Source organism: Kitasatospora sp. NPDC048365 (genome assembly GCF_043200835.1).
Lineage (GTDB): Bacteria > Actinomycetota > Actinomycetes > Streptomycetales > Streptomycetaceae > Kitasatospora > Kitasatospora terrestris.
Genome location: NZ_JBICYJ010000022.1, coordinates 55,855 through 113,525 on the forward strand (window position 1 = coordinate 55,855; position 57,671 = coordinate 113,525).

At 75.6% G+C, this 57,671-nt stretch carries 39 protein-coding genes (2 of these 39 only partly in view); 21 read left to right on the forward strand and 18 right to left on the reverse strand.

Features of this window, described 5'->3' with window-relative positions:
* Window positions 1–693, forward strand: partial view of a hypothetical protein gene (locus ACGFX4_RS22635; protein WP_393077260.1) — the 3' portion only. The gene continues 243 nt to the left of window position 1, outside the view; the window shows 693 of its 936 coding nt (coding positions 244–936); its start codon lies beyond the left edge, outside the window; the stop codon is at window positions 691–693.
* A 58-nt stretch (window positions 694–751) separates the two neighbouring features.
* Here the strand turns inward: ACGFX4_RS22635 and ACGFX4_RS22640 are convergent, their stop codons facing one another.
* Together ACGFX4_RS22640 and ACGFX4_RS22645 are read right to left on the reverse strand one after the other, a co-directional pair.
* A complete protein-coding gene (locus ACGFX4_RS22640; RefSeq protein ID WP_393077263.1) occupies window positions 752–2,557 on the reverse strand; it encodes a cellulase family glycosylhydrolase in 1,806 nt (601 codons plus the stop codon).
* Between the two features lie 140 nt (window positions 2,558–2,697).
* Window positions 2,698–3,849, reverse strand: coding sequence for a helix-turn-helix domain-containing protein (locus tag ACGFX4_RS22645; protein ID WP_393077266.1), 1,152 nt, complete (start codon window positions 3,847–3,849; stop codon window positions 2,698–2,700).
* 291 nt (window positions 3,850–4,140) lie between these two features.
* Between ACGFX4_RS22645 and ACGFX4_RS22650 the strand changes: the two genes are divergently transcribed.
* The 3 genes from ACGFX4_RS22650 (at window position 4,141) to ACGFX4_RS22660 (ending at window position 6,967) form a co-directional block, all read left to right on the forward strand.
* Entirely contained in the window at window positions 4,141–5,088 is a 948-nt protein-coding gene (locus ACGFX4_RS22650; protein WP_393077269.1) for an esterase/lipase family protein, read from the forward strand.
* Between the two features lie 334 nt (window positions 5,089–5,422).
* A complete protein-coding gene (locus ACGFX4_RS22655) occupies window positions 5,423–6,130 on the forward strand; it encodes a hypothetical protein (protein WP_393077272.1) in 708 nt (235 codons plus the stop codon).
* 72 nt (window positions 6,131–6,202) lie between these two features.
* Window positions 6,203–6,967: a hypothetical protein gene (locus tag ACGFX4_RS22660; protein ID WP_393077274.1), complete on the forward strand. Its 765-nt coding sequence runs from the start codon at window positions 6,203–6,205 to the stop codon at window positions 6,965–6,967.
* Between the two features lie 24 nt (window positions 6,968–6,991).
* Here the strand turns inward: ACGFX4_RS22660 and ACGFX4_RS22665 are convergent, their stop codons facing one another.
* On the reverse strand, window positions 6,992–8,005 hold the full coding sequence (locus ACGFX4_RS22665; protein ID WP_393077277.1) for a 2-dehydropantoate 2-reductase: 1,014 nt from the start codon (window positions 8,003–8,005) through the stop codon (window positions 6,992–6,994).
* Between the two features lie 39 nt (window positions 8,006–8,044).
* Window positions 8,045–8,863, reverse strand: a complete 819-nt coding sequence (locus ACGFX4_RS22670; RefSeq protein ID WP_393077280.1) for a class II aldolase/adducin family protein — start codon at window positions 8,861–8,863, stop codon at window positions 8,045–8,047.
* A 146-nt stretch (window positions 8,864–9,009) separates the two neighbouring features.
* On the opposite strand from ACGFX4_RS22670, the gene ACGFX4_RS22675 reads away from it, so the two are divergent.
* A complete protein-coding gene (locus ACGFX4_RS22675) occupies window positions 9,010–9,666 on the forward strand; it encodes a TetR/AcrR family transcriptional regulator (RefSeq protein WP_393077283.1) in 657 nt (218 codons plus the stop codon).
* Between the two features lie 142 nt (window positions 9,667–9,808).
* The gene (locus ACGFX4_RS22680) at window positions 9,809–10,930 is read left to right on the forward strand and encodes a TIGR03364 family FAD-dependent oxidoreductase (protein WP_393077286.1); all 1,122 of its coding nucleotides are present in this window, start codon (window positions 9,809–9,811) and stop codon (window positions 10,928–10,930) included.
* Between the two features lie 20 nt (window positions 10,931–10,950).
* On the opposite strand, the gene ACGFX4_RS22685 is transcribed toward ACGFX4_RS22680, so the two are convergent.
* On the reverse strand, window positions 10,951–11,829 hold the full coding sequence (locus ACGFX4_RS22685) for an NAD-dependent protein deacetylase (protein WP_393077289.1): 879 nt from the start codon (window positions 11,827–11,829) through the stop codon (window positions 10,951–10,953).
* 110 nt (window positions 11,830–11,939) lie between these two features.
* Between ACGFX4_RS22685 and ACGFX4_RS22690 the strand changes: the two genes are divergently transcribed.
* Window positions 11,940–12,353 carry a hypothetical protein gene (locus ACGFX4_RS22690; protein WP_393077291.1) on the forward strand — a complete coding sequence of 138 codons (414 nt, stop codon included), beginning with the start codon at window positions 11,940–11,942 and terminating at the stop codon, window positions 12,351–12,353.
* A gap of 28 nt (window positions 12,354–12,381) precedes the next feature.
* Here the strand turns inward: ACGFX4_RS22690 and ACGFX4_RS22695 are convergent, their stop codons facing one another.
* The 3 genes from ACGFX4_RS22695 to ACGFX4_RS22705 all read right to left on the reverse strand — a co-directional run bounded on the left by ACGFX4_RS22695 (window position 12,382) and on the right by ACGFX4_RS22705 (window position 17,421).
* Window positions 12,382–13,779, reverse strand: coding sequence for a VWA domain-containing protein (locus ACGFX4_RS22695; RefSeq protein ID WP_393077294.1), 1,398 nt, complete (start codon window positions 13,777–13,779; stop codon window positions 12,382–12,384).
* Window positions 13,776–14,639 (reverse strand): AAA family ATPase, encoded by an 864-nt coding sequence (locus ACGFX4_RS22700; RefSeq protein ID WP_393077445.1) that lies wholly within the window; start codon window positions 14,637–14,639, stop codon window positions 13,776–13,778. The genes ACGFX4_RS22695 and ACGFX4_RS22700 overlap by 4 nt, the downstream gene beginning before the upstream one ends.
* Before the next feature lie 82 nt (window positions 14,640–14,721).
* Window positions 14,722–17,421, reverse strand: a complete 2,700-nt coding sequence (locus ACGFX4_RS22705; RefSeq protein ID WP_393077296.1) for a LuxR C-terminal-related transcriptional regulator — start codon at window positions 17,419–17,421, stop codon at window positions 14,722–14,724.
* 201 nt (window positions 17,422–17,622) lie between these two features.
* On the opposite strand from ACGFX4_RS22705, the gene lanL reads away from it, so the two are divergent.
* The 7 genes from lanL to ACGFX4_RS22740 all read left to right on the forward strand — a co-directional run bounded on the left by lanL (window position 17,623) and on the right by ACGFX4_RS22740 (window position 27,514).
* Entirely contained in the window at window positions 17,623–20,394 is a 2,772-nt protein-coding gene (gene lanL, locus ACGFX4_RS22710; protein ID WP_393077299.1) for a class IV lanthionine synthetase LanL, read from the forward strand.
* Window positions 20,391–22,118 carry an alpha/beta hydrolase family protein gene (locus tag ACGFX4_RS22715; RefSeq protein ID WP_393077301.1) on the forward strand — a complete coding sequence of 576 codons (1,728 nt, stop codon included), beginning with the start codon at window positions 20,391–20,393 and terminating at the stop codon, window positions 22,116–22,118. Before lanL ends, ACGFX4_RS22715 begins: the two co-directional genes overlap by 4 nt.
* A 234-nt stretch (window positions 22,119–22,352) precedes the next feature.
* Window positions 22,353–22,487 carry a hypothetical protein gene (locus ACGFX4_RS22720; protein ID WP_393077304.1) on the forward strand — a complete coding sequence of 45 codons (135 nt, stop codon included), beginning with the start codon at window positions 22,353–22,355 and terminating at the stop codon, window positions 22,485–22,487.
* Window positions 22,488–22,526: 39 nt separating this feature from the next.
* Complete coding sequence (locus tag ACGFX4_RS22725) at window positions 22,527–22,661, forward strand: hypothetical protein (RefSeq protein WP_393077304.1); 135 nt, start codon at window positions 22,527–22,529, stop codon at window positions 22,659–22,661.
* Between the two features lie 271 nt (window positions 22,662–22,932).
* The gene (locus ACGFX4_RS22730) at window positions 22,933–24,720 is read left to right on the forward strand and encodes an ABC transporter ATP-binding protein (protein WP_393077307.1); all 1,788 of its coding nucleotides are present in this window, start codon (window positions 22,933–22,935) and stop codon (window positions 24,718–24,720) included.
* Window positions 24,705–26,549 carry an ATP-binding cassette domain-containing protein gene (locus ACGFX4_RS22735; protein ID WP_393077310.1) on the forward strand — a complete coding sequence of 615 codons (1,845 nt, stop codon included), beginning with the start codon at window positions 24,705–24,707 and terminating at the stop codon, window positions 26,547–26,549. The genes ACGFX4_RS22730 and ACGFX4_RS22735 overlap by 16 nt, the downstream gene beginning before the upstream one ends.
* 182 nt (window positions 26,550–26,731) lie before the next feature.
* Window positions 26,732–27,514, forward strand: coding sequence for a maleylpyruvate isomerase N-terminal domain-containing protein (locus tag ACGFX4_RS22740; RefSeq protein ID WP_393077312.1), 783 nt, complete (start codon window positions 26,732–26,734; stop codon window positions 27,512–27,514).
* Between the two features lie 280 nt (window positions 27,515–27,794).
* Here ACGFX4_RS22740 and cutA read toward each other — a convergent pair whose 3' ends face one another.
* Complete coding sequence (gene cutA, locus ACGFX4_RS22745) at window positions 27,795–28,118, reverse strand: divalent-cation tolerance protein CutA (RefSeq protein ID WP_393077315.1); 324 nt, start codon at window positions 28,116–28,118, stop codon at window positions 27,795–27,797.
* 401 nt (window positions 28,119–28,519) lie between these two features.
* Here cutA and ACGFX4_RS22750 point away from each other — a divergent pair, with 401 nt between their 5' ends.
* The 3 genes from ACGFX4_RS22750 (at window position 28,520) to ssuE (ending at window position 32,584) form a co-directional block, all read left to right on the forward strand.
* Entirely contained in the window at window positions 28,520–29,767 is a 1,248-nt protein-coding gene (locus tag ACGFX4_RS22750; RefSeq protein ID WP_393077318.1) for a hypothetical protein, read from the forward strand.
* Window positions 29,751–31,940: a tetratricopeptide repeat protein gene (locus tag ACGFX4_RS22755; protein ID WP_393077321.1), complete on the forward strand. Its 2,190-nt coding sequence runs from the start codon at window positions 29,751–29,753 to the stop codon at window positions 31,938–31,940. Before ACGFX4_RS22750 ends, ACGFX4_RS22755 begins: the two co-directional genes overlap by 17 nt.
* A 95-nt stretch (window positions 31,941–32,035) precedes the next feature.
* Window positions 32,036–32,584 carry an NADPH-dependent FMN reductase gene (gene ssuE / locus ACGFX4_RS22760; protein WP_393077323.1) on the forward strand — a complete coding sequence of 183 codons (549 nt, stop codon included), beginning with the start codon at window positions 32,036–32,038 and terminating at the stop codon, window positions 32,582–32,584.
* Between the two features lie 85 nt (window positions 32,585–32,669).
* On the opposite strand, the gene ACGFX4_RS22765 is transcribed toward ssuE, so the two are convergent.
* Together ACGFX4_RS22765 and ACGFX4_RS22770 are read right to left on the reverse strand one after the other, a co-directional pair.
* Window positions 32,670–34,400: a methyltransferase gene (locus ACGFX4_RS22765; protein ID WP_393077326.1), complete on the reverse strand. Its 1,731-nt coding sequence runs from the start codon at window positions 34,398–34,400 to the stop codon at window positions 32,670–32,672.
* Window positions 34,397–35,626, reverse strand: a complete 1,230-nt coding sequence (locus ACGFX4_RS22770) for a 4-hydroxybenzoate 3-monooxygenase (protein ID WP_393077329.1) — start codon at window positions 35,624–35,626, stop codon at window positions 34,397–34,399. The genes ACGFX4_RS22765 and ACGFX4_RS22770 overlap by 4 nt, the downstream gene beginning before the upstream one ends.
* A 384-nt stretch (window positions 35,627–36,010) precedes the next feature.
* On the opposite strand from ACGFX4_RS22770, the gene ACGFX4_RS22775 reads away from it, so the two are divergent.
* The 4 genes from ACGFX4_RS22775 (at window position 36,011) to ACGFX4_RS22790 (ending at window position 42,869) form a co-directional block, all read left to right on the forward strand.
* Complete coding sequence (locus tag ACGFX4_RS22775; RefSeq protein ID WP_393077332.1) at window positions 36,011–37,006, forward strand: chitinase; 996 nt, start codon at window positions 36,011–36,013, stop codon at window positions 37,004–37,006.
* A gap of 50 nt (window positions 37,007–37,056) precedes the next feature.
* A complete protein-coding gene (locus tag ACGFX4_RS22780) occupies window positions 37,057–38,559 on the forward strand; it encodes a cellulose binding domain-containing protein (RefSeq protein ID WP_393077335.1) in 1,503 nt (500 codons plus the stop codon).
* 295 nt (window positions 38,560–38,854) lie between these two features.
* Window positions 38,855–40,876, forward strand: a complete 2,022-nt coding sequence (locus tag ACGFX4_RS22785) for a discoidin domain-containing protein (protein ID WP_393077338.1) — start codon at window positions 38,855–38,857, stop codon at window positions 40,874–40,876.
* 160 nt (window positions 40,877–41,036) lie between these two features.
* Window positions 41,037–42,869, forward strand: coding sequence for a protein kinase (locus tag ACGFX4_RS22790; protein WP_393077341.1), 1,833 nt, complete (start codon window positions 41,037–41,039; stop codon window positions 42,867–42,869).
* A gap of 120 nt (window positions 42,870–42,989) precedes the next feature.
* Here ACGFX4_RS22790 and ACGFX4_RS22795 read toward each other — a convergent pair whose 3' ends face one another.
* From ACGFX4_RS22795 to ACGFX4_RS22825, 7 genes are all read right to left on the reverse strand, one after another.
* Entirely contained in the window at window positions 42,990–44,954 is a 1,965-nt protein-coding gene (locus tag ACGFX4_RS22795) for a hypothetical protein (protein WP_393077344.1), read from the reverse strand.
* Entirely contained in the window at window positions 44,951–48,808 is a 3,858-nt protein-coding gene (locus ACGFX4_RS22800; RefSeq protein ID WP_393077347.1) for a DUF5682 family protein, read from the reverse strand. Before ACGFX4_RS22800 ends, ACGFX4_RS22795 begins: the two co-directional genes overlap by 4 nt.
* Entirely contained in the window at window positions 48,805–49,986 is a 1,182-nt protein-coding gene (locus ACGFX4_RS22805) for an AAA family ATPase (protein ID WP_393077350.1), read from the reverse strand. Before ACGFX4_RS22805 ends, ACGFX4_RS22800 begins: the two co-directional genes overlap by 4 nt.
* A 40-nt stretch (window positions 49,987–50,026) precedes the next feature.
* Window positions 50,027–54,931, reverse strand: a complete 4,905-nt coding sequence (locus ACGFX4_RS22810) for a DNA-binding protein (RefSeq protein ID WP_393077353.1) — start codon at window positions 54,929–54,931, stop codon at window positions 50,027–50,029.
* Window positions 54,928–55,794 (reverse strand): DUF4132 domain-containing protein, encoded by an 867-nt coding sequence (locus ACGFX4_RS22815; protein WP_393077447.1) that lies wholly within the window; start codon window positions 55,792–55,794, stop codon window positions 54,928–54,930. The genes ACGFX4_RS22810 and ACGFX4_RS22815 overlap by 4 nt, the downstream gene beginning before the upstream one ends.
* Before the next feature lie 307 nt (window positions 55,795–56,101).
* Complete coding sequence (locus ACGFX4_RS22820) at window positions 56,102–56,473, reverse strand: hypothetical protein (protein WP_393077356.1); 372 nt, start codon at window positions 56,471–56,473, stop codon at window positions 56,102–56,104.
* A gap of 33 nt (window positions 56,474–56,506) precedes the next feature.
* Window positions 56,507–57,671: the 3' portion of a dihydrolipoyl dehydrogenase family protein gene (locus ACGFX4_RS22825; RefSeq protein ID WP_393077359.1), read on the reverse strand. 260 nt of this gene lie beyond the right edge of the window; the window shows 1,165 of its 1,425 coding nt (coding positions 261–1,425); its start codon lies beyond the right edge, outside the window — the gene reads right to left on this strand; the stop codon is at window positions 56,507–56,509.

Sequence of the window (57,671 nt, forward strand, 5' to 3'; positions counted from 1 at the left end):
ACGCAGGACACCGGCATCACCGTGCTGTGGAACGACCCGGCGACCGGAGCCTGGCGGTCCTCGGACCACGTCGAGGGCAACGGCGGCTGGTCGCTCAACGAGCGGGAGCGGGTGCTGTTCATCGAGCCGCACGGCTCCATGACCGTCCGGGCCACCGTGACGTTCGGCCCCGACGCGGCACGCGGGACCGTGCACGTGCTGGGCAACGGCGTCATCAGCTACTCGCTGATGAACGGCCCGCAGTACGTCTACGGCACGCTCGACAGCATCGGGAGCAGCCCGACGGCCACCTTCCGTTACGGGGGCGGAGCCGCCGCGCCCGCGCCGACCACCCGCTCGGCCGCGCCGAAGGCCACGGCCTCGCGCTCCGCCGCCGCGGTGCCGTCCGCGTCGCGCGCGGCGGCGTCCCCGAGCACCGCTTCGCCGTCCGCCGAGGCGTCGCCGTCGCCGAGCCCTTCGCCGAGCCCTTCGACGACCGCCCAGGTGTCGCCGTCGCCGTCCGCGTCGGCCGAGGCGTCCGTCCCCGCCGTGTCGGCCGTGCGGACGGTTGCCGACCCGGTGGGGTCGTCGGGAGGGCTCCGGTGGCCGCTGCTCGGCGGGCTGGTGGCGCTGGTGGGTGCCGGCGGCGCGGTGGTCGCGGTGCTGGTGGCCCGGGCGCGCCGGAGCCGGGAGGCCGGGGCCGGGAACGCGTGAGCGGTGTGCGGCAGCTCCGGGGAGGGGCTGCCGCACACCGCGGGTGGGGGGGAGTGGGTCAGAGCGCGGTGCAGACCGCGGTCGCGGTCGCCGGGGCGCCGGCGTCGGAGCGCGAGGCCTGGACGCCGAAGCTGGTGCTCGCCGCGGGCGCCAGCGCGCCGTTGTAGGACAGGTTGGTCGCGGTGATGCTCTGGCCGCTGCGGGCGATCGTGGCGCTCCACGAGCCGGTGACGGTCAGGGAGGTCGGCCAGTTCCAGGTGACCTGCCAGCCGGTGGTGGGCCGGGTGCCGGTGTTGGTGACGGTGACCGTCGCGGTCAGGCCGCTGCCCCAGTCGTTCAGCCCGATGGTGGCGGTGCAGCCGCTGCCGGTGCCGCCGCCGGAGGTGGCGGTGGTCGCGGTGACGCCGGCGGAGGCGGCGGAGACGTTCCCGGCCGCGTCCCGGGCCCGGACGGTGTAGGCGTACGCGGTGGCGGGGGTCAGGCCGGTGTCGGTGTACGCGGTGCCGGTGACGGTGGCGACCTTGGTGGTACCGCGGTAGACCTCGTAGCCGGTGACGCCGGTGTTGTCGGTGGCGGCCGTCCAGGAGAGCGAGACGCTGCTGCTGGTGGTGGAGGTGACGGCCAGGCCGGTGGGCGCGGTGGGTGCCTGGGTGTCGCCGCCGCCTCCGGTGGAGCTGCCGAAGCCGGGGGCCTTGATCGAGGCCAGGTAGCCGTCCTTGACGGTGTTGACGCTGGTCCAGTCGTCGTTCAGGATGCCGCCGGTGTCACCGGAGTTGGGGTTCCAGGACCAGAAGGTCCAGTGGAAGGCGTCGGCACCGCTGGTGGCGGTCGGCCGCAGGTACTGGACCAGGGCCTTGAGCCAGGTCTGGTCGGTGGTGGACTGCAGCGTGGTGCCGAACTCGCCGAGCCAGACCGGGGCGATGTTCTGGTTGTACAGGTAGCCCCAGTTCTTGTCCCAGATGCCGGGCATGTTGGCGGGGAAGGACGGGTCGGAGAACCAGCTCTGCTGCGCGACGCTGGTGGCGTAGTCGTGCGCCGAGTACACCACCCGGTTGGCGACGCTGAGTTGGACCGGGTACTGGCCGGCGCCCTGCAGGTTGCCGCCCCACCAGTACGAGCTGCCGTTGAAGGTCTGCACGCCCTCGACGAAGACCAGCAGCTTCGGGTTGCCGGCCAGGACCGCCTCGCCGCCGCGCTGCGCGGCCAGCCGCCAGTCGGTCGCCTGGTCGCCGCAGCCCCAGCAGGCCGGGTCGTGCGGCTCGTTGTGCAGGTCGATGCCGATCACGGCCGGGTTGCCGTTGTACCGGCCGGCGATCGACCGGAGGTTGGCGAGCCAGGTGGACTCGGGCACCGAGGCGGTGTACCAGAGCGCGGACTGCCCGCCCGAGTCGGGGCGGTGGCGGTCGAGGATCACCTTGAGGCCGGTGCTGCCCGCGTAGTTGACGATCCGGTCCATCACACCGAGCGAGTTGAGGCCCACCAGGTCGGCGTTCATGCCGCCGGAGGTGTTGAGGCTGGCCGGGGTGGTGCCCTTGAAGATGTCGTCGCTGTAGGGCAGCCGGATGGTGTTGTAGCCGAGCGACTTCATCTGGTCGATCATCGACTTGTAGTCGCGGCTCCACAGGCCGTGGGCCACGTAGTTGGCGGTCTCGAAGCCGAACCAGTTGATACCGGCGATCCGGACGGGCTGGTTGGCCTCGTCCAGGATCTGCCGGCCGTTGGTGTGCCAGTACCCGGTGCCGGGCGCGGCGGCGGCCTGGGCGGGGGCGGCCGTGACGGGGGAGGCGAGCACGGCGAGCGCCGCGGCGAAGGCCGCGGTGCCCGCACCGAGCCGGCGCAGGCGACGGCGCAGCTGGATGCGCATGGTTCCGGTCCTCTCTGGACGTGTGGGGGGTCGTCCGGGAGCGCTCCCACACCATGACTGCGGAAGCCGTCAATATAAAGCCAGAGAGCAGAGGGTCCGTCAATACTTCTGGGAGCGCTCCCACATGAGAGGCCCGGACATCAGGGGGCCGCGCGGAGCGCGATCTCCAGCTCGAAACGGGCGTCCGGCGAGGTGAGGGCGGGCCCGAACAGCTCCTGCACCCGGTGCAGCCGCCGGCGCGCGGTCTGCGGATGGATGCCCAGCCGGGCGGCGACCTCCGGCGCGGTGCCGTGCTCGGTGCGCAGCCACGCGGAGAGGGTGGCGGCGAGGCGCTCGCGCTGCTTGGCGGTCAGCCCGGCCAGCGGGGCCAGCCGGTGCTCGGCGATCAGCCGGACCAGCGCCGGGTCGGCGAGCAGCAGCAGGTCGGGCAGCCGGTCGCGGCAGTCGACCGGCTGCTGCGGCGGGAGCGGCAGCCGGGCGCGGACCAGGCGCGCCCAGCGCAGCGAGTCGGCGGCCTGGTGCAGCGGGACGGCCGGGCCGACCACCGCGCCGCGCCCGGCCAGCGCCTGCACCACCCGGAGGTCGTCCAGGTACAACTCCGGTTCGGGGACCAGCAGGTGGGGCTCGGGCTGGTCGAGGGCGGCGAGCACCGGGTCGGGCAGCCGCTCGCCGCGCGGGCGTTCGGCGGTGGGGGCGTCCAGGGCGACGCAGGCGACCCGCCGGGGCAGCGGCCAGTCGGCGGCGGTCGCGGCCTGCTCGATCTCCTCCGCGGAGGCGCCGGCCAGCAGCAGGGCCAGCAGCCGGTGCCGGGAGCGCCCGAGCGCCCCGGCCCGGTCGGCCCGCGCCTCGACGTAGCCCTGCACGCTGGCGGCGGCGATCTCGTCGATGTGCGCGAACACCGCCTCGGCCAGGGTGGCCAGTTGCTCGGAGTTCAGCCCGCGGCGCCGGGCCACCCGGGCGTACCGGCGCCAGGCCACCCGGGCGCCGATCCGGTACGCGGCCTGCAGCGCGTCCAGGCTGCGGCCCTCGGCGAGCTCGCCGCGGCCGAGCGAGCGGTACACCCGCAGCCGGGCCGGATCGGGCTGGGCGGTGCCCTCGACCAGGTCGCCGAACTCGGCCAGCGCGGTCTCCACACCGTGCTGTATTCCCGTCCCGAATTTCCCCGCGAGCGGCCGGGAGAATTCCGGAACGGCCGCCCGGATCTCGCGGATGATCTCGGCTGCGAGGGTCTTCTGCTCGGGTCTGAGTTCCGCCGCGAAATTCCGCGGAAGGTTGCCCCAGGGGCCGGTCAAGTCGACTCCTTCGGGTGGGTGGCGGGTGGGTGGCCGGTTGGAGTATGGAGCTGATGTTACCGACGGGTCAATAGGTCTGACGTGACGTTGTGCGGCACTGGGAGGGGGGATGCGGTGCAAAGTGCTCAGGGTCGTGACAGGTTTCGGGCGGGGGCGGGGAAATTGCGTGCACCCGCGGTCGTACTTCTTTCGGACCCGCGGCGGGTCTGTTGACGACCCGGTGGGGCGCTCCTAGTTTCGTGGCCGGTCCGGATGTCAGGGAATTCCGGCGACGCGGAAGTTGGTGCGGAAATGAGAGCGAAGAGAACGCGGATGGCGGCGGCGACGGCACTCGTCGCGGCGGCCGGTCTGCTGGCGACGGGCGCCCAGCCCGCCGCGGCGGCGGGCGGGTACCAGGTCGAGACGCACTTCTCGACCGGCTTCCTGACCGGCTTCCTGGCCCCCGAGCAGTCGCCGCCGGGCGCCAACGACTGGTCCTGCCGGCCGAGCGCCGCGCACCCCGCGCCGGTGGTGCTGGTGCACGGCACGCTGGAGAACATGAACGACAACTGGCGGGGAGCCGCGCCGCTGCTGGCGAACGCCGGGTACTGCGTCTACGCGTTCAACTACGGCGGCCCGGCGGCCTGGTCGCCGATCCAGGGCACCGGGGCGATCGAGGGCGGCGCGGCCGTGCTGGCCGGCTTCGTGGACCGGGTGCTGGCCGCCACCGGCGCGGCCGAGGTCGACCTGGTCGGCCACTCGCAGGGCGGCATGCTGCCGCGGTACTACCTGAAGAACCTGGGCGGCGCCGCCAAGGTCGGCAAGCTGGTCGGCCTGGCGCCCAGCAACCAGGGCACCACGCTCGACGGCATCACCGAACTCGCCCGCCAGCTGCACATCCTGGCGCCCGCCAACGACTTCCTGAGCGGGCCCTGCAAGGCCTGCGTGCAGCAGGAGATCGGCTCGGACTTCATCACCGCGCTCAACGCGGGCGGGCAGACCGTCCCCGGCGTCGAGTACACCGTGATCGCCACCAGGTTCGACGAGGTGGTCACCCCGTACACCAACGCCTTCCTGCCGGAGGGGCCGCACGTCACCAACATCACCGTGCAGCAGCAGTGCGCGCTGGACGCCACCGACCACCTCGAGATCGCCTACGACCCGATCGCGCTGACCGACGTGCTGAACGCGCTGGACCCGGCCCACCCGCGGCCGATCCCCTGCCAGGTGGTGCTGCCGGTCACCGGCCCGCTGCTCTGACCCTGCCCGAGCCTCCCCGCGAACCCGCCACCGCCCTGCGTGCCTCTCCCGCGCCGGGCGGTGGTGATTTCCGTTTTCGGCCGCCGCCAATCGCCCGGGTGCCGAGGTTCACCTGATCGGGTGCAGGCGGGAGTCCGGGGCGGCACCCGCGGTGCCGGGCGATCTACTGTTCCGCACGGGCGCAGAAAGTCTGACCGGTCGTCAGTCCGACTGCCTCGAAAACGCTCGTGGCCGTAACCAGGCGGCGCTGACGGCAGTTGAGGGTGCGTCAGTTGGATCTTGGATCCGGTGGGGTGCGCCCTCCGGTCGACACCAGGAAGGGCCGTCCCGCCCCATGCAGCCCAGGATCAGACTCTCCGCCCGGACAGCCGGTGCGCTCGCCGGTGCGGCCGCGATCTGCGGCGTGCTGTCCGGCGCGGCCGCCGCGCCCGCGAGCGACCGCGGGCACGGACACGTCCACGTCTGCGTCGACGTCGGGGTGGACACCACGGTGGTGGCGGGCGGCGTCTCGGTGCACGTCGGCAACGGGGTGTCGGTCGGCGTCGGAGGCGGCGTCGGGATCGGGCAGGGACAGCCGAGCCACCCGGACCACCCGCCGCACCCCACCCACCCGGCGCACCCGAGCCATCCGCCGCACCCGACCCACCCCTGCCCGAAGCCGACGCCGACACCCGAGCCGACGCCTTCGCCGAAGCCGACACCCACGGCCGCGCCGAAGCCCACGCCGACCCCGACGCCCACCCTGGTGCCGCCGGTCGTCCCCCGGCCGGTGGTGACCCCGACGCCGACCCCGAGCCGGCCCGCACCGCCGCCCTCGCGCAGCGCCGCCGCGGTGCCGCCGCCCCCGCCGAGCTCCGCGCCGCCCAGCCCGCGGCCGGTCGCCCTGCGCTACCCGCCGCCGCCCCCGCGCGCCGAACCGCCGCGCCGCCGCACGCTCCCGACCACCACCACGATGGCGGTCGTCACGGTGCCCGCGGTGCTCGCGGCCGCCGCGCTCAAGCCGCGCGGCCGGGCCGGAGGCATGGGCCGCGGCCGGTCCTGACCCGGTCCCCGCGCCCGACGGCGCGGGGAAACGTTCTACCAACCCTTCAGTGAAGATCGAACAGGAGACGCCATGTCCGAGTGGCTGGCGCTCGCCATCGCGATGTCCGCGGCCTGCGCCGTGGTCATCGCGGTGGTGGTGCTCAGGCAGCGACGGGTACCCGAGGACGACGACCCGTCGGAGACGCCGGATGTCATCGAGTACATCACGATGATGATCGGCGTCATCTACGCGATCGTCCTCGGCCTCGCCATCGCCGGTGTGTGGGAGGGCCGGGCCGCGGCGCAGGACGACACCCTGCACGAGGCCCAGACGCTGCGCGAGGTCAGCCAGCGGGTCCAGGTGTTCCCGGCCGACTACCGGGACCAGGTCCGCAAGGACGTCGACGCGTACGTCTCGTACGTGGTCGACACCGAGTGGCAGTACATGCGCGACCACGGCTCGATCGCGCCGGAGGGCACCGCGCTGCTGGCCAAGCTGCGGACCGACGTCGCCGAGCGGGCGCCGCAGAACGACCTGGAGGCGCAGGCGTACCAGCCGATGCTCGACCGGATCGCCGCCGCCGACGAGGCCCGCAACGCGCGCGGCCAGAGCACCGGGCCGACCATGCCCGGCCTGGTGTGGTTCGGACTGATCACCGGCGCGGTGGTGACCGTCGGCATGGTGTTCACGCTGCAGATCCGCCGCTCGGCGCGGGAGCTGTTCCTGGCGGGCGCGTTCGCCGCGCTGATCGCCTTCCTGCTGTTCCTGATCTGGGACTTCGACGACCCCTTCGGCCGGGGCGTCTCGGTGACCACCCAGCCGTTCGAGGACCTGTTCCCCGACCTGTTCACCTGACGGGCCCTACCGCCCGCCGCCCGGTCAGGCGTCGAGCGCCGCCAGGAGTTCGGGGCCGCCCCAGTCGCGGCGGCCCCCGGACTCGGCGGCGCGGACCAGTTCGGCCAGCCGCGCGTTGGCGGGCGCGGGCAGCCGGTGGCGCTCGGCGAGGGCGGTGATCTCGCCCTGGAGGCTGCCGATCTCGGTGGGCCGGGACCGCTCCAGGTCCTCCCACATCGAGGAGCGGGCCTGCGCGTCGATCCGCAGGCTCGCCCCCGCCAGCCGCCGGAACAGCCCGTCCGGCAGGCCCAGGACGGCCGGCATCAGGCGCGACGGGACGGGCCCGAGCCGGGCCGGGACGATCCGCTCCGCGGCGAAGACGGTCAGCGCCTCGCGCTGGCAGCGGGCCAGGCACTCCCGGTAGGCGCGCTGCCCGAGCTGCTCGCGCAGCGGGAGCCCGGACAGTGCGTTGACCGCGTTGTTGAGGTTCATCAGCAGCTTCGCCGCCTGCACGCCCGGCATGTCGGAGCGCAGCTCCAGGCCGAGCCCGGCCCGCGCGGCGGTGGCGGCGAGGTCGGCCGCCCCGGGCCCGTCCTCGACCATCAGCCGGCCCGCGCTTCCCTGGTGGTAGCCCGCGACCCCGCTGCGGACCACGTTGTACGGCACCATCCCGGCGAGCACCGTACGGCCGGGCAGCTCGCCGCGGAGCAGCTCCGGGTTGTGCAGCCCGTTCTGGAAGCTGACCACGACCGTCTCCGGGCCGGTGGCGTCGGCGAGCTGGCGGCCGGCGGCGGCCGTGTCGGCGGACTTCACCGCGACCAGCACGTAATCGGCCCCCGCGGCGGCCGCCGGGTCGGTGGCCAGGCGCAGGTCGCGGACGGTGCGCCGGGCGCCGCCCGGGCCGGTCAGGGTGAGCCCGTCCCGTTCGATCGCGGCCATCGCGGCCGGGCGGCCGATCAGCGTGACCTCGGCGGCGGAGACGAGCAGGCCGCCGAGGTGGCAGCCGATCGAGCCGGCGCCGAGGACGGCGATCCGGGGGCGGCGGGCGGTGTCCGGCACGGGTACGTCCTCGGGGCTCGGCGTTGCGTGGGGGAGGGGTCAGTCGAACAGGTCGGGGTCGGAGGCGGTGATCTGGTCCCACAGCGGTCGGGCCTGGAACCAGCCGGCCAGCGAGCTGCCGAGCTGACCGCGGGTGATCAGCGCGGTCTCCCGGTCTATCAGCTTCGGGGTGCCCGCCGCCATCGCCAGCAGCTGCGCCTGGCAGGAGCGCTCCATGGTGACGAACCACCAGACCGCCTCGGCGACCGACTGCCCGACCGTGAGCAGGCCGTGGTTCTGCAGGATCACCGCCTTGTGCGGGCCCAGCGCCTGGGCGATCCGCTTGCCCTCCTCGATCTCGTTGACCACGCCCCGGTAGTCGCTGTACACGGCGTGGTCCTCGAAGAAGGCGCAGGCGTCCTGGGTGATCGGGTCGAGCGGGATGCCGAGGCTGGAGAAGGCCTTGCCGTGCAGCGAGTGGGAGTGCGCGGCGGCGATCGCGTCCGGGCGGGCGGCGTGCACCTGCGAGTGGATGACGAAGGCCGCCTTGTTCACCGGGCGGTTGCCGTGCACCAGGGTGCCCTCGTGGTCGACCAGGATCAGGTCGGAGGCCTTGATCTGGTGGAAGCTCATGCCGAACGGGTTCACCCAGAACCGGTCCGGGTGCTCCGGGTCGCGCACCGTGATGTGGCCGGCGACCCCCTCGGAGAAGCCGAAGCGGCCGAACAGCCGGAATCCGGCCGCCAGTTGCTCCTTGCGGTACTGGCGCTCGGCCGCCACGTCCTCGAAGGTCGGCGGCAGCGGGATGGTCACGCCGGCGGGGACCGGGCCGATGGCGGCGGAGAGGGCTTCGGGAGTGCTCACTTCGGGAGTGCTCATGGGGGCTCCAGAGTCCTGCGGGGGGTGGGGGCTGGCCCGAGGGTGGGACGGGCCAAAAGATACACGCGCGTATCGGATACGTCGATGCATCCGATCGGATCCGGGGCGGTATCGTGAATCGATCACCGCACGAGGAGGGCCCGCCCATGCCCAAGGGAGAGACCAAGCGCCGCCCGCGCACCCGCGCCGCGCTGCTCGACGCCGCCCTGGAGACCTTCGCCGAGCTGGGCTTCCGCGCCGCCACCATCGAGCAGATCTGCGAGCGGGCCGGGTACACCCGGGGCGCCTTCTACTCCAACTTCAGCAGCAAGGAAGAGCTGTTCCTGGCGCTGTTCGACCAGCACAGCGAGCGGATCGTCGGCCGGATCCGGGAGCGGATCGACGCCGTGGCGGACGGGGCGCTGACCCTGGACGGCGTCGCCGAGGTGCTCGCCGAGGTCGAGCCCGCCGAGCGCGCCTGGTACCTGGTCACCATGGAGTTCACCCTGCACGCGATCCGTGACCCGCAGGCCGCCTGGGTGCTCGCCCGGCACGACGCCCGGCTGCGCGCCGAGATCGCCCGCGGCCTCACCGAGTACCTGGCCCGGGCCGGGCGCACCCTCACCGCCGACCCCGACGAGGTGGCCCGGCTGCTGATCGCCCTGCGCGAGGGCGCGCTCGCCCAGGCGTACGTGGAGCCCGAGCAGTTGCCGCCAGGGCGCCTGGAGCGGCAGTTCCTGGCCCCGCTGCTGGCCGCGCTCAGCACGGAGCGGCCGCACCTCGGCGTGGAGGCGCCGCACCTCGGCACGGAGCGGCCTCTCTGAGGGGCGGTGGTGTTCACCGGTTGTTCACGGGCCGTCTCTCGGCGGGGTGCGGGTGGTGATCATAGATTCTCCGCGTAGGCCCAGTTGTCCATACAACTTGGACGGCTCGGGCGCGGAGAACCCGGAACGGAGACCCCAGCACATGCCCTCCCCGCTCGGCTCGGCGGACGTCGTCGTCATCGGCGCCGGCATCGTCGGCCTCGCCCACGCCCACGAAGCCCTGGAGCGAGGCCTCACGGTCGCCGTGGTGGAACGCGGCGACCGTGCCACCGGCGCCTCCGTCCGCAACTTCGGCCACGCCTGCGGCACCGCCCAGGACGGCGACGCCCTGCGCTACGCCCGCAACGCCCGCGCCACCTGGGCCCACCTCGCCGACAAGGCGGGCTTCTGGTACGGCCGCACCGGCACCGTGATGGTCGCCCGCGCCGAGGACGAACTCGCCGTCCTGCGCGAGTTCGCCGAGCTGCGCGGCGACGAGGTCCGCCCGCTCACCGCCGGACAGGTCGCCGAACGGATCCCCGTCGGCGCCGGCGTCCTCGGCGGCGCCTTCCTCCCCGACGACCTGCGGGTCGACCCGCGCGCCGCCGCCCACGCCATCGCCCGCCACCTCGCCGAGCGCGGCGCCACCTTCCACTGGACCACCAGCGCCCACGCGATCGAGCCGGGCGCCGTCCACACCAGCCGCGGCACCCTCACCGCCCGCACGATCGTCCTCGCCACCGGCCACGACGTCGACCGGCACTACCCGGAGCTCGCCGCGCAGTTCGGCGTCCGGCGCTGCGCGCTGCGGATGCTGCGGGTCGACGCCCCCGGCGGCGCCACCGTCGAACCCGCCGTACAGACCGGCTACTCGCTGCTGCGCTACAGCGGCTACGAGGCCTGCCCGAGCCTGCCCGCCGTCCGGGCGCGCCTCACCGCCGAACGGCCCGACCTGATCGGGATCGGCCTCAACCTGATGTACACCCAGCGCCCCGACGGCACCCTCACCATCGGCGACACCCACGCGTACGGCACCACCCTCGACCCGTTCGAGGACGAGGCGCTGGACGCCGCCGTGCTCGCCGAGACCGCCGAGCTGCTCGGCGTCGACGGCCTCACCGTGCGCGAGCGCTGGCGCGGCGTGTACGCCTCCGCGCCGGAGCCGTTCCTGATCGCCGAGCCCGCCGAGGGCGTCCGGGTCGTCTCGGTCACCTCCGGCATCGGCATGACCACCGCGTTCGGCCTGGCGCCCGAGGTGCTGGACGGGCTCGGGTACGCGCGCTGAGCGGCGCCGCCCGTCGGCCGTCAGCCCTTGAGGCGGGCGGCGAGGGCGGTCAGGGTCGGGCCGAGCGGGAGGTCGACCGTGGCGGTGGCCAGCGCGTCGCCGCGGGTCGGACCCTGGTTGACGATCACCACCGGCTTGCCGGCCTTGGCGGCGTACCGGACGAAGCGCAGGCCCGACATCACGGTCAGCGAGGAGCCCAGCACCAGCAGGCCGGACGCCGCGTCCACCAGCCGGTAGCAGTGCTCGACCCGGGGCTTGGGCACGTTCTCGCCGAAGAACACCACGTCCGGCTTGAGGACGCCGCCGCACTCCTCGCACGGCGCCACCCGGAAGCCGGCCACCAGCTCGTCCGGCAGCTCCACGTCGCCGTCCGGGTTCACCCGGACACCCTCCGCCCGGCCGAGCGTGCCGTTCAGGTCGTGCAGGCGCGCGTCCAGCCGCTCCCGGGTGGAGGTGCGCCCGCAGCCCAGGCAGAGCACCCGGTCCAGGCCGCCGTGCAGCTCGACCGCGTCGGCGGTGCCGGCTGCCCGGTGCAGGCCGTCCACGTTCTGGGTGATCACCGCGGAGACGTGGCCCGCGCGGCGCAGCGCCTCCACCGCGTGGTGGCCCGCGTTCGGGCGGGCGCCGGTGATCGTCCGCCAGCCGACGTGGCTGCGCGCCCAGTACCGGCGGCGGGCCTCCTCGCCCGCGGTGAACTCCTGGAACGTCATCGGCCGGTGCCGGCGGTGCCGGCCGGTCGCACCCCGGTAGTCGGGGATCCCCGACTCGGTGGACAGGCCCGCGCCGCTCAGCACCGCGACACCGCGCGCGGCGAGCAGCCCGGCGATGTCCTCCGGGCCGCCGGGGCGGGCGGCCGGACCGCCGTCCACCGGACTGTCGAGCATCGGACGTACGCGCATGCGCCCAGGGTAGTCCGGCCGGGTCGTCCGGACGGAGCAGTGCAGCGTGTCCCGGCGGGCACCGGCGCGGTTGTACGGCACGTCGATCGTGAGCCTTCGGGGAATCGGGAGTGTCCGTGCGTCGTGGTGCAGCAGTACTGGCCCTTGTCCTCTGCGCGGCCCTGCCCGGAGCCGCCGCGGCGGGCACCGGCCGGGGAGTGGTGCAGGAGCAGAGCATCTACCTGCACGCGACCGCGGGCGACGGCTCCAGCGACGGCGTCGCCGACCTCACCGTCACCAAGGAGAACAACGGCTACCGGCTGCGCGGCTACATCGAGGCGGTCTCCGGCTGCGTCGAGCTGAGGGCCGTCAACATGCACCTCGGCTCCTACCTGGGCGGCGACGTGGTGAAGAAGACCTGCGAGCAGAACGTCCACGCCCGGATCAACTCCTGGACCCACCACACCGACGTCGTGCTCAGCGCCGTCGTCCCGCACGGCCCCGACTGGGACTCCTCGATCGTCACCCTCACCGGCCGCCCGTGAGCCGCCGCCGCGGGGCGGCCCCGGAAGGTCAGACGGGGAGGAGGCGGGAGGCGAGGGCGGTGAGCTGGCGGGCGTTGCGGCAGGGGTGCATGGGGGCGACCTGGGCGTAGGCCAGGGCCGCGGAGTCGCCGGAGCCCCACTGGGACGGGGGCTCGGGGTTGAGCCAGTGGACGCGGCGCGCGGCGGCGGCGATCCGGCGCAGGGCGTCGGTGCCGGGGTCGAAGCCGTTGGTGCGGGCGTCGCCGAGGATCAGGACCGCGGTACGGGGGCCGACCGCGGCCAGGTGCTCGTCGGCGAACTGGCGGAGCGCCGCGCCGTAGTCGCTGCTGCCGTGGTAGCCCGCCACCTTCGCCTCGGTGAGGACGCGGTGGGCCAGGCCGACGGGCGCGGTACTCGGACCGGTGAGCAGGTGGGTGACCTCCGCGGTGCGGTTGACGAAGGCGAACACCCGGACCCGGCCGAACTGTTCGCCGATCGCCCGGACCAGCAGCATGGTGAAGTCCGAGAACCCCGCCACCGAGCCGGAGACGTCGCACAGCAGCACCAACTCCGGTTTGCCCGGCCGCCGTTGCCGGTAGGCGGGCCGCAGCGGCACTCCGCCGGTGGACAGCGAGCGGCGCAGCGTCCGCCGCAGATCGAGCTGTCCGCGCGCCGCCCGGCGCCGGCGGGCAGCCAGCCGGGTGGCCAGTTTGCGGGCCAACGGCTGTACGGTGCGCCGCAGTTCGGCGAGCTGCTCGCGACCCGCGGTGAGGAAGTCGAGCTGGTCGACGGTGGGCGCGACCGCGCGGGCGGCAATTCGCTCGGTACCGCGCAGCTCGGCCACCCGGCGGCGTGCCTCGGTGCCGACCTGGGCGCGGAACTCGCGGATCCGGCGCCGCACTTCGTCCGCCTCCAGGCGGTCGGTGAAGGCGGTGCCGGCGCTGCCCGTCCCGGCGCTGTCCCGGCCCAGGCCGGCGAGGACCCGGGCCAGCAGCGTCTCCGGCTGGAGGCGGCCGAGCGCCTGGTACGCCGAGAAGCCGTCCGAGCCCGGGGCCGAACCGTAGCGGCCCAGCGCGTCCACCGCCTCGCCGGCCAGCCGGGCGAGCGCGGCGCGGTCCCCGCTCGCCAGCGCCTCGGCCAGGCGGGCGCGCAGCTCCTCGACGTCCGGCGCGGTCGCCTGCCCGCGGGCGGCTTCCGGTCGGCCCACCCCGAGCGGGAAGAACAGGTCGAACACCGGGTCGAAGACGGCCCGTTGGGCCGAGGAGCGGAGGACGGCGGCGGCCAGCCCCTCGCGCAGCCGCTCGCGGTCGGCGAAGCCCAGCACCTCGGCGACCGCCGCCGCGTCCACGGTCTCGGCCGGCCCGATCGGGATGCCGTGCCCGCGCAACGCCCGGACCAGGCCGGTCAGTCGGGCCGCCGGGTCGCTCGTGCCGGTCGCGCCGGTCATGCCAGGGTGAGCTTCTCGGCGGCGCGCACGATGTCCTCCTGGTGCTTGAGGACTACGCCCAGGCTCGCCTGGACCACGTCCTCGTCCAGCCGGTCGGCGCCGAGGGCGAGCAGGGTGCGCGCCCAGTCGACGGTCTCGGCGACCGACGGCGCCTTGCGCAGATCCATCGCCCGCAGCGCGTTCACCACCCGGACCAGCGAGGCGGCCAGCGCCGCGTCCAGTCCGGGCACCCGCAGGCGGACGATCCGCTCCTCCAACTCCGCCTCCGGGAAGCCCAGGTGGAGGAAGAGGCAGCGGCGGCGCAGCGCCTCCGACAGCTCGCGGGTCGCGTTCGAGGTGAGCAGCACGAACGGGCGCCGCGCGGCCCGGATCGTCCCCAGCTCCGGGACGGTCACCTGGAAGTCGCCCAGGACCTCCAGGAGCAGCGCCTCCACCTCCAGGTCCGCCTTGTCCGTCTCGTCCACCAGCAGGACCGTCGGCCCGTCGTTCCGGATCGCCGTCAGCAGCGGGCGCGGCAGCAGGAACTCCTCGCCGAACACGTCCGTCCGGGCCGCGTCCCAGCCGCCGTCACGGCCCGCGGTGATCCGCAGCAACTGCTTGGCGTGGTTCCACTCGTACAGCGCCCGGGACTCGTCGATGCCCTCGTAGCACTGCAGGCGGACCAGCCGCGCGTCCGCCACCGCCGCGACCGCCTTGGCGAGCTCCGTCTTGCCGACCCCCGCCGGGCCCTCCACCAGCAGCGGCTTGCCGAGGCGGTCCGCCAGGAAGACGGTGGTGGCCACCGCCTGCGAGGCCAGATAGCCCGCCCCGGCCAGCCGCTCGACCACCTCGTCCACCGAGCCGAAGAAGCCCGTGTGCAGCTCGCCCATCCCGGCCGACCCCCGTTCGCGCAGTACCGTCCCGCGCCACCCTACTCGTCGGTCACATAGCGGGGGAGAGGTGTCAGAGCACGGCGGCCGGAAGCAGGATGCCCGGCAGCTCGGTGCGGTTGGAGATGCCGAGCTTGCGGTAGATCCGCGCCAGGTGGTTGTCGACCGTCCGGGTCGACAGGACGCACTCCGCGGCGATCTCCCGACTCGTCCGGCCCCGCGCCGCCATCAGCGCGATCTCCCGCTCACGGGAACTCAGCGGATCCGCACCCGGCAGCGGCGTCAGACCCGGCGTCGCGGCACCCTCGCACCCCGCCGCCAGATCCTGCGAACGCTGCGCCGCCCGCGCCGACCTGGCCCGGTGCCCCGCCGCCTGCCAGGCGAGCGCCGCCGCCGCGAACCCCTCCGCCGCCCGCAGGTCCGCACCCAGCCCGGCGAGCCGCTCCGCCGCCGCCTCCAACGCGTCCGCGCGGCCCGCGCCCGCCGCCAGCGCCAGCTCCGCGCGGGCCGCCGCGTACGGGCCCTGCATCCGGGCCGCCGCCGCCGCGAGCGCGTCCGCCTCCTCGACCACACCCCAGCGCACCAGGTCGTCCAGCATCGCGACCGCCGCCGTCACCTCGCCGTCCGCGAGCGCGTGCCCCGCGGCGGACCGCAACAGCGCCGCGGCCGTCGGCAGACTGCCGGCACACAGCGTCGCCCACGCCTGCGCGCGGACCGTGTCCCAGGCGCGGACCGGCGCGTCCGGCCCGGCCGGGCCGTCCAGCTCCGCCGCCTCCGGGGCTACCTGCCCCAGATGGGCCGCCGCCAGCACCGCGCCCGCGAGCGCACGCCGCTCCACGAACGGCTGGCGGCGCAACCGCGCCTGCGCGCGGGCCTCACGGAAATGCGCCAGCGCGGACGCCGGACGGCCCCGCTCCAGGGCGATCCGGCCCAGCGCCCACGGGAACCACGCGGTCAGCGCCGGAACGGGCGAACGCAACATCGCCGCCTGGCCCTCCCGGGCCGCCGCCTCGCCCTCCGGCAGCCGGCCCGCCTCCAACAGGGCCACCGCGAGGAGGTAGAGGTTGCGGGCCGGGTAGTAGACGGCAGAACGGTCGGCGAGGCGCCGGTGGGCGGCGTAGGCGGCGCGGCAGGTCTCCACCGCGTCCGCGACGCGGCCGGAGGCCATCTCGACGCGCAGGCGGGCCTGGAGTTCGAGGACGCTCCCCTGCGACCCGCCTCCGGCGGGGAGCTTGGTGACGGCCGCCGGACCGCTCCCGCCTGTGGCGGGCCGGTCTGCGGATGGTGCGGCGGCGGGGTGGTGGGTGAGGGTCCGCTGGGCTTCGGCGGTGCGGCCGGCGGCGGTGAGGAGGGTGGCTTCGCAGGCGGTGAGGGCGGGGTGGGGGCCGATGCGGGTGGTGGCTTCGGTGAGGACGGCCATGGCGTCGGCGGGGTGTTCGACGCCGTAGAAGAGGGTGGTGGCGAGGGTGACGGCGGCGGCCGCGACGTCGGTCTCGGTGCGGGCGGCGGCGAAGGCGTCGCGCAGGACGGGCAGGGCTTCGGCGAAGTCGCCCTGCTGGCCGAGGGCTTCGCCGAGCATCAGGCCGGCGGCGACGTTCGGCCCGTGGAGGAGGGCGGCGCGGGCGAGGCGGCACATGGTGGGGACGTCGTCGCTGCGCAGGGCCTGCCCGGCGGCGCGGACCAGCAGGTCGGGGCAGGCGGTGCCGGTGGCGTCGAGGTCCCAGCAGGCGAGGGCGAGTTCGTCGCCGCCGCGGCGGGCGCCGTGGGCGCGGACCCGGGAGGCCTGCCCGAGCAGCAGGGTGCGGGCGCGGACGAGGGTGGTGCGGGCACGGAGCAGGGGTGCGTGCCAGGCGTGGGCGAGGGCGGCGTGGGTGCGGCGGTCGTCGGTCCAGACGGTGAGCAGGTCGAGTTCCTCGAGGTCGGCGAGGGCGTCGGCGGTGGCGTGGTGGAGGGCGTCGTCGAGGCCGACGGGGCCGCAGTGGGCGAGGAGTTCGAGGACGGTGCGCTGTTCGCGGGGCAGGCCGCGGAGCAGGTCGGGGACGAGGCCGTCGACGGTGAGCTGGTCGAGGGAGCCGTCGAGGCACCAGATGCCGCGGATGTCGCGCAGGGTGCCGGCGGTGACGGCGGTGCGCAGCAACTCGCGGAGCAGGAGCGGGTTTCCGCCCCCGGCGGTGTCGAAGGCGGCCCGGGCGGGTGCGGCGACGGGTCCGCCGAGTGCGGCGTGCAGCAGTTCGCCGGTCTCCTGCGGGCCGAACGGGTCGAGCGGGACGTGTCGCAGGGTGTCCTGCCGCCACCAGGTGCGCAGGATCTCGGGCAGGTCGGTCTCGGCGGGCAGGGTGGCGGTGAGGAAGAGTCCGGCCTGTTCGGCGAGCAGCCCGAGCAGGGAGAGCGAGGTGGGGTCGAGCCGGTGGGCGTCGTCGACGAGGACGACCGGGCGCGGTCCGCCGCCGGTGACCTTCCGGGCGACCTCGCGGAACAGTTCGACCGGGTCGTCGGCGTGCTGCGGCGGCAGGAGCGGTGCCAGGGCGAGCAGCGGGACCGCGGCCGCCGCCTCGGTGGCTCTGATCCGCCAACATCGGTGTCCGGCCTGCTCGGCGGCGAGCAGGAACTCCTCACCGGTGCGGCTCTTCCCGGCGCCGGGCGGTCCGGTGACGACCGCCGCCCGTACGGTCGGTCGGCGCAACGCCGAGCGCAGGGCGGAGAGTTCGGCGCGGCGCCCGACGAAGGGCAGGCCGGACAGGGACATGGGCAGGCGTCGGTACGCGGCAGTCATCGTTTACCCCCCGGTTCGGATGCGGTGCCGCAGGCCATTGTCGCAGCGTCGGGGCTGAATCGAACCGATGGGTTCCGGTCGTGTCGCGCCGGGGTGAGTAGCGGGCGCCGCCCGGTTGAGTAGGGGACTGCTCTGTGCCCGGCGTCCGCGGCGCAGCACCGTAGTGACTGCAAGGGGGACGGCAACGGGGGAGGCAGGGAAGTGACGGGGCGACAGGCGGTCACGGGCGAGCGGGAGATCGAGCAGGACGCGCCGGCGGGCGTGGCTGCGGCTGCGGCGGGCGTGGCGGAGTTCCCGCTGGCCGGGCAGGTGCGGCTGGTGATGGAGCGCGCCGGTGTCACCGGCTGGGAGCTGCGGGCCGAGGAGTTCTGGACCCGGCTGCTGCCGCCCGCCCACCGGCCCCGCCCGCAGGGCTGGAAGCTGCACGTGTCGGCCACCCCGCTGTCCGCGCCGCACGTGCTGGCCCGGGCCGCCGAGCAGCTGTTCGCGCTGGACTGCGCGTTCAAGTTCGCCGGCACGCTGGAGCGGGCCGAGGCGCTGATCTCCGGCCGCTACGACCGGGCCGGGGCGGGCAAGTTCCTCACCGCCTACCCGGTGGACGACGACCAGGCACTGCGGGTCGCCGAGGCGCTCGACCGGGCCACCGCCGGGCTGCCGGGCCAGCGGATCCTCTCCGACCGTCCGTACCGCCCGGGCAGCCTGGTGCACTACCGCTACGGCGTGTTCCGCGGCCGGCGGGAGCTCGGCAACGACGGCAGCTACGAGCTGCGGCTCACCGGTCCGGACGGCGGGTCGGTGCGCGACGAGCGGCGGCCCGCGTACACGCCGCCCGCCTGGGTCGACTGCCCGTTCCCCGCCCCGGAGGCGGCCGCCCGGACCGCCGGGCCGGTGCTGCTCGGCGGGCGGTACGAGGTGCGCGGGGCGATCCGGCACGCCAACAAGGGCGGTGTCTTCCGCGCGGTCGACCGGGTGACCGGCGCGGCCGTGATCCTCAAGCAGGCCCGCCCGCACACCGCGGCCCGGCCGAACGGGGAGGACGCCCGGGACGCGCTGCGCCGCGAGGCGGCCGTCCTCGACCGGCTGGCCGACCTCGACCGCGCCCCGCGCGGGCTCGCCCTCTTCGAGCACGGCCAGGACCTCTTCCTCGCCCAGAGCGTGGTGCCCGGTGTCCCGCTGCGCCGCTGGACCGCCGACCAGCTGACCGGCCCTGCCGGGCTGACCGGCCTGCCGGTCGGGCGGGTGCTGGCGCTGGCCCGCCGGATCACCGACCTGCTCGCCGAGGTGCACGGGCGCGGCCTGGTGCTGCGCGACCTCACCCCCAACAACCTGATGGTGGACGGCGGCGACCTGGTCGCCCTGGTCGACGTCGAACTCGCCACCGCGCCCGGCACGTACGTCCACCGCGCGGGCACTCCCGGCTACGCCGCGCCCGAGCAGATGGCGGCCGAACGGTGGGCGCCCGCGCCGGGGTTCGGCGCCGACCTGTACAGCCTCGGCGCGGTGCTGTTCCACCTCGCCACCGGCGCGGACCCGGTGTTCGCCCCGGACGACCCGCCCGGCCGGCCCTTCGCGGACCGGCTCGGCGAGCTGCTCGCCGTCGCCGGGGTCCGCAGCCGCGCCGTACGGCGGCTGGCGCCGCTGGTCCCCGCGCTGCTGGACGAGGACCCCGCCCGGCGGCCGGGACTCGACGCGGTGCGCGCCGAACTCGCCGACCCGCGACCGGTCCCGCCCGCAGCGGTGCCCGCCGGCCCGACCGCCGGACCTGCCCGGGCCGGAATCGCGCCCGACCGGCGCGAGCGGCTGCTCGCCGACGGCCTGGACCACCTGCTCGCCACCATGACCCCCGACGCCCAACGCCTGTGGCCCACCGGTGGGTTCGGCGCCACCACCGACCCGGTGGCGGTCCAGCACGGCGCCGCCGGACCGGTCGCCCTGCTCACCCGCCTGGCACCGCGCAGCGCCGCCGCGCTCGCCGGGCTGCGCACCGCCGCCGACTGGCTGGAGCGCGCCCTGCCCGCCGAACCGGCCGTGCTGCCCGGCCTCTACTTCGGCCGCTCCGGCACCGCCTGGGCGCTGTACGACGCCGCCCGCGTCCTGGGCGACCCGGCGATGGCCGGCCGCGCCCTCGACCTGGCCCGCCGGACACCGCTGAGCTGGCCGAACCCCGACGTCTGCCACGGCGCGGCCGGGGCCGGGCTCACCCAGCTCCACCTCTGGCACGCCACCGGCGACCCCGACTTCCTGGTCCGCGCCGAGCAGGCCGCCGACGGCCTGGCCGAGCGCGCCGAGCAGCACCCCGGCGGACGGGTCTGCTGGCCGATCCCCGCCGACTTCGACTCGGCGCTGGCCGGCCTCACCCACCACGGCTTCGCGCACGGCACCGCCGGCATCGGCACCTTCCTGCTCGCCGCCGGCCGGGCCGCCGACCGCGAGGACCTGCGGGCCCTCGCGGTCCGCGCCGGGGACAGCCTGCTCGCCGCCGCCGACCACGACGGCGACGCCGCCTGGTGGGGCACCGGCGAGGGCGCCGCGTCCGGCACCGACTCCCGGCTGCCGAACTGGTGCAGCGGCTCGTCCGGTGTCGGGACCTTCCTGATCCGGCTGTGGGCCGCCACCGGGGAGGCCCGGTTCCGCACGGCGGCGGAGGCGGCGGGCGCGGCCGTCGTGCGGCAGCGCTGGCAGACCTCGCCCGCCACCTGCCACGGCCTCGCCGGGAACGGTCAGTTCCTGCTCGACCTCGCCCACCTGCTGGGCGAACCCCGCTGGCTCGGGCACGCCGAGGAACTGGCCGCCTGCATCGACGTCCGGCACACCGTCCGCGACGGCCGGCGGCTGATCCCCGACGAGACCGCCGTGGACGTGGTCGCCGACTACCAGACCGGAACCGCCGGCGCCCTCGACTTCCTGCACCGCCTGCAGCACGGCGGCCCGCGCCCCTGGCTGCCCGTCCCGGGCCCGGAGGCGACCCGATGACCGCGACGACGCTCACCGCCGCGCCCGAGGTCCATGCCCGGCTGGGCATCGCGTACTCCGCCGACGGAGACCGGCTCGGCTGCCTCGCCGCCCGGGCCGACGGCCGGTACACCGCCGAGCTCTGGACGCTGCGCGACGGCACCCCCGAGCGGGCGCACCTGCCCGCCGCCGGGGACGCCGAGACCCCGCGCACCCAGTGCCTGCCACTGCCCGACGGCCGCCTGCTGCTCTGCCGCGGCGGCGGGGGACGCCACGACCTGCTCACCGCCACCCCCGGCGACGACCGGCCCCGGCCGCTCGGCACCGTGCACCACGCCGCCGTCCGGCTGCTGCCCTGGCCCGGACGCGACGCCCTGGCCGTCCTGGTCACCACCGACGGCGACCGCCGCTCCACCCTGCGCCTGCTCACCGGCCCCGGCCCGGAGCTGGTCGACCTCGCCGGGATCCCCGGCGGCCTGCTCGGCGGCAGCTGGCTCGACGGGCGGCACCTGGCCGGACTGGTCGTCGCCGGCGGCGCGGCCCACGGCGCGGTCGTCGACACGGCGACCGGCCGGACCACCCCGCTGCCCGGCGCCGAAGCGGGCGAACGCCTGCTGCTCACCGGCGGCGGACGGGCCCTGGTCGCCGTCCCCACCGCCGGCGGCGGCCACCGGCTGGGCCTGCGCCCGCTCGACGGCAGCACGCCGACCGCGTACCCGGACGGCCTCAACTCCCTTCCGGGGACGGTCCGTCCGCTCGCCCTCGACCCGTCCGGCGGACGGCTCGCGGTCCGCTCCGGGCACGGCGCGGTCGACCGGCTGCTCATCCACGACCTCGCGGCCGACACCGCCGTCGAACTGCCCTCCGCACCCGGCACGTTCGGCGACCGCGCGCACTGGGGGAGAGCGGGACTGCAGCTGATCCACTCCACCCCCGACACGCCCGCCACCCCGGTCACCGTGCCCGGCCGCCACCGGGCCCGGCCGGCCGGTCAACCATCGGCCGCGCTGCGGGAGTTCGCCGGATCGGAGGCCGTGGTGCACGGCGACCCGTGGACGGCCGAACGGGCCGTACTCGCCCTGCACGGCGGCCCGTCCGCCGCCTGGCGGTACGAATTCGACCCGCTGCTGCGCGAGTTCGCCGCCGCCGGTATCGCCGTCGTCGCCCTCAACCAGCGCGGCAGCACCGGCTACGGCGCCGCCCACCGGGACGCGATCCGCGACGACTGGGGCGGCCCCGACCTGGACGACGTCCAACGGGCCGGCCGGGAACTCGCCGCCTGGCGGACGGCCAACGGCCTGGAGGCGCCCGCCCTGTACGGCATCAGCTACGGCGCCTGGCTCGCCGTGCTGGCCGCCGCCGTCGCGCCCGACCGCTGGTCGCGCTGCGCCGCCGTCGCGCCGTTCCTCTCCGTCCCGCGGCTGGCCGCCGCCGGCTCGCCCGGGGTGCGCTCGCTGCTGGACCGGCTCGCCGCACCCGCCGAAACGGCCGCCGAACGCGACCTGTACCGGCAGGCGGACCGGATCCGGGTGCCCCTACTGCTGGTCCACGGCGACCGGGACGAGGTCGTCCCCGTCGGCCAGTCCCGCGAGCTGCGCGACCGGCTGCTCGCCCTCGGCCGCCGCCCCGGCGCGGACTTCACCTACCGGGAGATCCCCGGCGCCGGGCACTACCCGCCCGGCGGCCCCGGCGGCGCGGCCGTCCGCACCGCCCTCACCGACTTCCTCCGTACGGGCGCGCTCTGACGCCCCGCCCGGAGGAGCGCCGACACCGGCGCACCCGCACCACCCGCACACCGACGAAGAAAGGGGGGACACCCATGGACATCGAGCTCGAACTCGACGCCCTGCAGCAGCTGACCGAGGAGGAGCCGGCCGGCCTCGGCCGCTGCGAGAGCACCTGCTGGTTCACCTGCGCCTGGACCAACTGATCCACCGGCACAGCCGCACAGCCGCACAGCCGTACATCCGCACACCGACGTGACCACGGAGAAGGAGTTCGTCATGGAGTTCGACCTGGAGCTGGACGCCCTGCAGCAGCTGACCGAGGAGGAGCCCGCGGGCCTCGGCCGCTGCGAGGACACCTGCTGGTTCACCTGCACCTGGACCGGCTGAACCACCCCGCACCACGCACCACACCACAAGCACACCGACGTGACCACGGAGAAGGAGTTCGTCATGGAGTTCGACCTGGAGCTGGACGCCCTGCAGCAGCTGACCGAGGAGGAGCCCGCCGGTCTGGGCCGCTGCGAGGACACCTGCTGGTTCACCTGCACCTGGACCGGCTGAACCACGCCGCGCTGACCGCGCGTTGACGACCGGATCCGCGCCGCCCCGGCGGGCGGCGGGGACACCGGCGCCCACGCCGGGCTGAACCCGGGGCCGGGCCCGGCGGCCGGGCGGGACACCTTCCCGCCCCGCCGCCGGACCCGGCCCCACCGCCGTTGCCGCACCGCTGTTGCCGCATCGCCGTTGCCCCCGCCGTCCGCCGAGTCGGCCGCCCGCCGCCCGTAGCCCGCGGAGCCGGCCACCCGCAGCCCGTGACCAGGAGTGCCCACCGATGAAGCCCCGACGCCGCACCGCAGGCGCCGCCCGGCCGCCGGGCCCGGCCCGGACCGGCGACCGGCTGCTCGCCGATGCGGTCCGCCGGACACCCGGCTGGACCGTCACCCTCGCCGCGGCCACCCTCACCGCCGCGGCCGCCGGCCTCGCCCTGCCCGCCGCCGCGTCCGCCGCCGTCGACGGTGCGCTGCGCGGCACCGTCCCGGTCGGCGCCGTCGCCGTCCTCGCCGCGCTGCTCCTGCTCGCCGCCCTCGCCGACATGCTGGCGGCCGCCGCCAGCCCCGCCGCCTCCGCCGCCGTCACCGCGCGGCTGCGCCGCGACCTGACCGCCCACGTCCTGGCCGCCGGGCCGTCCGCGCTCCGGGCCGTTCCGGCCGGCGACCTCAACAGCCGCCTGATCGGCGCCGCTTCCCGCGCCGCCTCGGTCGCACCGGCGCTGGTCGGCGCCGCGACCGCCGCCCTCACCTCGCTCGGCGGACTGCTGGCGCTGGCGCTGATCGACTGGCGGCTCGCGGTGGCGTTCCTGCTGGGCACCGTCCCGGCGGTCGCGGTGATGCGCCGGTTCGTGGCCGGTTCCTCGGAGCTGTCCCTGACCTACCAGCGCCACCTGGGCCGGATCGCCGCGCTGTTGGCCGATGCCATGCGGGGTGCCCGGACCGTCCGCGCCTGCGGCACCGCCGCCCGGGAGGCCGATCGGGTACTCGCCCCGCTGGCCGAACTCTCCACTGCCGGACGGAGCCTGTGGCTCGCGCAGGCGGGTGCGGCGTGGCGGCTCGGCCTGCTGCTGCCGCTGGTCGAGGTGGCCGTGCTCGCCACCGGCGGCGCGGGCGTGGCCGCCGGCCGGCTGAGCGCGGGCCAACTGCTCGCGGCGGCCTCGTACACCGTGCTCGGCACCGCCCTGTTCAACCAGGCGGACACGCTGATGGGTGTCGCCCAGGCACGGGCCGGCGCCCGCCGGCTCGCCGAGGTCCTCGATCTGCCGCTTCCCCCGGCCGGAACTCGTGAACTCCCGTTCCCCTCGGGCCTGGTGGAGTTCCGGTCGGTGACCGTCCGGGCAGGGGACCGGACGGTCCTGGACGGTGTGCGGCTCACCCTGCCGCCGGGTGCGCTGGTCGCCGTGGTGGGCCGCTCCGGCTCCGGGCGCAGCACCCTCGCCGGCCTCGCGGCCCGGCTGCTCGACCCCGACGAGGGCAGTGTCCTGCTCGACGGAATCCCGCTCACCGAACTCCGCGAGGACGCCCTGCGCTCCGCCGTGGCCTGCGCGTTCGCCCGGCCCGGCCTGCCCGGCGACACGGTCGCGGCGGCGATCGGGTACGGGCGCCCCGACGGGGGTGCGGGCGCCGCCGGCGCGGCGGCGGTCCGGGCCGCCGCCGGGACGGCCGAGATCGCCGCGTTCGTCGACCGGCTGCCGGGCCGGTACGACACCCCGCTCGCCGAGGCGCCGAGGTCCGGCGGCGAGGCGCAGCGCCTCGGACTGGCCCGAGCCGTCGCCCAGGACGCCCGGGTCCTGGTCCTGGACGACGCCCTCTCCAGCCTGGACACGGTCACCGCCGCCCGGGTGGAGACGGCCCTCACCGAGGGACTCGCCGGCCGGACCCGCCTGCTCGTCACCCACCGCGCCGCCACCGCCGCCCGCGCCGACCTGGTGGTCTGGCTGGAGGCCGGCCGAGTGCGCGGCACGGGCCGACACGCCGACTTGTGGGACGCCGACCCGGCGTACCGCGCGGTCTTCGACCCGACGGCCACGGAGTCCGTCCTGGAGGGAACGCCATGCCCGGTTCGCTGACCGCTGCCGCCCCGCTGCCCGACCGCACCGGCGGGAACGGCCCGCGCCGGTCCGCCGGCCTGCGCCTGCTCGCCGCCGAACTCGCCTCCCGACCACGCCCGTTGGCGCGGGTGGCCGGATGGTCGCTGGTGGAGGCGGCGCCGCCGCTGCTGTCGGGGGTGCTGCTGGCCGCCGCGCTCGACCGGGGGTTCCTCGCGCAGCGCCCGTGGGCCGGGTTCGGCTGGCTGCTGCTGTTCGGTGCCGCGCTCGCCGTCCGCGCGTACGCGGTGCGCCGGATCTTCCCCGCCCTGAGCGACGTGGTCGAGCCGCTGCGCGACGCGCTCGTCCGGCGGACCGTCGCCGGCTCGGTGCACAGCTGGGCCGCCGGCGGCGAACCCCACGACCCGGCCGCGGTCGCCCGGCTCACCGAGCAGGTGGAGAGCGTCCGCAACCTGGTCGCCGCCCTGCTGCGCACCGTCCGGCAGGTGGCGTTCGCGCTGGTCGCGGCCGTCGTCGGGCTCGCCGCCCTGTCCGGGACGGTCGCGCTGCTGGTGCTGCCGTGCGTCGTCGTCGCGCTGCTCCTCCTGGCTGTGCTGCTGCGCACCCTGGCGGCCCGCCAGCGCGCCGTGGTGCTCGCCGACGAGGCGCTCGCCCGCGAGGCCGGCGGCGTCCTGGACGCGCTGCGCGACGTGGTCGCGTGCGGCGCCCGCGACCGCGCCCGGGCAGCCGTCGACGCCGCCACCGACGCGCAGGCCCGCGCCGTCGCCGCCCTCGGCCGGGCGGGCGCGGGCCGCCGCGCCGTCGTCCTGCTCGGCTCCCAACTCCCGCTGCTCGTCGTGGTACTGCACCTGCCCGGCCTGGTCGGCTCCGGCCGGCTCAGCGCCGGCGCGGCCGCCGGAGCGGTGACCTACCTGATCACCGGACTGGACCCGGCACTGCGCTCGTTCACCACCCTGCTCGGCACCTGGGGAGTCCAACTCGACGCGGTCCTCCGCCGGTTGGCCGAGACCACCGCCTACCGGGAGACGCCCGCCCCCGCCCCCGACGGGACTCCCGGCCCGGGCGGGCTCGCCGTCCACGGCCTCACCTTCCGGTACGGGCCGCACGCCGCACCCGTCGTCGACGGACTCGACCTCCGGGTGGAACCCGGCGACCACCTCGCCGTGGTCGGCCCGAGCGGCATCGGGAAGTCCACCCTCGCCCTGCTGCTCACCGGCCTGCAGACGCCGACCGGCGGCACGGTCGCCCACGGCGGTGTCCCGCTCGACCGGGTGCCGCCCGCGCGGCTGCGGCGCGAGGTGGCCCTCATCCCGCAGGAGGCATACGTCTTCACCGGGACGGTCCGCGAGAACCTCACCTACCTCGCCCCGGACGCCGGCCCCGCGGCGCTCGACGCGTCCGTCCGCGCACTGGGCCTGGAGCCGCTGGTCGACCGCCTCGGCGGCTACGACGCCCCGATCGACACGCCGTCCGCGCTCTCCTCGGGCGAGCGCCAACTCCTTGCCCTCGCCCGGGTCCACCTCTCGCCCGCCCGCCTCGTCGTCCTCGACGAAGCCACCTGCCACCTCGACCCGGCCGCCGAAGCGCGCGCCGAACAGGCCTTCGTTGCCCGCGACGGCGCGCTCGTCGTCATCGCCCACCGGATGAGCTCCGCCCGCCGCGCCCGCCGCGTGCTCCTCCTCGACGGACGCGACACCCACCTCGGCACCCACGAGGAGCTGCTCTCCGCGGCCCCCCGCTACGCCGAACTGGCCGGCCACTGGGAGCGGCCTCCCAGCGCCGCCCCCGGCCGGCCACCGGGCCGGGACAGGACGGAGGTCTCCGCCGCCGTGGTGCGCGCACGCGCCTGACGAGCGTGCCTCGGTGAATCCCTGGCGACCCACCACCTCCAGGTGGTACGTCACCTCGACCCGGAACCCGCGCGTGGCGTAGCGGGAGCCCGAGCGTGGGATCGCCCGGGCCGGAGCTCCCCGCCGTGTCGGCTGGGAAAACCGCTGTCAGGCAAATGGATCAAGGTGGTAGAACTGCCGCCGTGCACAAGACTCTGGAGTTTCCCGATCTGCTGCGGCTGATCGACGAACGTTCAACCGCCTTCCGTGCCGCGATCGCTGCCGCACCCAGCCTCGACCTGCCCGTGCCGACCTGCCCCGAGTGGACGCTGCTCGACCTGGTGCAGCACATCGGCGAGGGCCGTCGCCGCTGGGCCGCCACCGTCGCCGCCGGGCCGGACGCCACGTCCAGGACCCCGGCCCAGGGCGACGCAGTCGCACCGCAGGAGCGCGAGGCCGTGCTGGCCTGGCTGGCCGCCTCGACCGAGCTGTTGCTGGCGGCCCTGCGGGAGGCCGGTCCGGACCAGGGCTGCTTCACCGGCTGGGGTGTCACGCAGACGCCGCACACTGCCGGTGGCGTCGCCCGGCACCAGATCCAGGAGATCGCGGTGCACACCTACGATGCTGAGCTCACCGTGGGCGACTCGGCCTCACTGCCGGTCGAGGTGGCGCTCGACGGCGTCGAGGAGAGCCTGTTCATCGCCAGCTTCACGAGGAGTGCCTGGCCGCACAAGCCCACCGCCTTCGACTTTCACGCCGCCGAGGGCCGCTCCTGGCGCCTCACGGTCGACGGCGACGGGGCACGGACCACCCGGCTGCCCGCCACCGGCGGGGCGCAGGAAGCGGCAGGCCTCTCCCTTCGCGGCACGGCCAGTGATCTGGTCCTCTGGCGGTACGACCGCATTTCGGTGGACTCCCTGCAACTCGACGGGGACCCGAAGCTGCTCGACCTGCTCTACGCCTGGGAACCCGACGACTGGGCGTGACGACAGGCCGGCGCGTACCAACCTGCCGCTGAATCGCGAACGGACTCGCGCGGACAGATGCTCGCTTCCGAGGGTTGGCGGCGGGCATGAGACGAGGGAGTCCACGGTCAGATTGTGACGCCTGACACCCGGAGACGGGCTTCGAGGTGATCGACGTCGCCGGCACGTGAGCGAACCTGCCGGGGTGGCCGTTCACGCCGCGCCGGTCGGCGGCCTTCTTCCCTCAGCGGATGCCTTTCGTCGCAGGAACGCGACGTCCGTGCGTGGGCATCCGGGGCGATCAGACGGCGGTCTCTGCGGTGAGCCAGGCGAGGTAGGCGGGGGAGCCGGCGACGACCGGGACGGCGACGACCTCGGGGGTGTCGTAGGGGTGGAGTTCGGCGATCCGGGCGGTGAGGCGGTCGGCGAGGTCGGCGCGGGTCTTGAGGTCGATCCGCCACTCGGTGGTGTTCTGCACCTCGCCGTCCCACCAGTAGACCGACTCGACGGGGTAGACCTGGGCGCAGGCGGCGAGGCGGTCGCGGACGAGTGACGCGGCCAGGGCGCGGGCGGCGGCCTGGTCGTCGTGGGTGGTGGTGAGGACGAGGAAGTCCGGTTCGGTCATGCGCCGAGCGTACGGGGGTGCGGCCGGCCGGGCGGAGCTCCGCACCTACTGATCCTCAAGTCCCTTGCCATCAAAGGTTGTTCACAGAGAACGGCGCGTGAGCTGCGGGGCAACCCGGTGTTTATCCCGCGTAAACGACGGGGCCACACTCTGGTCACATGCGAGGCGCCGACCGGCGCATCGCACCGAACCAGAAGGGGGAATCGCCGTGAAGAAGGTCGTCACCGGCAAGAAGATCGTCGTCCGCAAGCCGGGCGCGGTGCGGCTGACCGCGCTGTGCACCAACTACGGCTACGGCAACTGCTGCTGCATCTGACAGCGGTCGTCCGGCGGACCGGGGGCGTGCAGTGCCCCCGGCCCGCCGGGCGGGGCCGGACCCGCCGAAGGACAGGGGCACCCCGATGGTGAACGACGCACCGCTCCGCTTCCACCGGCTGACCTACCTCGACCAGGGGGACGAGGTGGTGGTCGGCCGCACCGACATCGACTCCTACGGGGCCTTCCCGCCCGACGGGGCCGCGCTGCTGCGCCGCCTGGAGGCCGGCACCGACCCGCGGCAGGCGGCCGACTGGTACCGCGCCGAGTTCGGCGAGGAGGTGGACCTCGACGACTTCCTCGACACGCTGCGCGAGCTCGACTTCCTGCTCGGCGAGGACCGGGACGCCACCAGGACCGCCGACCGCCCGGTGCCGTTGCAGTGGCTCGGACGCGCCCTGTTCTCCCGACCCGCCTGGCTGGCGTACGCCGCGCTGCTCGCCGCCGCCGTCCTCGCCTGCGCGGACCGGCCGACGCTGCTGCCCCGCCCGGGCAACCTGTTCTTCAGCCCGTACGCGCTGCTGGTGCAGCTGGTGGTGTTCGTCAGCCAGCCGGTCTTGATGCTGCTGCACGAGTACGGGCACGTCCTGGCGGGCCGCCGACTGGGGTTGCGCACCACCCTGCGGATCAGCCGCCGCCTGTACTTCGTCACCTTCGAGACCGCGCTGGACGGCCTGGTGGTGCTGCCCCGGCGCAGCCGCCTGCTGCCGGTGCTGGCCGGGATGCTGGTGGACGTCCTCGGCATGGCCGCGCTGACGCTGGCCGCCTGGGCGAGCTGCGGACCGGACGGCACGCCGAGCACCGCCGGAAAGGTCTGCCTGGCGCTGGCGTTCACCGCGATCCCGCGGCTGCTGGCCCAGTTCTACTTCTTCCTGCGCACCGACCTGTACCACCTGGCGCTCGTCGTACTCGGCGGCAGCGACCCGCACGGCACGGCCCGCGCGTACGTCGCCAACCGGCTGAACCGGTTGCGCGGCCGCACCGACCTGCTGACCGACGAGAGTCGCTGGCACCCGAAGGACGCCGCCGCGGTGCGCTGGTACGCCCCGGCGTACCTGCTCGGGTACGCCGCGATGACGGTGATGCTGGCGACCGTGGTGCTGCCGGTCGGCTGGCGGTTCACCGCCTCCGCGCTGGCGACGGTCCGGGACGGCTCGGTGCCGTTCACCCGGCTCGCGGACGCGGCGTTCGCCCTGGCGATGGTCGGGGTGCAGCTGCTCGCGGTGGCGTACGGCGCCTGGCGGGCCTGGCGGCGACGGCGCCTCGCCGCACCCGACACGAGCACGAGCACGAGCGAGTCACACCAAGGGGGAGTCCATGTCCGGCCCGTCTGACCGTCCGCCGTCCATCACCGCTGTCGACCGACCGCACCACTGGCTGGTCGCGCCCGACGAGAGCGCCGCCCGTGCCCTGGTCGCCGACACGCTGGCTGAGCCGGGCGTGCCGCCGGTGCTCGCCGTGCTCGACGCGCACCGCCGGCTGCGCGGACCGTTCACCGCCGCCGGCGCGCTGATGCGGCAGCTGGTGCCCGCGGTGCTGGCCGCCGACCCGGAGCCGGCCGTCCGGCACGACATCGAGATCCTGGCCGCCGCACCGGAGTTGCGCACCGTCCTGCCGTGCCGCCGGGAGACGCTGACCTCGCTGACCGCCCCGCAGAAGCGCACCCGCTACTACCCCTACATCCGCACCACCCGGATCGCGCACGGGCTGATCGACTTCCTGACCGCGGTGCTGGACGCGCCCGCGACCCTGGTGGTGCGGCATGCCGAGCACGCCGACCGGACGGACGCGGACTGGCTCGCCCTGCTGCTGCGCCGCGCCGACCCGCAGCGCCTGCGGATCGTGGTCTGCACCGCGAGTCGGGACGTCCCGCAGCCGCTGGCCGACGCGCTGGCCGCGTACACCGCGCCGCGCGAGGCGCCCGCCACGCCGCTCGGGCTGCTGCCCGCCGACCCGGCCGCCCGCTGGGAGCTGGCCGCCGGCTGGGTCGCCGCCGACCGCAGCACCGACGATCCGGTGGCCGCCGCCTGCTACGCCGAACTGGAGCCGGCCGAGCGGGCCCGGCTGCACGAGGCCCGCGCCGAGGAGCTGGCGGCCGCCGCCCTGGCCGGTGAGGCGTCGCTGCTGCGCGGACCGCTCGCCCACCACCGGGCGCTGGGCACCGACCCGGCCGGTGCGGGTGCCCTCGCCCTGCAGGACGCCCTGCAGGAGTGCCTGCTGGAGGGCTTCTACGACGCCCTGGTCGAACTCGGCCCGCTCACCCACGCGGTGCTCGACTGGGCGACCCGCCCCGAGGAGTGCTGGCTGGTCACCGCCCGGATGACCATCGCCTACAGCGTGATGGGCGGCCGCGCCGACGAGGCCCTCGCACTGTACGACGACGCCTGCGCGAGCACCGCGCTGCCCGCCGTCCACATGTCGGCGGCGTACGGCCGCGCCATGGTCTACACCCGGTACCTGGAGCCCGAGCGGCGCGACCACCGCAAGGCGAAGGGGTGGGTCAACACCGCGGTCGCGCTCTCCCGCCTCGCCGACACCGACGCCCGGCGCGCCTACAACCGGACCTTCAACGAGAACGGCCTGGCGCTGATCGAGATGCACCTCGGCGACCCGGCCCGCGCCCTCGAACTGGTCGAGGCCGGCATCGAGCGGATGGACGGCGCGCTGGACGCCGAGGACCAGGGCCAGCACCGCTCGGTCCTGGAGTACAACCGGGCCCAGCTGCTGGCCCGCCTGGTCGGCCCGGAGGCCGGCGCCGCCGCGTACGACCGGGTGATCGCGCAGGACCCGCACCACAGCGAGTACTACTTCGAACGCGCCGTGCTGCTGCGCAAGTTGGGCCGCGACGAGGAGGCGCTGGCGGACTACGAGCACGCCATCCGGACCTCCCCGCCGTACCCCGAGGCGGTCTACAACCGGGCCGACCTCCGGCTCGAACTCGGCGACCTGGACGCGGCCCTGGCCGACTTCGACCGGGTGCTGGAGCTGGACCCGGAGTTCCTGGACGCGTACGTCAACCGGGCCGGGCTGCGCCACGCGCTCGGCGACGCCCCGGGCGCGGCCGAGGACATCGCCGAGGGCCTGGCGCGCGAGGCCGGGCAGCCGCACCTGCTGGCGCTGCGCGGCCTGCTCGCCCAGGACGACGACCGTCCCGAGGAGGCCCGCGCCGACCTGGAGGCCGCGCTCGCCGCTGACCCCGACCTGCCTGCCGCCTGGGCCGCGCTCGGCGTGCTGGCGTACGAGCGGGACGAGGCCGAGGAGTCGGTGCGCTGCCTCGGCCGCTCGCTGCGGCTGGAGGACGACCCGGTGGTCCGCGCCAACCGGGCTCTGGCGCACGAGAGTTGCGGCAACTGGGCGGCCGCCGCCGCGGACTACGCGGCCGCGATCGACCTGCTGCTGCCCGAGGTCGCGGCGGCGCAGGACGAGGCGGACTCGGCGGAGGTGGTGGCGGAGCTGTCCAGGCTCCGCGGGCGCCAGGCCGAGTGCACGGCCCGCAGTGCGAGCTGACGCAGCGCGAGTTGACGAAGTGGGTCGGCCGGCCGGCGACGGCCGCCGGTCGGCCCGATAGTGTCCGAACCACCCAGTCGTTCCGGAAGGCAGTCATGGCCACCGTCCTCGCCCTCTCGGGCAGTCCGTCACCCGCCTCGCGGACCGCGCGGCTGGCCGAGCTGGCCGCCGCCGACCTGCGCGCCCGGGGGCACCGGGTGCACACCCTGGCGCTGCGCGAGCTGCCCGCCGAGCCGATGCTGGCCGCGCACACCGCGGACCCGTCGATCGCCCGCGCGGTGCGGCTGGTCGCCGAGGCGGACGCGCTGGTGGTCGCCACCCCGATCTACCAGGCCGCGTACTCGGGGCTGTTGAAGGTCTTCCTCGATCTGCTGCCCCGGCACGCGCTGGACGGCAAGCCGGTGCTGCCGCTGGCCACCGGCGGGTCGGCGGCCCATGTGCTGGCGCTGGACTACGCGCTGCGGCCGGTACTGACCGCGCTCGGCGCGCAGGTCGCGCCGGGACGGTACGTGCTGGACCGCGAGCTGGGTGCGGCGCCGGACGGCTCCGCGTTCCTCGCCGGGGACAGTGCCGCCGCGCTGGCCGGGACGGTCGACCGGTTCGCGTCGGCACTGGCCGGCGCCGTGCAGCTCGCCGCCGCCTGAACGGACTCCGCCCGAGCGGACCCGTGCCCGCCGGTCCCGGCCTGTCCGCGCACGTCGGACGGGCCGGACCCGGCGGGCGGCGGGGTCAGCGCCGCCGGGCGCGCAGCAGGGCGCCGTCGAGCGGCAGGTCGTGCCGGGCCACCAGGTCGAAGCCCGCGTCGGCCAGCAGCCGGGCGTAGTGCGCCTCGGTGCGCTCGCGGCCACCCACGTTGCAGAGCATGTGGACGTCCCAGGCGACGGCCAGTGAGGGACTGTCGTCCGCGGGCAACAGGCGCTCCACCACCAGCAGTTCACTGCCGGGGGCCATCGCGTCGGCGACCCGGCCGAGGATCTCGGCGCAGCGCCGGTCGTCCCAGTCGTGCAGCACCCGGGACAGGATGTAGACGTCCCCGCCCGCCGGGACGGAGGCGGTGAAGTCCCCGGCGACGAACGCGCAGCGGTCCGCGACGCCGGCCGCGCCCAGCGCGGTGCGGGCCGCCTCGATCGCGTGCGGGCGCTCCAGCAGCAGGCCGCGCAGGTGCGGGGCGGCGCGCAGCACCCGGCCGAGCAGCGTGCCGTTGCCGCCGGCCACGTCGACCACCAGCTCGGCGGCGGAGAAGTCGACCAGCTCGGCGACCGGGCCGAACATCCGCGCGCTGGCCGCCATCGCCCGGTCGAACAGGTCGGCCGACTCCGGTTTCCGCGCGAAGTACGGGAAGTGGTGCTCGCCGAACAGCTCCGCGAACGCCTCCTCGCCGGTGCGTACGGCGTGCCGCAGGTGGCCGAAGGACTGGTAGAACGTTCCTCCGTACAGCAGTGCGAGCGGGCGCAGCGACTCCGGGGTGTCGGCGTGCAGCAGCCGGCCGGTCGCGGTGAGCCGGTACCCGACGTCGCCCGGGTCGCCGTCGTGGCCGTCGTCGCCGTCGTGGCGGGTGAGCAGTCCGAGGCTCGCCAGGTAGCGCAGCAGCCGGCCCAGGCTCTCCGCGTGCGTCCCGGTCCCGGCCGCCAACTGCGCGGCGGTGGCACCGGGGTGGGCGTCCAGCAGATCGGCCAGGCGCAGCTCGGCGGCGACCGCGATGGCCTGGGTCTCCCAGGCGCCGGTCAGCTGCCGCAGCAGCCGGTCGGCGGGTTCGGCGGTGGCGTCGGCGGCGGAGCGCCGCAGGTGGGCGGCGAGGGCGGCGGTGTGCTCGCCGGCCGCGTACAGCTCCAGCCGGTGCCGGTCGGTGCGGAAGTAGAGGACGGTGGCGTTCTCGTGCGCGTTGTAGCCACCGCCGTCGGCGCGGGCGCCGGCCCGGTCGGTGAGCAGTGCGGACAGGCCGGCCAGCACCACGTCGTCGGGCGTGGGCAGGTCGAAGGCGGTGTGTGCCTCGTGGTCGGCGGCCCGTTCGGCGTCCGCGACGGCGGCCAGGCCGGAGTGCTCGGGCACGGGGAGGGCGAAGATCTCCACCTCCTCGGCGCCGCCCTGCGCGGCGTCCGGTACCCGGGTGTGCAGGATGCCGACCTCCAGCTCGGCGGTCGGGCGGCGGTACCGCGAGGCGAGGCGCTGGCGGACGACCACGCTCGGCACGGTCTCGCCGGGCGTCATGCCGCGGTCGGCCAGCTCGGCGCGGAGTGCCTCCAGGGAGGGCGGGAAGACCAGGACGGCGGTGTGCGCGAGGCGCAAGTGCCTTCCGAGCGAGGTCAGTTCGGACTCGTCCAGGTCGGGCAGCAGTTCGGCGAGCGCGCTGCGGGTGTCGTGGGCGCGGACGAACGCGGTGGCGCGGTCGATCCGGGCGAGGTCGGCGCCGGCCACCGCCTGGGCGGGCAGCGCGGTTTTGGGTGCGGCGTGCGTGGTCATCGTGATTCCCCGTGGTTCGGTGTCGGTCCGAGGCCGACGTAGTTCTCGGCGAAGTGGTCCTGATGGGTGCGGGAGGTGCGCAGGCTCTCCAGGCGGGCGGTGCGCAGGGCGCGCAGGAAGCGGGACTCCTCGTCGTCACCGGACGGCGCGTGCAGCAGGCCGATCATCCAGTGCGAGAACTCCTGGGCGCGCCAGATCACCGGCAGGCAGTCGGTGGAGTAGCGGGCGAGCGGCGCCGGGTCGCCGTCGCGCAGGTCGGCGGTGAAGGCCCGGGCGAGGACCTCGGCGGCCATCACCGCGAGGTTGGCGCCCTTGGCGGCGGACGGGCTGATCAGCGCCGCCGCATCGCCGACCAGGAACAGCGGCCCGTACTGGATCGGGTCCAGCACGTCGGACTCGAGGTCGACCACCGCGCGTTCGATGATCGGCCCGCGCTTGAGCGGCCCGTGCCGGTCGGCGCGCATCCGCAGCTCCAGCTCGGCCCAGATCCGGTCCTCGTCCCAGCTCTCCGGGTCGGTGCCCGGTTCGCACTGCAGGTAGTAGCGGGTGACCGAGGGGGTGCGGGCCATGTGTCCGGCGAAGCCGCGCTCGTGGACGGCGTACGCGACCGCCCCGAGGCTCGGCGGCGCCTCGGCGAGCAGCGCCAGCCAGGACACCCCGTGGCCGCGCCGCATCCGCCCGACCGCGCCGTCGGGCAGCGCGGTGCGGGCCACGCCCTGCCGCCCGTCGCACCCGGCGAGGTAGCGGCCGCGGAAGCGGTGCGCGGTGCCGTCCGGCGCCTCGGCCAGCAGCCACGGCCGCTCGCCGTCCAGGCCGCCCAGCTCGGTCACCGGGGTGTCGAAGTGCAACTCGCCGCCCCGGCGCAGGTACTCCGCGACCAGGTCGCGGACCAGGAACTGCTGCGGGTAGACGGTGTGCGCCTCGCGATTGCCCAACTCCCCGTAATGGAGTGTGAATTCGCCCTGCTCGGTGCGGAACTGGCAGACGTCGTGGGTCTGCCCCCCGGCCAGCAGTCCCTCCGCGAGGCCGTGCCGGCTCAGCGTGCGGACCGTGTCCGAGGCCAGGAACCCGGCGCGGGCCCGCTGTTCGACGTACGTACGGCTGCGCCGTTCGACGACGACGCACTCCACGCCCGCCGCCAGCAGCAGGTTCCCGAGTACCAGGCCGGCCGGTCCGGCGCCGATGATCAGCACCGCCGACTCGTGTTCGACGATGGGTCCCGTCATGTGATTCCTCCCCGTGCGACCGCTGGCCCGGTCACTCCTACCAGTCGCAGATGACCGGACGGTAACCTGCGAGTACGCCGAATGCGCATGTCATCAACAGGATTTGACGGAGCGTCAACGATCAACGCCGCTGTGGCGGCGATCGATCGCACACCACCTGGTTCGGCCCCGTTCACCCCCGGAGATGATCATGGCACAGCGTACCCGAGGCCTCTCGCGGAGCCGTGGACTCGGCGCCGGGCGGCACGACCCCTTTGTCAGGAAAGTTTCCTGACGATTGCTCTTGACCCTCTGCTGTCAGCTCGGGATGCTGAGTTCCGCGTCGCCGGTGGCCACCCGTGTCCGCACGCTCTGTCCTCCCCGTGACCAGAGAATCGAGTAGACGTGCCCAGACTCACGCGTGCCCTCGCGGCCGCGGCACTCGCCCCCACCGTGCTCGCCCTGTTCCCCGCGGCCGCCGGTGCGGCCCCGCTCCCGGCGGCCGCCGCCGCACCCGGTGCGATGGCCGCGGCCCCGTACGAGTACCTCGGTTGGGGCAGCCCGCAGAAGCCCACCGACGTGATGGCCGCCACCGGCGTCACCTGGTTCACCCTCGCCTTCGTCCTCTCCGACGGCACCTGCAACCCCAAGTGGGACGGCAGCCGGCCACTGCTCGGCGGCTCCGACGAGGCGGCGATCAAGTCCATCCGGGCGGCCGGCGGCGACATCGTGGTCTCGGTCGGCGGCTGGAGCGGCAACAAGCTGGGCGAGAAGTGCCGCAGCGCCGGCGCGCTGGCCGGCGCCTACCAGAAGGTGATCGACGCCTACCACCTCAAGGCGCTCGACATCGACATCGAGGACACCGAATTCTCCAACGCCACCGTCCGGCAGCGGGTCGTCGACGCGCTGAAGGCCGTCAGGGCGAAGAACCCCGGGCTGGTCACCTACATCACCATGGGCACCACGCCCAGCGGCCCGGACGCCACCGGCAAGGACCTGATCAAGCGCGGCGCCGCCGCCGGACTCGCCAACGACGGCTGGGTGGTGATGCCGTTCGACTTCGGCGGCCACACCGGCACCATGGGGCAGGCCACCGTCTCCGCCCTGAACGGCCTGAAGGCCGCGGTGAAGAGCGCGTACGGCTACAGCGACGACGCGGCCTGGCGGCACACCGGGGTCTCCTCGATGAACGGCATCACCGACGAGCCCGGCGAGACCGTCACCACCGGCGACTTCCGGACCATTCTCGCCTACGCCCAGCAGCACCACCTGGCCCGCTTCTCCTTCTGGTCGGTCAACCGCGACCGCGCCTGCGGCAGCGGCACGGACGCCGACGCCTGCAGCGGCATCGCGCAGTCGCCGTACGCCTTCACCAAGATCGTGGCCCAGTACCGGGGCTGACGGGACTCCCCTGCACCTCCCCCCGTCGACTCCCGTTCCGTGGAGGACCTTTGTCCACCCTGCGCACACCCCTGATCGGGGCCCTCGCCGCCGCGCTCGCCGTCGGCGCGGCGGTGACCGCCCTGCCCGCCCACGCGGCCGCGCCGCGCCTGACCGCCGCGTTCGCCCAGTCGTCCGTCTGGGACACCGGCTACGGCGCCCAGATCACCGTCGGCAACAGCGGCGACGCCGCCGCGACCGGCTGGACGGTGGAGTTCGACCTGCCCGCCGGGACGACCGTCGCCAACAGCTGGTCCGCCACCCGGTCGCAGAGCGGCACCCACTACACCTTCGTCAACCTGGGCTGGAACGGCACCGTCGCGCCGGGCGCCACCCAGAGCTTCGGCTTCAACGCCGCGGGCGGCGGCCTGCCGCTCAACTGCACGGTCAACGGCGCCCCGTGCGGCGGAGGCGGGACCGGCACACCCACGCCGACGCCGACGCCCACGGCGAGTCCCTCCCCGAGTCCGTCACCCACCTCGTCGCCCCTGCCCACCCCCACCCCCACCCCGACACCGACGCCGACACCGACACCGACCGGGCCGGTGGTGGACGTCGCCACGGCCGCCCAGCTGTCTGCCGCGCTGGCGGACGCGACGCCCGGCCGGACGATCCGGCTGGCCCCGGGCGAGTACCACGGCGCCTTCCTCGCGCAGCGGGCCGGTACGGCGGCCGCGCCGATCACCCTGACCGGCCCGCGCACCGCCGTGCTGGTCAACGACGGCCCGTCCGGCGACGCCCCCGCCTGCCCCGAGCCCGCCGCGGGCTGGGATCCGGGCTACGGCCTGTGGCTGTACGGCGCCCCGTACTGGAACCTCACCGGCTTCACCGTGCGGGACGCCAAGAAGGGCGTGGTGCTGGACAGTTCGCCGCACGTGACGATCGACGGCCTGTACGTGCACCACACCGAGGACGAGGGGGTGCACTTCCGCCGGTCCTCCGCCGACGGGGTGATCCGCAACTCGGTGGTGGAGTACACCGGTCTGGTCCAGCCCGGGTACGGCGAGGGCGTGTACCTCGGGTCGGCCGGCTCCAACTGGGGCTGCCACGGCAACTCCGCGGGAGTGGACCGCTCCGACCGGGTGCTGGTGGAGAACAACCGGATCGGCCCGTACGTGGCCGCCGAGCTGATCGACGTCAAGGAGGGCACCACCGGCGGGACGATCCGCGGCAACACCTTCGACGGCCGGGGGATCAGCGGGCAGAACTCCGCCGACTCCTGGGTGGACGTCAAGGGCGTCGACTACCTGATCGAGAACAACACCGGGACGTTCGCCGCGCCCGGCACCTTTGCCAACGGCTACGAGACCCACAACCCTTCCACCACACCGGCGTTCGCCAACGGTTGCGGCAACACCTGGCGCGGCAACCGCTCCGACCTCGGCGGGGTCGGCGCCTACGCGATCAAGGTGACCTCGGTCTCGGCCTGCGCCGGCCGGCCCAACACGGTGTACGCCTCGAACACGGTCACCGGCGCGGTGTCGGGTCTGACCAACGTTCCCGTCACCCCCTGACGGGAGCGGAAGCGGGGGCTCCCGGGTCAGGAAGATCCCCATTACTGAACCGGCGCACGGTTTCGTGACCTGGAAAGTAATTCCTCCTGGCCCGACGCCGTCGAGCCCCCGCAGTGCTGCGACCTCAGACATTGATACTGACTGGTAAGTAATTTGTCCCCAAGCCTTGACGCGCCGTTTACCGCTCGGGATTCTTCCGGTGGATCCAGCACCATCGCGCGACTACCCTCCCCCCACCCCGAGCAGAGGTGTTGTTTTGGCTGCGCATGCGAAGGTCCGACGTGTCGTCACGTCGATGCTGTCCCTGTTACTGGTCCTGACGGCGGCGCTGTTCGCCGGCCCGGCGCGGCAGGCCCGGGCCGCCGACGGGTGGTGGAACCCGACCGCGCGGCCCGCCCCGGACTCGCAGATCAACGTCACCGGCGAGCCGTTCCGCGGCACCGACGCCAACGGCAAGGTCCGCGGCTTCGTGGACGCGCACAACCACCTGATGTCGGCCGAGGGCTTCGGCGGCCGGATCATCTGCGGGTCGGTGTTCTCCACCAAGGGCGCCGCCGACGCGCTCAAGGACTGCCCCGAGCACTACCCCGACGGGGCGCTCGCCCTCTTCGAGAACGTCACCGGCGGCGCCGACGGCCACCACGACCCGGTCGGCTGGCCGACCTTCAAGGACTGGCCGGCCCACGACTCGCTGAGCCACCAGCAGAACTACTACGCCTGGGTGGAGCGGGCCTGGCGCGGCGGCCAGCGGGTGCTGGTCAACGACCTGGTCACCAACGGGCTGCTGTGCTCCATCTACCCGTACAAGGACCGCAGCTGCGACGAGATGGACGCGATCCGGCTGGAGGCGAAGAAGAGCTACGAACTCCAGGACTACGTCGACGCCATGTACGGCGGGGCCGGCAAGGGCTGGTTCCGGATCGTCACCGACGCCGACCAGGCCCGTGCGGTGGTCGCGCAGGGCAAGCTCGCGGTGGTGCTCGGCGTGGAGACCTCCGAGCCGTTCGGCTGCAAGATGATCCTCGATGTCCCGCAGTGCGACGAGGACACCATCGACCGCGGCCTCGACGAGCTGTACAAGCTCGGCGTGCGCAGCATGTTCCTGTGCCACAAGTTCGACAACGCGCTGTGCGGCGTCCGCTTCGACGAGGGCACCATCGGTGTCGCCGTCAACGCCGGGCAGTTCCTGTCCACCGGCACCTTCTGGCAGACCGAGAAGTGCACCGGGCCGCAGCACGACAACCCGATCGGACTGCCCACCGCCCAGGCCAACGCGATGCTCCCGGCGGGCGTGAGCGTCCCGTCGTACGCGGGTGACGCGCAGTGCAACACCCGCGGCCTCACCAGGCTCGGCGAGTACGCGGTGCGCGGCATGATGCAGCGTCACATGATGCTGGAAGTCGACCACATGAGCGTCAAGGCAGCCGACCGGGCGTTCGACATCCTGGAGACCTCGAACTACCCGGGTGTGATCTCCAGCCACTCCTGGATGGACCTCCAGTGGACCGAGCGGCTCTACAAGCTCGGCGGCTTCATCGCCCAGTACGACCACTCCGCCGAGGGCTTCGTCGGCGAGGCCAACCGCACCAAGGCGCTGCGCGACAAGTACGGCGTCGGCTACGGCTACGGCACCGACCTCAACGGCGTCGGCGGCTGGCCCGGCCCGGTCGGTGCGGACGCGCCCAACGCGGTGAAGTACCCCTTCCGCAGCGCCGACGGTGGCTCGGTGATCGACCGCCAGGTCACCGGCCAGCGGACCTGGGACCTCAACACCGACGGCGTCGCGCACGCCGGCATGGTGCCGGACTGGATCGAGCAGATCCGGCTCAGCGGCGGCCAGGGCGTGATCGACGACCTGATGCACGGCGCCGAGTCGTACCTCACCACCTGGAAGTCCACCGAGCGGCACGACGCCGGCACCGACCTGGCGCGCGGAGCCTCCGCCGCCGCCAGCTCCTCGGAGTGGTGGAACCCGTTCGTCAGCTACCGCCCGGAGAAGGCCGTGGACGGCGACCGGGGCAGCCGCTGGGCCAGCGAGTGGAGCGACGACCAGTGGTGGCAGGTCGACCTCGGCGCGGTCCGCCGGATCGACCGGGTCACCCTCGACTGGGAGAGCGCCTACGCCAAGGGCTACCGGATCGAGGTGTCCACCGACGGCTCGAACTGGCGGACCGTGTGGTCCGTCGACAGCGGCAACGGCGGCCTGGACACCGCCCGCTTCGACCCGGCTAACGCCCGCTGGGTGAGGGTCCACGGCGTCCAGCGCGGCACCCAGTGGGGCTACTCGCTCTACGAGGTCGGGGTGTACGGGACCTGATCGGCGGAAGGGCCGGGCCCGTCGGGTGTGCCACTGCACTCTGTTGCAGAGCTGGTACCCCGGCGGGCCCGGCTGCTTGTTCGTGATCTGGCAGACTGGCCGCGCCAATTGACGTTGTGTCGATAACAGGTAACAGGCAACGGGTCGCGGGGAGTCGGGGATGCGGGGTCGGGGGACCGTGCTCGGTGGGCGCTACACGCTCGTCGAGCGGGTCGGCAGCGGAGGTATGGGCGACGTCTGGCGGGCCGACGACGGCGTGCTGAAGCGGCAGGTCGCCGTCAAGATCATGCAGCCCGGGATGATCGAGGAGCGCAGCTTCACCGAGCGCTTCCGCCGCGAGGCGCGAGTGCTGGCCGCGATCGAGCACCCGGGCATCGTCCGCGTCCACGACTACGCCGAACCGGCCGAGGACGACGAGGACTCCGACACCCGGGTCGCCTACCTGGTGATGGAGTTCATCGAGGGCCGCCCGCTGCACCAGGTGCTCGCCGCCGAGGGCCCGCTGGTTCCCGGCCGGGCGCTCGGCATCGTCGCCGACGCCCTGGACGCGCTGCACGCCGCCCACCAGCTCAACATCGTGCACCGTGACGTCAAACCGTCCAACCTGATGCTGCGCGAGGACGGCGGCGTCACCGTCACCGACTTCGGCATCGCCGCCGCGATGGCCGGCACGAAGATCACCACCACCAACTCCGTGCTCGGCACCGCCCTGTACATCGCCCCCGAGCAGGCCGACGGCAAGGCCGCCACCCCGCAGTGCGACCTGTACTCGATCGGCGTGGTCTGCTTCGAACTGCTCACCGGTCAACTGCCGTTCACCGGCGACTCGGTGCTGGAGGTGGTGCTCAAGCACATCCAGCAGCCCCCGCCGCAGCTGAACGACGGCTTCCCGAAGGCCGTCCGGGACTTCGTCGCCACCGCGCTCGCCAAGGACCCCGCCGAGCGCTTCCCCGACGCCGCCGCGATGGCCACCGCCGCCCGCGCGGCCGCCGCCGGACCCGGCGCGGGCGTCGCCGTCCCCGAACCGACCGTGTTCGCCACCGTGCCCGCCCCGCGACCCCAACCGGCCCCGGACGCCGAGGCGACCGCGGCCGGTGGGCGCGAACGGCGGCGCAGCCGGCTGCTCGTCCCGATCGTGATCCCGGTGGTGATCACCACCGGCGTGGGCACCGCCCTGCTGATCCAGCAGGCCCCCTGGCAGTCCAACGCCCAGGGCGGCGGCCCGCACACCTCTGCCTCGGCCTCCGCCCCGCTCACCCCCGGCTCCGCGAGCGCGACGGGCGGCAGCGGCACGCCGTCCGCGGCGGCGGACACCGGCAGCCCCTCGGCCGCGCCCGGCCAGCCGTCGGGCAGCCCGGCACCCGAGCAGGGCGCCGCCGGCGGAGCGGGCACGGGCACGGGCGCGGGCACGGGCACGGGCGCGGGTACGGGCACCGGTGCGGGTACGGGAGCGGGTACGGGAGCCGGGTCCGGCGGTGGGGCGAGCGGCGGCAGCGCGGGCACCGGGACCACCCGGCCGCCTGCCACCACCCCCGCCCCCCAGCAGACCACGACGAGCCCGGCCCAGGGCACCCCGCCGCAGGGCTGCGGCGGCAGCAGCTGGGGGTACATCACCGGCGTCGGCAGCGGGAAGCGGCTGGGCCTTGCCGCCGACTCGCTGGCGGGCGGCACGGGCACCCTGATGGACCGCAACACCGGCTACGGCTGGGCCCGTTCGGCCCCCGACCCGGGCGGCTGGTACACCCTCTACCCGTGCAGCCTGAGCAAGCCGCCGCTGGAGCAGACCAATGACGGAGGCGTCCGGCTCAAGGACGGCTTCAGCGTGCTGACCAACTGGTCGATCGTCACCGCCCCCACCCAGGGCGCCGTCTACCTCCGCGACTACATGGGCTCGACCTGCCTCACCGACAACGGCGCGGGCAAGGCCCCGACCATGCAGACCTGCACGCCGGGCAACACGTACCAGCAGTGGTACGTCCCGAAGTCCGGCTGACCCGCCGTCACCGCAGCCGCCGGGTCGGCGCGGCCGGCCCGGCGGCAGCGCCCGGCAGGAGCAGCCGGCCCGCGTTGCGGACCGGCGGCCCCGCCGGGCTCACCCGTCGGGCGGAGCCGGTCAGGCGCCCTCGACGTGAGCGGCGGCGGAGTCGCCGAGCCCGTCGCCCGTGTGCCAGCTGGCCCGGACCAACTCCCGCTCGGCCGCGGTCAGGTGGACCGCCGCCGCCAGCCAGCACTCGGCGTACCGGTCGGCGTCGGCGTCGCCCAGCCGGCCGAACACGTCCCGCTGCCGCCGGTCCGCCTCCGCCGCCAGCGCGCCGGTCAGTTCGGCCGCCGTCCGGAAGCCGGTCCGCCTCAGCGCGGCGTCGTCGGTCCGGGCGCCGCCGCTGCGCTGCGCCTCGGCGACCGCGCGCCGCCCACCGGCGACCGCGAGCTCCACCTGGCGCCGCAGGCGCCACAGCGGCGAGTCCCGCAGCAGGTCCGCACCGGCCGCCGCGAGCAGCGGCCCGTCCCCGGTCGCGGCGGGGAAGTTCGCGCCCTGGAGCAGCTGGTACCCGAGGTCCGCGCGGCCCTTCCACTCCGGCGGCAGCCGCAGCGTGTCCTCCGCGTCGGGCATCGGAGCCACCACCAGCGGACGCAGCGTCGCCGCCCGGTCCGGGTCGACCCGGCCGAGCACCCGCACCCGCAGCCCCGGGTGTTCCGCCAGCCGCGCCAGGTTGGCGGCGTGCGCCAGCTCGGGGTGGCCGTTCGCCGCGACCAGCCGGACCAGCGGGCCGCGTGCCCCGCCGGTGGCGGGGTCCAGCTCCCGGGCCAGCACGCTGTCCCGGTCGGCGCCCAGGAGCACCAGGTCGCAGCCGACCGGCCGGCGCGAATCCTCGCTGAGCTCCGGATCCGCGAGCACGCCGTCCGCCAGCCGCTCCGCCGCCGCCTGCGCCAGCGGACGGGCGAACACCGCCGCCAACGGCCCCGTACCCCACTCCAGGCCCGCGATCGGATTGGCCCGCACACCCCGGCCGGAGCCCAGCCGGCCGTCCGCCGACACGGTCGCGCCGGAGACCAGCAGACCGCCCCGGGAGAGCTGCTCGTGGTCGAGCGCCGCCGCGCCCACCGACACCGGCGCGGTGCCGGCCGCCCGGGCCCGGGACGGCCCGCCCGGCTTGACGTCCGAAACCGACACCCAGCGGCCGTCCTCGGTCACCAGGTACGTCACCACACCGCCGTACCCCGTCGCGGAGAGCACCGGCTCCCGGAACACGCCCTGCACCCGCAGCGCGCCCCCCGGCTTGTACGCCCGCCGTGCCGTGCCCAGCACCGACCGGTCGGCCGGACCGGACCGCAACAGCGCGGTGATCAGCAGGAGTTCGCGCAGCGACGCGGCCAGATCGGCCGTCCGGTGGCTGCTGTACCGGGCGCGGGCGCTGCGCAGCCCGCGCACCACGCGCAGCGCCGCCGCCTCCGCCCGGTGCAGGTCCGCCAGGCGGGCGGTGTGCGCCGCCCGCAGCAGCTCCGCCTGCGGGACCGCCCCGGCCGCCGGTACCCCCGCGGCGAGGACCGCTGCGGCCGCCGCCCACAGCTCGGCGGCGGCCCGCCGCTGGGCGGGCGTCGGCTCGACCGGCTCCGGCCGGGCGGGTTCGCCCGGTACCGGGGACGGCTCGGACAGCGCTTCGGACAGCGCTTCGGACGGGGCCTCGGACCCGGCGGCGGGTCCGGTGGCGGCCCGGGCGGTGGCCTGGCCGGCGGGTTCGGCGTCGGCCGGAGCCGCCGGGGCCGCGGCCGGCGGGTCGGCGAGCGGGCAGCAGCCCAGGACCGCCGCCCGGTGCAGGCAGCGCGGCGCGAGCAGACAGCTGCACCGGGCCTGCCCGTCCTCGCCGACCGTGCCGTCCGGCCCCGGCACCAGGACCACCACGGCGTCCTCGCCGCACTGCACCGCGACACCGTCGCCGTCCGGCGCGGGCAGCACCGGCAGCGCCGCGTACTGCTCCACCGCCGCGTCCAGCTTCTTGCGCAGCCGGGACGTCAGGGACTCCACCGCGGTCGCCAGCACCTCCGGTGCGACGGGCGGCAGTTCAACAACGTCGGTCATCGGGGCTCTCCGCGGAGACGGTCGCCGACCCAGCGGGCGAGGGCGAGAGGACTGAGCGCGGCCACCGGCATCCCGGCCGCCACCAACTGCCGGGCCACCGGCACCGAGTAGCGCGGCGCACCGGCGTCGTCCAGCGCGGCGCAGCCCATCAGGTGCACCCCCGACGACGCCAGCGCCCGGACCTCGCCGAGCAGCCCGCCCAGCGGGTAGCCCTCCTCGAAGTCGCTGACCACCACCATCAGCGTGCGACTCGGCACGGTCACCAGCGAACGGGCGTGGGCCAGCGCGCCGGCGATGTGCGTACCGCCGCCCACCTTCACCTCCAGCAGCAGCGACAGCGGATCCGACACCCGCTCCGTCAGATCGGCGACCTGCGTGGAGAACGCCAGGAAGTGCGTCGACAGGGTCGGCACCCCGCCCAGCACCGCCGCCGTCAGCGCCGACCAGATCACCGACGCCTCCATCGAGCCGGAGACGTCGACCACCAGGATCAGCCGCCAGTCCGCCTCCCGGCGGGAACGGGTGCTGAACACCGGCTGCTCCGGCACGACGACTGTCCGGCCGTCCTCCAGCCGCCGGGTGTGCGCCAGGTTCGCCCGCAGCGTGCGCGGCAGGTCGATCCGGCCACCCGGACGTCGGGTCGGCCGCGGCGTCGCCAGACCCGTCAACGCCGGCCGCAGCCGGGTCGCCAGCTCCCGCGCCAGCTCGTCGACCAGCCGCCGCACCAGCGGACGCAGCCGGGCCAACTGGTGCTCCGGCATGCCACCCGCCAGGTTCAGCACCGAGGTCAGCAGCTCCACCGACGGGCGGACGGACGCCGGGTCCAGCTCCGCCAGCACATCGGTACGGCCCGCATCGGCCGCCGCCGCCAGCACCTCCTCCCGGACGTCCGCGCCGAACAGCGCCTCCAGCTCCGCCGACCACTCGCGGGCCGTCGGGAACGACGCCTCCTGGCCGCCACCACTGCCCGACCCGCCGGTCAGATCGCCGGCACCCTCGCCGCGACCCGCGCCGTACAGCTCGTCCAGCGCGTGCGCGTAGCGGCGGGCGTGCTCGGGCAGCCGCTCCGGCTCCCGGCCGAGCAGCAGCCGCCACCGGTCCGCCGGCGCAAGCCGCGAAGCGGCCCCGTCGGGGGCGGCATCGGCCGAGGGCCGGTCGGCCACGGGCTGCGCCGGGTTCGGTACGGAATCCGCTGCCGCCCCGTCCTGCGCGGGCAACGCCGTGTCGGCCGCGTCCGGCGCCGGGACGGCGCTGCCGCTGTGCGCCCCGTCGGGGGCGGCATCGGCCGAGGGGTGAGCCGGGCGACCGGCCGACGAACCGTCGGAACCTGCGAGGGCTCCGCCGGGGGCGTCGGCCGCCGACAGCTGCGCCGTGGTGCCCGGGAGGCCGGGGAGGCCGAGGGCGGTGAGGGCGGCGGCTGCGGCGGTGTCGGCGGCCGTCCAGAGGGCGAGCAGGGCGGGCGGCGCGGCGAGGGTCAGGTCGGGCCGCTCGCCGAGGCGTTCGGCGACGGTGTCCAGCAGGCGGCCGCGCCCGGCCGGGCTGAGCGCGTCGAACCCGGCCCGCAGGGCGGGCAGCCGCTCCAGGAAGCCCCCGTCCGGGAGGGCGTCGATCCGTCCCAGCAGTGGGCCGAGCGCGTCCGGCGCGTACTGCAGCAGCGGGCCGCCGGCCGTGAGCAGGCCGGTCAGCAGCCGGGCCAGCCGGAGCCGTCCGGCGGCGTCCGCCGCCGCGTCGACCCAGCCGGCGGCGCGGGTGCCCAGCCGGTCCGCGGTGTCCAGGTCGAGCAGGACCCGGGAGGCGAGCGCGGCGCCCTGGATCAGCGGCGAGCCGGTACGGGCGAGGCCGTCGAGGGCGTCGTCCATCCGCAGGCCGAGCCGGTGGTCGCCGGCCCGGGTGGCGAGCGCCACCAGCGCGGCGGCGTCGGACGCCTCCTCGCTGCCGGCGAGGCCGGGCAGGGCCCGGACCGCGGCGTCCAGCAGGACGGCCGCGAGCTCGCCGGCCCGCTCCCGGGACCGCTCGGTGGTGCCGGGCAGGTGGGCGCGCCGCAGCGCCTCCAACAGCTCCAGCGCGTCGAGGAGTTCGGGCAGCGTGGCGGAGGCGGGCAGCAGCTGCCCGGCCTCGTCGAGCCGCTCGGCGACCAGGGCCGGGAGGTCGCAGCGGGCGGCGGCGCGCAGCCCGTCCAGCGCCTGGGCGCAGGTCGGACCGCCGTCCGCGGCCTGGCGGCGGGCGGTCTCCCGCAGGGTGCCGGCGGCGGCGAGTTCGGCGGTGACGCCCCGGACGCCGGCCAGGTCCAGGCGGGCGGTGGCGGACGGCGTCCACGCCATCCGCCAGCGGGTGGTCAGCGCGGAGCCGTCCCCGGTACCGGACACGTCGATCGGCGTGCCGTAGCCGACGCCGCAGACCGTGAGGCGCTGCAGCAGCACCTCGCGGCGGCCGTCCAGCGCGGAGCGCAGCGGGTCCAGCCGCAGTTCGCGGGAGTCCGGGTCGTCCGGGCAGGGCAGCCGCAGCTCGGCCAACTCCGCCTCCACGGACGGGCCGAGGCCCGAGCGGGGGGTGCCCGGGGCGAGGCGGCCGCGGTCGGCGCCGACCAGGACGGTCTCCAGCGCACGGGCGAGGGCGCGGCCGCGGCCGAGCGGTTCGCCCTGGCCGAGCACGCTGGTCACGGCCTCCAGCAGCTCACCGCGGCCGGGGGCGGGCAGACCGCGGAGCCGGGCGAGGTCGCCCGCCAGCCGCAGCGTCTCGGCGGCCTCGCCGGTGCCGGCCGGGTGGCCGGCACCGCGCAGCTCGCGGCACACGTCGGTGATCGCCCGCGCGGCGGCCTCGTACACCCGCCCCGGGTCGCCCTGCGCGGTGAGCACGGCCTGCTGCCAGCGCGGGTCGCGGATCCCGGCGGGATACCCGGACCGGGCGTCGAGCAGGTCGAAGGTGTAGGGCACGAGCGAGGTCACCGGCCCGTCCTCGCCGGCGGGTACGTCGAGCAGCCCGACCGGCACGGCGCCCGGCTCCGCCTGCGGCCCCCCGTCGGCGGTCGCGAGGTCGGCCGAGGCCGTGTCCGCAACCGTCGCCGGTGAGCTGCCGGTGCCCGCCTCCGTTCCGGCGGACGAGGTGTCCGGCCGGGCGGGTGGTACGGCCAGCGCCGGGGCGTGGAAGGAGCCGATGACGGCGGTGACGCGGCGGCCGCCGGTGGCGGCGTGGGCGATCACCTCGCGCATGCGGGCCTCGCGGGCGAGGTCGCCGGCGGGGACGCCGCCGCGGGCGGCGGCGTCCTGGCGGAGGGCCCAGCCGACGGCGAGCGCGGCGCGGCGGACCGCGTCGGGCGTGCTGCCGGGGGCCCGCACCTCGACGGAGCGGTCCCACAGGTCGTCGCCGTCGCGGCCGGTGCCGGCGGACTGGAGGCCGTCGGCGTAGGTCGGGCCTGCGCGGTGGTCGGTCGGGTCGGAGCCGGCGTGCCAGCCCTTGTCGCCGAGCGGCAGGTCGCAGCAGAGCACCTCGACACCGTGCTCGCGCGCCCAGCGGATCGCGGCGAGTTCGGGCGAGAAGTCGGCGAACGGGTAGAAGCCGAGCCGTCCGTCCCGGTCGGCACCGGCGAGGGCGACGGGGGCGACGGTGCCGGGGTCGGCGAGGTGGGGGAGCCAGTGCTGGAAGTCGGCCGGCAGCTCGACGCAGACGACCTGCGGGTCGGCGGCGTCGAGCAGTTCGGGCAGGACGGCGGCCAGCGCGGGGCTGTGGTGGCGGACGCCGATCAGGTGGGGCCGGGTGGAGGCGGCGAGCGCCTCCACCGCGTCCCGCGGGTCGGCGACCGCGGCCGTGTCGGCGCCGTCCGGAACGGCGGCGGGGGAGGGGGCGGGAGCGGTCAACGAAGGTTCTCCCGCAGGTCCCAGAGGCGGCGCCACATCGCGGAGCCGTCCTCGGCGCGGCGTCGCACCGGGCCGTCCCAGTAGCCGAGCAGGCGGCCGTGGTCGGCGGGGTCGTCCTTGCGGACGGCGCCGAGCAGGTGGCCGGGGACGAGGTCGAGGACGTCGCCGCCGGGCAGGTAGGCGCGGGCGAGGCCGAGCGAGGCGGCGACGTGCACGGCCTCGGCGGTGGACATCACGGTGCCGGGCCGCTCGACGTCCCAGCCCTCGGCGGAGCGGCCGGTGCGCAGGTCGCGGAAGACGGTGACGAGGACGTCGAGCACCGCGTCGTCGACGCCGAAGGCGGCTCCGGCGCGCTGGACGGCGGCGGTGGCCTGGGTGCGGACCAGGGTGGTCTCGGCGTCGGCGTCGGCGATCGGGTGGACGGTCTCGAAGTTGAAGCGCCGCTTGAGGGCGGCGGACATCTCGGAGACGCCGCGGTCGCGGAGGTTGGCGGTGGCGATGACGGTGAAGCCGGGGACGGCGGCCACGGTGGCGTCGGGGGTGCCGGCGAGTTCGGGGACGCTGACCCGGCGGTCGGACAGGATGGACACCAGCGCGTCCTGCACCTCGGGCAGGCAGCGGGTGACCTCTTCGATCCGGGCGACCCGGCCGGTGCGCATCGCGGTCATCACGGGGGAGGCGACCAGGGCCTGCGGGGTGGGGCCCTGGGCGAGCAGCAGCGCGTAGTTCCAGCCGTAGCGGAAGGCGTCCTCGGTGGTGCCGGCGGTGCCCTGCACGGTGAGTTCGCTGGTGCCGCTGACGGCGGCGGAGAGCAGCTCGGAGAGCATCGACTTGGCGGTGCCGGGTTCGCCGACGAGCAGCAGGCCGCGTTCGCCGGCGAGGGTGACGACGCAGCGTTCGACGAGGGCGCGCTCGCCGACGAACTTCGGCGCGATGACCAGCTTGGCGGGCAGCGCGCCGTCCTTGCGCCGCTTGGGCGGCAGGGTGAGGGCGGTGCCGTCGCTGCCGCAGACGAAGGTGACGACGGCGCTCGGGGTGAGTGCCCAGCCGGGCGGGCGGGGGCCCTCGTCGTGGGCGGCGAGGAAGGCGAGTTCCAGGTCGTGGCGCTCCTCGGCCGGCAGGATCTGCCGGGCCTGCGGGGCGGCCTGGTCGGCGGCCTGGTCGGTGGTGGGGCTCATGCGTGGGTCCTCTGTGACGGTCGGACGGTCGGACGGGGGGTCAGCGGCGGCGGCCGCGGCGGGCCTTGGGCGCCTTGAGTTCCTCGAAGCGCGGCAGGTCGCCGTCGAGCAGCCGCTGCCAGGCGCGCCGGTAGAGCGCGGCCGCGGGTTCGGCGGGCAGCAGCACGCCGAGGGCGTCGCCGCCGTCGCTGAGCAGCGGGAGCTTCCAGGTCTCCAGCGGCAGGCGCGGGCTGCGCTGCTCGCTCCAGCCGCCGGGCAGGAAGAGCGTCCGGCCGGCGCGGGTGCGGGCGGCCTGGACGACCAGGTCGGTGGCGGCGAGTTCGGCGCGGGCGGCCTTGAGGCGGGCGGGCCGCCAGCCGGTCCAGCGGGCGGTGTTGCGGTCGGTCGGGTCGGGCTGGGCGAGCAGCATCAGGTAGAGCGTGGCGGCGTCCGCGCCGAGGCCGTGCTTCTCGCTCGCGGCGGCGACCAGGTCGGGCGCCGAGCGGGACGGGTCCTGCGGCCACCAGGTGCCGTCCTGGCCGCGCTCGCCGGCGGCGGGGTCGCCGGGGTCGGCGAGCAGGGCCTCGAACCCGGCGGAGCGGACCGCCCGGAGCGCGGCCTCGGCCGGGAACAGCGCGGCGGGGTTGGCGCGCAGCGCGGGCAGGTACGGGTCCTCGCCGGCCGCGTCGAGCAGCGCGGTGCGGATGCCGGGGGCGGGCTGGAGGTCGTGGGTGGCCATGATGACCGCGCCGTACCGCTCGTAGCCCTCGGTGACCTCGGTCGGGGTGCCGGCGACCTTGCGGAAGTCGGTCAGGCTGACGTAGCTGCCGAGGTCGAGCAGCAGGTCGGGGTGGGCGAGCCGGTCGCGGACGGCGGCCAGCGCGGCGGGCAGCGAGGCGCGCAGCGGGTCGCCGGCGGGCAGCCGGTGGGCGAGCCAGCCGACCATCGCGACCGTGCCGACCAGGGTGGCCGCGGTGAAGCCGGGGCGGTTCTCGACCGGCACGCACCGGTCGCCGCGCACGGTCCACTCCAGGTCCTCGGTCAGCTCGGGCGCGCCGGCCGGGTCGAGGACGGCGCCGAGCAGTTCGCGGGCCTGCCGGCCGGTGCGGACCGCGCGGACCGCCTCGGCGAGCAGCGCCTCCGGGACGGCGATCCGCCGGCCGACCGTCTCGTTCCAGACCTGGGCGGCAGCGGCCACGTCCGGGCCCTCGGTCCACAGCAGGGCCGGGTCGGCGGGCAGCAGGGCGGCGAGCAGCGCGCGGCGGGTCGGGGCGCCGAGCGCGCGCAGCTCGTCCTTGGCGAGGGCGGCGTCGGCGACCTTGACCCCGAGCAGCTTGCGGGTCTCGGCGGGCAGGAAGCTGCGCTCCCAGGCGTCGATGTTCGGCAGACCGGCCGTCACCAGGGCGGCCAGCGTGGTGGTGACGCCGGTGAGCTGGGCGAAGCGCTCGGCGGCCTCGGGGAGCCACGGCGCGGGCTCCCGGCCGTCGCCGTACGCGAGCAGCGCGGCCGCCCGGTCGTCGGCCATGGCGCCGTCGAGCGGCTCGCGGGACTGCAGGGTGTACGGCGCGGGCACCTCGAAGCGGCCGGACGGGTCGTGCAGCAGCGCGGTGGAGGTGGTGTCGCCGTTGGCGGCCACGGCCGAGTCGACGAAGAGCAGGAAGGCCCCGTCGCCGAGCGGCAGCAGCGCGTCGCGGTCGCCCCAGCGGGTCGAGCCGTCCGGCCCGGCCAGGTGGCGGGCCTCGACGTGCAGCCGCACACGCTGCCAGCGGGCGGCGCCCGCCGCGGTGGTGAGACCGATCCCGGCCAGCACCTCGAACAGGCCGCGGACGGCCTCCCGGTCCTCCGCCGGAGCGGTGGCGGACACGGCGCGCAGTGCCATGGCGGCGGGCAGGACGGGCAGCACCTGCCAGTCGATCCGCTCGCTGGGCAGCTCGGCGGCGTCCAGGTGGAGCGCGCCGGGCGCGGCGGCCTCGGCCTCCGGGTCGGCGGCGCGGGCCAGGAAGCGCACCTGCTCGGCGGCGTACCGGCCCTGCTGGTTGTACCAGCGGGAGAGCGCACCGAGGCCGCTGAGCGCGGACTGCAGCTCCGCGTCGCCGGGGCCGGGGGCCTCCTCGACCGGCTCGGCGCCACCCGACAGCTCCAGCTCCAGCCGTTCGGCGACCGCGGCGAGCCGCTGCTGCGGGACCGTCGCGTAGCGCAGCAGCCCGGCGACACCAGCCACCAGGCCGTCCGCGGTGACCTCGGGCAGCACGGCGCGGACGGCGGCCAGCAGCTCCTCGGGGCGCTGCTGGTCGGCCGCGGCGGCGGCCTGCATCAGCTTGCCCGCGGTGGCGTCGTCGATCCGGCGCAGCGCCGCGGAACCCTCCGGGTCGCGGGCCTGGAGGAGGTGCCAGAAGCGCAGCGGCGGCAGGATCGGGGTGCCCTCGGCGAACACGCCGGGCTTGTCGTCGGTGCGGGCGGTGGCGGTGGTGACGCCGTCGGCGTCGACCAGCTTGATGCTGTACGTGCCGTCCTGGACCACCGTCACCGGGCGGTCGGCGCCCGGGAAGTCGACGATCCGCACCGGCCGGCCCTGGCCCTCGGCCAGGGTGACGCTGCGTCCGGCGAGGTCCTCGCCGCGGTGCGAGCCGTCCGGCAGCGCCACGGTGCGCCAGCCCAGCACGCCGTCGACCGGCACCCCGGCGGGGGCGGGCACGGCGCCGGGCGCGGGCATCACCCAGCCCGAGGACAGGCTGCTCCCGGCGGGGGCGCCGCGCAGCGCGTCCGCGAGGAAGGCCGGCTCGCTGACGCGGCCCACCGTGTTGCTCGCCGGGTCGTACTCCATCCAGGTGTACGGGTCGTCGCCGCCCGGGTCGGCCCACACCCAGAAGGAGCGGCCGTCGCTGATCACGGTGCGCTCGGAGGGCAGCGCGGTGTCCCCGGCGTGCACCACACCGTGGCCGCCGGTGCAGCCGCCGCCCGCGAGCGGGAGGCTGTGGCTGGTCATCGAACCCAGCCAGGTGGTGCGGGTGCCGCGCCGCGCGGTGCTCTCCGGCATGGTGAACACCCGGTCGGCGTCGGTGTGCCAGTAGCCCATGCAGCGGTGGTTGTTGGCCCGCGAGACCCACTGCACCAGCAGCGAGCCGTCCACGTGGTGGAAGCCCAGGTCGTTGCCGTTGTCCCCGGCGGGGATCCGCAGGTCGTGGCTGAGCACGGTGCCCTCGGCGCCGATCACCCGGACCTGCGAGGGGCCGGCCGCGATCAGGTGCGGCCAGGCGTCGGCGACGACGATCTCGTCGACCTTCGGCCGCGGCACCAGCTCGCTCGCCGCCTCCTCCCAGGCGGGCCAGGCCAGTTCGTCCAGCAGACCGGCCCGCAGGGCGCGCGCCAGCACCGGCGCGACCTCGGTCGCCGCGGCGGCCCGCACCTCGTCCTCGGCGAGCACCAGCACCTCGCCGGGCAGCCAGCCCAGCCGGTTGAACGCCCCCGACAGCTCCGGCAGGCCCGCGGCCAGCGGCTCCCGGGCGACCCGCGCCATCCACTCGGCCAGCAGCGGACGCCCGCCGGGCGACTCCACCAACACCTTCAGGGCCTGCCGGCCCGACGGGTCGTCGGAGAACCGGTTCGCGCCCTGCCGGAACGCCGACCGGAACCGCGGATCGGCCGCCAGCGCCACCAGGTCGCGCCGCTCCTCCTCCTGCGCCCACTGCTCCAGCCGCAGCGCCTCGTGCTCCGCCGGGTCGGTCACCGGCACGCCCAGCGCCAGCAGCAGGTCCATCAGGTCGACGTCGGAGCCGGCGAACTTCACGGCCGTAGCGGCCGCCTCGTGCTCCGCCCGCAGCCGCCCGGCAGACCGCTCCACCAGCGAGTACAGCGCCGGGATGTGCGCCGAGCCCCAGCGCTCGCCGCGCCAGGCCTGGAACCGGGCGAACCAGCCGGCCACCCCGTCCGACGGGCCGCCCTCCGCGCCGTCGTACAGCGCGGCCGAGGCACCCGACTCCTCCAGCAGCTCCACCCAGGAGCCGGGCATCGAGTTGTCGTACGAGGACGGCATCACCTCCAGCAGCCGCCTGCTGGTCTCCTCGTCACGCCGCGCCAGCGCCACCAGCGCCCCGCGGTGCTTCTGCCACCAGCCCGCGCCCGCCCGCAGCGTCGCCGGCAGGGTCAACAGCTCCGCCAGGTAGTCGCCCTCGGCCGCCTCCGGATCCGCGCCCGCCGCCTTCGCCAGACGCCGCAGGTCCGTCGCCATCACCGGCGACGGCTCCAGACCGCCCGCCGTACGGCGCACGCACAGCCGCCGGAACCGCTCGAATGCCTCCGCCGCCGGCACCCGGGCACTCAGCTCCTTGGCGTACCCCGACAGCACCTTCACCGGCAGCGCACCCGCCAGCGCGAACTCCAGGAACACCCCGTCCAGCCGCTGCTCGTCCAGCGGCAGGCCGTGCTGCGCCTCCGCCCGGCGGGCCCGGGCGAACAGCTGCGCCGCGAACTGGGCGTTCTCCGCGGCCAGGAACACCCGACCGGCCTGCTCGTAGAAGGTCGGCAGGAAGTGCGGCACCGCCGCCGCCAGCCGCTCGCCGAGCTGCTGGTACGCCTCCATCGCCATCTTCGGCTTGGAGACCGCCTGCTTGGCGACCCGCTCCAGCTCCGGCACGATGCCCAGCGCGTGGTGGCCGTCCTCTGGGTGGTGCGCCAGCACCCACTCCGGGAAGCCCAGCGCCTGCCGCAGGCCCAGACCCACCTCGACCGGCTCCGCCGCCGGCACCAGGCCCAGGAAACCGGCCGCCTGGTCCTCCGCGACACCCAGCTCGCCGGGCACCAGCCGGACCACCACCCGGTCCTCCAGGGCGGGGTGGCGGTAGCTGCGGGCGGTCAGCGCCACCGCGCGCTCACCCGCGCCCCGGGTGCCCGGCGCCAGCACCGCACCGGCCAGCAGCAGCTCGTCCGCCTGGTTGCCCGTCATCATGTCCTCGTTCCCGGTGCTCACGCGTTCTTCCCCTCCTCGACCGTGCGGCCGGCGTGCAGTGCGGCGGCCATCCGCATCCCCTCGGACCAGGCCACCGGCCCGACCTCGCGCAGCGCCAGCTGCCGTCCCTCGGCGTCCCGCCAGCACAGTGCGCCGGTCTCCGAATCGCCGTCCCAGTACGGCTCGCCGATCCACACCGCCGGCTCCACCGTCCGCCCGCCGTCCCGCACCCGGGTCGTTGCGTAACCGCCCGACACCTTGTAGCCCAGCGAGGTCGCCCGGGCCGCCAGCCGGAACCGCGACGGGAACCGCCCGCCCGCGAAATCCTTGACCTCGGTGTCCTTCTCCGGCAGCTCCGCCGGCCGCAGCCAGGTCGCCCGGTGGATCTGGTCCACCCCCTGGACGACACCCAACTCCGCCGCGAACTCCCGCAGTTCGTCCAGATCCTCGAGCAGCACCGGATGCGGCAGGGTCACCACCGCGGGGGAGATGCGCACCGTCTCGCCGTCCAGGTCGACCAGCCGCAGCTCGCCGTCCGGCGTCGCGTCGCGCAGGAAACCCACCTCGTCCTCGCCGTCACCGACGACCACCAGGTCGCGCAACGCCGCCTGCCACGCCTCGTCCGGCCACACCCGGGCCAGCAGACCGGTCGGCACCGGCAGCGAGGACACCATCCACGCGTCCACCTGCTCCCGGCAGGACGCGGCGTGACGGTCCAGCCACTCCGCGAACCGGCGCAGCCGGTCCGTCTCCGGATGCTCCCGCACCGCCTTCGGCAGCGTCTTCAACTGCCGCCCCGCCGAACGCCCGGCCGTCGCACGCGCCGTCACCCGGCCCTCCACCAGGGCGACCTCGTACCCGTCGCCCGCCGCCACCCAGCCCATAACGGTCCCCACATCCTGCGCCACACGTCTCGGAACCACCGCGACAGACCGGGGGAGAATCCACCCCGTTCGCCGGTGATGTCGGAAACCTAGCGCCACCCGCGGACAACCACCCTGCCGCGCCCCCGGCCCACCCCACTCCCACCCCGGCTCCTACCGCCGCACGCCCCCGCTCCGCACGCCTCGTCGCTGCACGCACCAACGCCGTTCCCGCGCACGGACACCAACCGCTGTGGCGTACATCACGCCGCCCCGCCGTCGGCGGCCTCCGTGCCGAAGGCGGCGACGTACCGGTGGACGGTCCCGGCTACGCGGACCGGGCCACGTTCGATTCCTGGACCGCCCGCGTGGCGGCGCGCAGGAGCTCGCCGGAGACCGTCAGGTGCGAGCGCGCCTCCTCAGGGCTGTTCGCCTGCTGCGCCAGGTACAGACTCCGGTGGTAGGTGCGCGCCGTCCCGGGAAACCTTTCGATCTCGACCGTCGTGGCCCAGTGCACCAGGAAGGCGCGGACAGGCGTGAGGCTGTCGAGCTCGGCGGCCCGGTCGAACGCGGTCTCCAGGTCCGCCTGCATCCGCGGCAGGAGGTTCGGCGCCACGACCGCCAGGGCGGCCTTCAGCGCTGCAGGAGTCCTCGGCGGCCTGGGGACGAGTTCCTCACCGCGGTTCGCTGCTGTGCCCACCATGTCCTCCGTGGGTGCCGTGGCCGGTCGCGGTCAGCCGCGGTAGGTCTCCAGGAGGCGGAGCCAGACCTCGCTGATGGTGGGGAAGGCGGGGACGGCGTGCCAGAGACGGGCGAGCGGGACCTCGGCGGTGACGGCGACGGTGGCGGAGTGGAGGAGCTCGGCGACGCCGGGGCCGACGAAGGTGACGCCGAGCAGGATCTCCCGGTCGAGGTCGACGACGGCCCGGGCGCGGCCCCGGTAGCCGTCGGCGTGCAGGCCCGCCCCCGCCACGTTGCCGAGGTCGTAGTCGACCGCCCGGACCCGCCGGCCGGCTGCCTCCGCCTCGGCGAGGGTGAGGCCGACCGCGGCGACCTCCGGGTCGGCGAACACCACCTGCGGGACGGCCGCGAGGTCCGCGGTGGCCACGCTGCGGCCCCACGGCGCGAGGTCGAGCTCCCGGCCGGCGGCCCGGTCGGCGATCACGGCGCCGAAGATCCGGCCCTGGTACTTGCCCTGATGGGTGAGGAGCGCCCGGTGGTTGACGTCGCCCGCGGCGTACAGCCAGCCGCCGGGCACGCCGGTGGCCAGCCCGGTGTCGTCCACCTCGATCCAGCCGCCGGGCTCCAGGCCGACGCTCTCCAGCCCGAGGTCACCGGTGGCGGGCCGCCGGCCGGTGGCGAACAGCACCTCGTCGGACCGCAGTTCACCGCCATCGCCGAGGTCCAGGACCAGCTCCCCGGCCCGCTCCACCCCGCCCACCGACACCCCGAACCGCACGTCCACCCCGGCGTCGGCCAGCGCCTCGGCGACCAGCTCGCCCGCGAACGGCTCCATCCGCGGCAGCAGCCCCGCACCGCGGACCAGCACCGTCACCCGGCTGCCCAGCCCGGCCCAGGCGGTGGCCATCTCCACGGCGACCACCCCGCCGCCTACCACCGCCAGCCGCCCGGGCACCTCATGGGCGCTGGTCGCCTCCCGGCTGGTCCACACCCCGGCCGCGCCGAGCCCGGGCAGCGGGGGCAGCGCGGCCGTCGTCCCGGTGCAGACCGCGACGGCATGACGCGCGGTCAACACCCGCCGCTCCCCGTCCCGGCCCTCCACCACGACCCGGCGCTCGCCGTCGAGCCGCCCGTGCCCCCGGACCAGCTCGATCCCGACGGACGCCAGCCAGTCGGCCTGCCCGTCGTCCTTCCAGTCCCCGACGAAGGAGTCCCGG

What these genes read in the sequence shown, in the direction of transcription:
- ACGFX4_RS22695 (WP_393077294.1), bottom strand. Translation starts at nt 13,779, where the DNA reads ATGACCGGCGCGACCGGCACGAGCGACCCGGCGGCCCGACTGACCGGC.
- ACGFX4_RS22750 (WP_393077318.1), top strand. Translation starts at nt 28,520, where the DNA reads ATGGTGAACGACGCACCGCTCCGCTTCCACCGGCTGACCTACCTCGAC.
- ACGFX4_RS22735 (WP_393077310.1), top strand. Translation starts at nt 24,705, where the DNA reads ATGCCCGGTTCGCTGACCGCTGCCGCCCCGCTGCCCGACCGCACCGGC.
- ACGFX4_RS22715 (WP_393077301.1), top strand. Translation starts at nt 20,391, where the DNA reads ATGACCGCGACGACGCTCACCGCCGCGCCCGAGGTCCATGCCCGGCTG.
- ACGFX4_RS22685 (WP_393077289.1), bottom strand. Translation starts at nt 11,829, where the DNA reads ATGCGCGTACGTCCGATGCTCGACAGTCCGGTGGACGGCGGTCCGGCC.
- ACGFX4_RS22815 (WP_393077447.1), bottom strand. Translation starts at nt 55,794, where the DNA reads ATGGGCTGGGTGGCGGCGGGCGACGGGTACGAGGTCGCCCTGGTGGAG.
- cutA (WP_393077315.1), bottom strand. Translation starts at nt 28,118, where the DNA reads ATGACCGAACCGGACTTCCTCGTCCTCACCACCACCCACGACGACCAG.
- ACGFX4_RS22795 (WP_393077344.1), bottom strand. Translation starts at nt 44,954, where the DNA reads ATGACCGACGTTGTTGAACTGCCGCCCGTCGCACCGGAGGTGCTGGCG.
- ACGFX4_RS22790 (WP_393077341.1), top strand. Translation starts at nt 41,037, where the DNA reads ATGCGGGGTCGGGGGACCGTGCTCGGTGGGCGCTACACGCTCGTCGAG.
- ACGFX4_RS22640 (WP_393077263.1), bottom strand. Translation starts at nt 2,557, where the DNA reads ATGCGCATCCAGCTGCGCCGTCGCCTGCGCCGGCTCGGTGCGGGCACC.
- ACGFX4_RS22650 (WP_393077269.1), top strand. Translation starts at nt 4,141, where the DNA reads ATGAGAGCGAAGAGAACGCGGATGGCGGCGGCGACGGCACTCGTCGCG.
- ACGFX4_RS22675 (WP_393077283.1), top strand. Translation starts at nt 9,010, where the DNA reads ATGCCCAAGGGAGAGACCAAGCGCCGCCCGCGCACCCGCGCCGCGCTG.
- ACGFX4_RS22680 (WP_393077286.1), top strand. Translation starts at nt 9,809, where the DNA reads ATGCCCTCCCCGCTCGGCTCGGCGGACGTCGTCGTCATCGGCGCCGGC.
- ssuE (WP_393077323.1), top strand. Translation starts at nt 32,036, where the DNA reads ATGGCCACCGTCCTCGCCCTCTCGGGCAGTCCGTCACCCGCCTCGCGG.
- ACGFX4_RS22805 (WP_393077350.1), bottom strand. Translation starts at nt 49,986, where the DNA reads ATGAGCCCCACCACCGACCAGGCCGCCGACCAGGCCGCCCCGCAGGCC.
- ACGFX4_RS22705 (WP_393077296.1), bottom strand. Translation starts at nt 17,421, where the DNA reads ATGACTGCCGCGTACCGACGCCTGCCCATGTCCCTGTCCGGCCTGCCC.
- ACGFX4_RS22770 (WP_393077329.1), bottom strand. Translation starts at nt 35,626, where the DNA reads ATGACGGGACCCATCGTCGAACACGAGTCGGCGGTGCTGATCATCGGC.
- ACGFX4_RS22730 (WP_393077307.1), top strand. Translation starts at nt 22,933, where the DNA reads ATGAAGCCCCGACGCCGCACCGCAGGCGCCGCCCGGCCGCCGGGCCCG.
- ACGFX4_RS22765 (WP_393077326.1), bottom strand. Translation starts at nt 34,400, where the DNA reads ATGACCACGCACGCCGCACCCAAAACCGCGCTGCCCGCCCAGGCGGTG.
- ACGFX4_RS22755 (WP_393077321.1), top strand. Translation starts at nt 29,751, where the DNA reads ATGTCCGGCCCGTCTGACCGTCCGCCGTCCATCACCGCTGTCGACCGA.
- ACGFX4_RS22670 (WP_393077280.1), bottom strand. Translation starts at nt 8,863, where the DNA reads ATGAGCACTCCCGAAGTGAGCACTCCCGAAGCCCTCTCCGCCGCCATC.
- ACGFX4_RS22785 (WP_393077338.1), top strand. Translation starts at nt 38,855, where the DNA reads ATGCTGTCCCTGTTACTGGTCCTGACGGCGGCGCTGTTCGCCGGCCCG.
- ACGFX4_RS22660 (WP_393077274.1), top strand. Translation starts at nt 6,203, where the DNA reads ATGTCCGAGTGGCTGGCGCTCGCCATCGCGATGTCCGCGGCCTGCGCC.
- ACGFX4_RS22655 (WP_393077272.1), top strand. Translation starts at nt 5,423, where the DNA reads ATGCAGCCCAGGATCAGACTCTCCGCCCGGACAGCCGGTGCGCTCGCC.